The 54,875-nt window shown below is 70.7% G+C and carries 56 protein-coding genes and 1 pseudogene (1 of these 57 running past the window's edge); 25 read left to right on the plus strand and 32 right to left on the minus strand.

What is annotated here, in order from left to right:
• Positions 1-694: 694 nt before the first annotated feature.
• Positions 695-1,336 carry a DNA-3-methyladenine glycosylase gene (locus ACZ7M3_RS16235; RefSeq protein ID WP_095855432.1) on the minus strand — a complete coding sequence of 214 codons (642 nt, stop codon included), beginning with the start codon at positions 1,334-1,336 and terminating at the stop codon, positions 695-697.
• Between the two features lie 237 nt (positions 1,337-1,573).
• On the opposite strand from ACZ7M3_RS16235, the gene ACZ7M3_RS16240 reads away from it, so the two are divergent.
• The 3 genes from ACZ7M3_RS16240 to ACZ7M3_RS16250 all read left to right on the plus strand — a co-directional run bounded on the left by ACZ7M3_RS16240 (position 1,574) and on the right by ACZ7M3_RS16250 (position 3,597).
• Positions 1,574-2,359, plus strand: a complete 786-nt coding sequence (locus ACZ7M3_RS16240; protein WP_472063911.1) for a sporulation protein — start codon at positions 1,574-1,576, stop codon at positions 2,357-2,359.
• Between the two features lie 39 nt (positions 2,360-2,398).
• Positions 2,399-2,932, plus strand: a complete 534-nt coding sequence (locus ACZ7M3_RS16245; protein WP_095855431.1) for a YbhB/YbcL family Raf kinase inhibitor-like protein — start codon at positions 2,399-2,401, stop codon at positions 2,930-2,932.
• Between the two features lie 158 nt (positions 2,933-3,090).
• Positions 3,091-3,597, plus strand: a complete 507-nt coding sequence (locus ACZ7M3_RS16250; RefSeq protein WP_067364630.1) for an HNH endonuclease — start codon at positions 3,091-3,093, stop codon at positions 3,595-3,597.
• 106 nt (positions 3,598-3,703) lie between these two features.
• Here ACZ7M3_RS16250 and ACZ7M3_RS16255 read toward each other — a convergent pair whose 3' ends face one another.
• The 3 genes from ACZ7M3_RS16255 to ACZ7M3_RS16265 form a co-directional block, all read right to left on the minus strand.
• Positions 3,704-4,639 carry an SPFH domain-containing protein gene (locus ACZ7M3_RS16255; protein ID WP_054230569.1) on the minus strand — a complete coding sequence of 312 codons (936 nt, stop codon included), beginning with the start codon at positions 4,637-4,639 and terminating at the stop codon, positions 3,704-3,706.
• A 131-nt stretch (positions 4,640-4,770) separates the two neighbouring features.
• Positions 4,771-5,205: an NfeD family protein gene (locus ACZ7M3_RS16260; protein ID WP_351316877.1), complete on the minus strand. Its 435-nt coding sequence runs from the start codon at positions 5,203-5,205 to the stop codon at positions 4,771-4,773.
• Positions 5,206-5,278: 73 nt separating this feature from the next.
• Entirely contained in the window at positions 5,279-6,070 is a 792-nt protein-coding gene (locus tag ACZ7M3_RS16265) for an ABC transporter ATP-binding protein (protein WP_054230572.1), read from the minus strand.
• Between the two features lie 121 nt (positions 6,071-6,191).
• Between ACZ7M3_RS16265 and ACZ7M3_RS16270 the strand changes: the two genes are divergently transcribed.
• A complete protein-coding gene (locus ACZ7M3_RS16270; protein WP_472063914.1) occupies positions 6,192-6,980 on the plus strand; it encodes a hypothetical protein in 789 nt (262 codons plus the stop codon).
• Between the two features lie 203 nt (positions 6,981-7,183).
• Here ACZ7M3_RS16270 and ACZ7M3_RS16275 read toward each other — a convergent pair whose 3' ends face one another.
• The 3 genes from ACZ7M3_RS16275 to ACZ7M3_RS16285 form a co-directional block, all read right to left on the minus strand.
• On the minus strand, positions 7,184-7,429 hold the full coding sequence (locus ACZ7M3_RS16275) for a chaplin (protein WP_054232214.1): 246 nt from the start codon (positions 7,427-7,429) through the stop codon (positions 7,184-7,186).
• Between the two features lie 159 nt (positions 7,430-7,588).
• Positions 7,589-8,230 (minus strand): response regulator, encoded by a 642-nt coding sequence (locus ACZ7M3_RS16280; RefSeq protein ID WP_054232215.1) that lies wholly within the window; start codon positions 8,228-8,230, stop codon positions 7,589-7,591.
• A complete protein-coding gene (locus tag ACZ7M3_RS16285) occupies positions 8,223-9,392 on the minus strand; it encodes a GAF domain-containing sensor histidine kinase (RefSeq protein ID WP_472063916.1) in 1,170 nt (389 codons plus the stop codon). Before ACZ7M3_RS16285 ends, ACZ7M3_RS16280 begins: the two co-directional genes overlap by 8 nt.
• Positions 9,393-9,580: 188 nt before the next feature.
• On the opposite strand from ACZ7M3_RS16285, the gene ACZ7M3_RS16290 reads away from it, so the two are divergent.
• The 3 genes and pseudogenes from ACZ7M3_RS16290 to ACZ7M3_RS16300 all read left to right on the plus strand — a co-directional run bounded on the left by ACZ7M3_RS16290 (position 9,581) and on the right by ACZ7M3_RS16300 (position 12,399).
• Entirely contained in the window at positions 9,581-10,276 is a 696-nt protein-coding gene (locus ACZ7M3_RS16290) for an SDR family NAD(P)-dependent oxidoreductase (protein WP_472063918.1), read from the plus strand.
• Positions 10,273-11,359 (plus strand): annotated as a pseudogene (locus ACZ7M3_RS16295) (S-adenosylmethionine:tRNA ribosyltransferase-isomerase). Before ACZ7M3_RS16290 ends, ACZ7M3_RS16295 begins: the two are co-directional and overlap by 4 nt.
• Positions 11,360-11,658: 299 nt before the next feature.
• Positions 11,659-12,399, plus strand: a complete 741-nt coding sequence (locus ACZ7M3_RS16300) for a transglycosylase SLT domain-containing protein (protein ID WP_472063920.1) — start codon at positions 11,659-11,661, stop codon at positions 12,397-12,399.
• 84 nt (positions 12,400-12,483) lie between these two features.
• On the opposite strand, the gene ACZ7M3_RS16305 is transcribed toward ACZ7M3_RS16300, so the two are convergent.
• Positions 12,484-14,988: an ABC transporter ATP-binding protein/permease gene (locus tag ACZ7M3_RS16305; protein ID WP_472063922.1), complete on the minus strand. Its 2,505-nt coding sequence runs from the start codon at positions 14,986-14,988 to the stop codon at positions 12,484-12,486.
• Between the two features lie 242 nt (positions 14,989-15,230).
• Between ACZ7M3_RS16305 and ACZ7M3_RS16310 the strand changes: the two genes are divergently transcribed.
• Both ACZ7M3_RS16310 and serB read left to right on the plus strand, forming a co-directional pair.
• Positions 15,231-16,991, plus strand: coding sequence for a streptophobe family protein (locus ACZ7M3_RS16310; protein ID WP_472063924.1), 1,761 nt, complete (start codon positions 15,231-15,233; stop codon positions 16,989-16,991).
• Between the two features lie 111 nt (positions 16,992-17,102).
• Positions 17,103-18,314: a phosphoserine phosphatase SerB gene (serB, locus tag ACZ7M3_RS16315; protein ID WP_067364591.1), complete on the plus strand. Its 1,212-nt coding sequence runs from the start codon at positions 17,103-17,105 to the stop codon at positions 18,312-18,314.
• A 173-nt stretch (positions 18,315-18,487) separates the two neighbouring features.
• Here the strand turns inward: serB and ACZ7M3_RS16320 are convergent, their stop codons facing one another.
• The 4 genes from ACZ7M3_RS16320 to ACZ7M3_RS16335 all read right to left on the minus strand — a co-directional run bounded on the left by ACZ7M3_RS16320 (position 18,488) and on the right by ACZ7M3_RS16335 (position 20,944).
• The gene (locus tag ACZ7M3_RS16320; RefSeq protein ID WP_472063926.1) at positions 18,488-19,006 is read right to left on the minus strand and encodes a SixA phosphatase family protein; all 519 of its coding nucleotides are present in this window, start codon (positions 19,004-19,006) and stop codon (positions 18,488-18,490) included.
• A gap of 65 nt (positions 19,007-19,071) precedes the next feature.
• Positions 19,072-19,287 carry a hypothetical protein gene (locus tag ACZ7M3_RS16325; protein WP_472063928.1) on the minus strand — a complete coding sequence of 72 codons (216 nt, stop codon included), beginning with the start codon at positions 19,285-19,287 and terminating at the stop codon, positions 19,072-19,074.
• A gap of 180 nt (positions 19,288-19,467) precedes the next feature.
• Positions 19,468-19,581: an SGM_5486 family transporter-associated protein gene (locus ACZ7M3_RS16330; protein ID WP_099923418.1), complete on the minus strand. Its 114-nt coding sequence runs from the start codon at positions 19,579-19,581 to the stop codon at positions 19,468-19,470.
• 46 nt (positions 19,582-19,627) lie between these two features.
• Entirely contained in the window at positions 19,628-20,944 is a 1,317-nt protein-coding gene (locus ACZ7M3_RS16335) for a CynX/NimT family MFS transporter (protein ID WP_472063930.1), read from the minus strand.
• Positions 20,945-21,043: 99 nt separating this feature from the next.
• Here ACZ7M3_RS16335 and ACZ7M3_RS16340 point away from each other — a divergent pair, with 99 nt between their 5' ends.
• On the plus strand, positions 21,044-21,739 hold the full coding sequence (locus ACZ7M3_RS16340) for a FadR/GntR family transcriptional regulator (RefSeq protein ID WP_472063932.1): 696 nt from the start codon (positions 21,044-21,046) through the stop codon (positions 21,737-21,739).
• Between the two features lie 9 nt (positions 21,740-21,748).
• On the opposite strand, the gene ACZ7M3_RS16345 is transcribed toward ACZ7M3_RS16340, so the two are convergent.
• The 3 genes from ACZ7M3_RS16345 to fabG all read right to left on the minus strand — a co-directional run bounded on the left by ACZ7M3_RS16345 (position 21,749) and on the right by fabG (position 23,737).
• Entirely contained in the window at positions 21,749-22,093 is a 345-nt protein-coding gene (locus tag ACZ7M3_RS16345; RefSeq protein ID WP_472063934.1) for a hypothetical protein, read from the minus strand.
• A gap of 151 nt (positions 22,094-22,244) precedes the next feature.
• The gene (gene fabI, locus ACZ7M3_RS16350) at positions 22,245-23,012 is read right to left on the minus strand and encodes an enoyl-ACP reductase FabI (RefSeq protein ID WP_095855415.1); all 768 of its coding nucleotides are present in this window, start codon (positions 23,010-23,012) and stop codon (positions 22,245-22,247) included.
• A 5-nt stretch (positions 23,013-23,017) separates the two neighbouring features.
• Positions 23,018-23,737 (minus strand): 3-oxoacyl-[acyl-carrier-protein] reductase, encoded by a 720-nt coding sequence (gene fabG / locus ACZ7M3_RS16355; RefSeq protein ID WP_067364579.1) that lies wholly within the window; start codon positions 23,735-23,737, stop codon positions 23,018-23,020.
• A gap of 228 nt (positions 23,738-23,965) precedes the next feature.
• Between fabG and ACZ7M3_RS16360 the strand changes: the two genes are divergently transcribed.
• Genes ACZ7M3_RS16360 through tyrS form a run of 3 tightly spaced genes read left to right on the plus strand, consistent with a single transcriptional unit; the run spans position 23,966 to position 28,211 of the window.
• On the plus strand, positions 23,966-25,489 hold the full coding sequence (locus tag ACZ7M3_RS16360) for a TldD/PmbA family protein (protein WP_355623545.1): 1,524 nt from the start codon (positions 23,966-23,968) through the stop codon (positions 25,487-25,489).
• Entirely contained in the window at positions 25,486-26,898 is a 1,413-nt protein-coding gene (locus ACZ7M3_RS16365) for a metallopeptidase TldD-related protein (RefSeq protein WP_472063936.1), read from the plus strand. Before ACZ7M3_RS16360 ends, ACZ7M3_RS16365 begins: the two co-directional genes overlap by 4 nt.
• 44 nt (positions 26,899-26,942) lie before the next feature.
• Positions 26,943-28,211 (plus strand): tyrosine--tRNA ligase, encoded by a 1,269-nt coding sequence (gene tyrS, locus ACZ7M3_RS16370; protein WP_472063937.1) that lies wholly within the window; start codon positions 26,943-26,945, stop codon positions 28,209-28,211.
• Positions 28,212-28,309: 98 nt separating this feature from the next.
• On the opposite strand, the gene ACZ7M3_RS16375 is transcribed toward tyrS, so the two are convergent.
• Positions 28,310-28,585: a GlsB/YeaQ/YmgE family stress response membrane protein gene (locus tag ACZ7M3_RS16375; protein ID WP_067364569.1), complete on the minus strand. Its 276-nt coding sequence runs from the start codon at positions 28,583-28,585 to the stop codon at positions 28,310-28,312.
• A 246-nt stretch (positions 28,586-28,831) separates the two neighbouring features.
• On the opposite strand from ACZ7M3_RS16375, the gene ACZ7M3_RS16380 reads away from it, so the two are divergent.
• Entirely contained in the window at positions 28,832-29,239 is a 408-nt protein-coding gene (locus ACZ7M3_RS16380) for a DUF3099 domain-containing protein (protein ID WP_382264542.1), read from the plus strand.
• 232 nt (positions 29,240-29,471) lie between these two features.
• Complete coding sequence (locus ACZ7M3_RS16385) at positions 29,472-29,693, plus strand: hypothetical protein (protein ID WP_351315161.1); 222 nt, start codon at positions 29,472-29,474, stop codon at positions 29,691-29,693.
• 122 nt (positions 29,694-29,815) lie between these two features.
• Here ACZ7M3_RS16385 and moaA read toward each other — a convergent pair whose 3' ends face one another.
• The 3 genes from moaA to ACZ7M3_RS16400 all read right to left on the minus strand — a co-directional run bounded on the left by moaA (position 29,816) and on the right by ACZ7M3_RS16400 (position 32,929).
• A complete protein-coding gene (moaA, locus tag ACZ7M3_RS16390; RefSeq protein ID WP_472063939.1) occupies positions 29,816-30,805 on the minus strand; it encodes a GTP 3',8-cyclase MoaA in 990 nt (329 codons plus the stop codon).
• Between the two features lie 145 nt (positions 30,806-30,950).
• Complete coding sequence (locus ACZ7M3_RS16395) at positions 30,951-32,576, minus strand: solute symporter family protein (RefSeq protein WP_351315088.1); 1,626 nt, start codon at positions 32,574-32,576, stop codon at positions 30,951-30,953.
• On the minus strand, positions 32,573-32,929 hold the full coding sequence (locus ACZ7M3_RS16400; RefSeq protein WP_067364553.1) for a DUF485 domain-containing protein: 357 nt from the start codon (positions 32,927-32,929) through the stop codon (positions 32,573-32,575). The genes ACZ7M3_RS16395 and ACZ7M3_RS16400 overlap by 4 nt, the downstream gene beginning before the upstream one ends.
• A gap of 416 nt (positions 32,930-33,345) precedes the next feature.
• Between ACZ7M3_RS16400 and ACZ7M3_RS16405 the strand changes: the two genes are divergently transcribed.
• From ACZ7M3_RS16405 to ACZ7M3_RS16420, 4 genes are all read left to right on the plus strand, one after another.
• Entirely contained in the window at positions 33,346-34,872 is a 1,527-nt protein-coding gene (locus tag ACZ7M3_RS16405; protein ID WP_472063941.1) for a S8 family serine peptidase, read from the plus strand.
• Positions 34,873-34,956: 84 nt separating this feature from the next.
• Positions 34,957-36,501 (plus strand): S8 family peptidase, encoded by a 1,545-nt coding sequence (locus ACZ7M3_RS16410; protein WP_388531946.1) that lies wholly within the window; start codon positions 34,957-34,959, stop codon positions 36,499-36,501.
• Between the two features lie 79 nt (positions 36,502-36,580).
• Complete coding sequence (locus tag ACZ7M3_RS16415) at positions 36,581-37,963, plus strand: CoA transferase (RefSeq protein ID WP_472063943.1); 1,383 nt, start codon at positions 36,581-36,583, stop codon at positions 37,961-37,963.
• Between the two features lie 100 nt (positions 37,964-38,063).
• Positions 38,064-39,092, plus strand: a complete 1,029-nt coding sequence (locus ACZ7M3_RS16420) for a CopD family protein (protein ID WP_472063945.1) — start codon at positions 38,064-38,066, stop codon at positions 39,090-39,092.
• Here the strand turns inward: ACZ7M3_RS16420 and ACZ7M3_RS16425 are convergent.
• From ACZ7M3_RS16425 to ACZ7M3_RS16460, 8 genes are all read right to left on the minus strand, one after another.
• Positions 39,087-40,136: a zinc-dependent alcohol dehydrogenase family protein gene (locus tag ACZ7M3_RS16425; RefSeq protein WP_472063947.1), complete on the minus strand. Its 1,050-nt coding sequence runs from the start codon at positions 40,134-40,136 to the stop codon at positions 39,087-39,089. The two genes, ACZ7M3_RS16420 and ACZ7M3_RS16425, sit on opposite strands and share 6 nt — an antisense overlap.
• A 41-nt stretch (positions 40,137-40,177) precedes the next feature.
• Complete coding sequence (locus tag ACZ7M3_RS16430) at positions 40,178-40,873, minus strand: lysoplasmalogenase (protein WP_351315107.1); 696 nt, start codon at positions 40,871-40,873, stop codon at positions 40,178-40,180.
• Entirely contained in the window at positions 40,870-41,742 is an 873-nt protein-coding gene (locus ACZ7M3_RS16435) for a sterol desaturase family protein (protein ID WP_472063949.1), read from the minus strand. Before ACZ7M3_RS16435 ends, ACZ7M3_RS16430 begins: the two co-directional genes overlap by 4 nt.
• 147 nt (positions 41,743-41,889) lie before the next feature.
• On the minus strand, positions 41,890-42,600 hold the full coding sequence (locus ACZ7M3_RS16440; protein WP_452967801.1) for a VIT1/CCC1 transporter family protein: 711 nt from the start codon (positions 42,598-42,600) through the stop codon (positions 41,890-41,892).
• 24 nt (positions 42,601-42,624) lie between these two features.
• The gene (locus tag ACZ7M3_RS16445) at positions 42,625-43,884 is read right to left on the minus strand and encodes an amidohydrolase family protein (RefSeq protein WP_472063951.1); all 1,260 of its coding nucleotides are present in this window, start codon (positions 43,882-43,884) and stop codon (positions 42,625-42,627) included.
• Entirely contained in the window at positions 43,881-45,164 is a 1,284-nt protein-coding gene (locus ACZ7M3_RS16450; protein ID WP_472063953.1) for an amidohydrolase family protein, read from the minus strand. The genes ACZ7M3_RS16445 and ACZ7M3_RS16450 overlap by 4 nt, the downstream gene beginning before the upstream one ends.
• An 11-nt stretch (positions 45,165-45,175) precedes the next feature.
• On the minus strand, positions 45,176-46,060 hold the full coding sequence (locus ACZ7M3_RS16455) for an SDR family NAD(P)-dependent oxidoreductase (protein WP_472063955.1): 885 nt from the start codon (positions 46,058-46,060) through the stop codon (positions 45,176-45,178).
• The gene (locus tag ACZ7M3_RS16460; protein WP_472063957.1) at positions 46,060-46,857 is read right to left on the minus strand and encodes an acetoacetate decarboxylase family protein; all 798 of its coding nucleotides are present in this window, start codon (positions 46,855-46,857) and stop codon (positions 46,060-46,062) included. The genes ACZ7M3_RS16455 and ACZ7M3_RS16460 overlap by 1 nt, the downstream gene beginning before the upstream one ends.
• 251 nt (positions 46,858-47,108) lie before the next feature.
• On the opposite strand from ACZ7M3_RS16460, the gene ACZ7M3_RS16465 reads away from it, so the two are divergent.
• The 5 genes from ACZ7M3_RS16465 (at position 47,109) to ACZ7M3_RS16485 (ending at position 52,037) form a co-directional block, all read left to right on the plus strand.
• Positions 47,109-48,128 (plus strand): DEDDh family exonuclease, encoded by a 1,020-nt coding sequence (locus tag ACZ7M3_RS16465; protein WP_472063959.1) that lies wholly within the window; start codon positions 47,109-47,111, stop codon positions 48,126-48,128.
• 112 nt (positions 48,129-48,240) lie between these two features.
• Complete coding sequence (locus tag ACZ7M3_RS16470; RefSeq protein ID WP_054232337.1) at positions 48,241-48,474, plus strand: hypothetical protein; 234 nt, start codon at positions 48,241-48,243, stop codon at positions 48,472-48,474.
• 93 nt (positions 48,475-48,567) lie between these two features.
• Positions 48,568-49,359: an SURF1 family cytochrome oxidase biogenesis protein gene (locus ACZ7M3_RS16475; protein ID WP_388531928.1), complete on the plus strand. Its 792-nt coding sequence runs from the start codon at positions 48,568-48,570 to the stop codon at positions 49,357-49,359.
• 101 nt (positions 49,360-49,460) lie between these two features.
• Complete coding sequence (locus ACZ7M3_RS16480; RefSeq protein WP_472063961.1) at positions 49,461-51,266, plus strand: glycoside hydrolase family 15 protein; 1,806 nt, start codon at positions 49,461-49,463, stop codon at positions 51,264-51,266.
• Between the two features lie 15 nt (positions 51,267-51,281).
• Positions 51,282-52,037 (plus strand): SDR family oxidoreductase, encoded by a 756-nt coding sequence (locus ACZ7M3_RS16485; RefSeq protein WP_472063963.1) that lies wholly within the window; start codon positions 51,282-51,284, stop codon positions 52,035-52,037.
• Positions 52,038-52,062: 25 nt separating this feature from the next.
• On the opposite strand, the gene amaP is transcribed toward ACZ7M3_RS16485, so the two are convergent.
• Genes amaP through ACZ7M3_RS16510 form a run of 5 tightly spaced genes read right to left on the minus strand, consistent with a single transcriptional unit; the run spans position 52,063 to position 54,450 of the window.
• The gene (gene amaP, locus ACZ7M3_RS16490; protein ID WP_472063965.1) at positions 52,063-52,650 is read right to left on the minus strand and encodes an alkaline shock response membrane anchor protein AmaP; all 588 of its coding nucleotides are present in this window, start codon (positions 52,648-52,650) and stop codon (positions 52,063-52,065) included.
• Positions 52,647-53,339 (minus strand): DUF6286 domain-containing protein, encoded by a 693-nt coding sequence (locus ACZ7M3_RS16495; protein ID WP_472063967.1) that lies wholly within the window; start codon positions 53,337-53,339, stop codon positions 52,647-52,649. Before ACZ7M3_RS16495 ends, amaP begins: the two co-directional genes overlap by 4 nt.
• Positions 53,336-53,710, minus strand: a complete 375-nt coding sequence (locus tag ACZ7M3_RS16500; RefSeq protein WP_472063968.1) for an Asp23/Gls24 family envelope stress response protein — start codon at positions 53,708-53,710, stop codon at positions 53,336-53,338. The genes ACZ7M3_RS16495 and ACZ7M3_RS16500 overlap by 4 nt, the downstream gene beginning before the upstream one ends.
• A 5-nt stretch (positions 53,711-53,715) precedes the next feature.
• A complete protein-coding gene (locus ACZ7M3_RS16505) occupies positions 53,716-53,901 on the minus strand; it encodes a hypothetical protein (protein WP_054232254.1) in 186 nt (61 codons plus the stop codon).
• A 60-nt stretch (positions 53,902-53,961) separates the two neighbouring features.
• Entirely contained in the window at positions 53,962-54,450 is a 489-nt protein-coding gene (locus tag ACZ7M3_RS16510; RefSeq protein ID WP_452967822.1) for an Asp23/Gls24 family envelope stress response protein, read from the minus strand.
• 86 nt (positions 54,451-54,536) lie between these two features.
• Between ACZ7M3_RS16510 and ACZ7M3_RS16515 the strand changes: the two genes are divergently transcribed.
• Positions 54,537-54,875: the beginning of a nucleopolyhedrovirus P10 family protein gene (locus ACZ7M3_RS16515; protein ID WP_472063970.1), read on the plus strand. Its footprint extends 390 nt past the window's final position; 339 of the gene's 729 nt are visible here — the first part of the coding sequence; it begins with the start codon at positions 54,537-54,539; its stop codon lies beyond the right edge, outside the window.

Raw genomic sequence — 54,875 nt, forward strand, 5'->3', positions numbered from 1 at the left:
CGTTCGTCCTGAGCCAGGATCAAACTCTCCGTGAATGTTTTCCCGTAATCGGGACGACACCACGAGAGCGGAACCAAGGAGAGGAATAATCCCCTCGGTTCACAGCGTCCTCGCTGTGCGCCTACCAGGCAGTGCCCGGCAGGACTTTTTCAAAGGAACCTCGCCCCAGCCGATCGGCCGGAGACGGGGTATCAACATATCTGGCGTTGATTTTTGGCACGCTGTTGAGTTCTCAAGGAACGGACGCTTCCTTTGTACTCACCCTCTCGGGCTTTCCTCCGGGCGCTTCCCTTCGGTCTTGCTGTCTTGCTTTGTTCTTGCGTTTCCGACTCTACCAGACCGTTTCCCGATCCGATTTCCTCGGTGCTTTCCAGGTTTCCGCTTTCGCGTTTCCCTTTCCGGCGGTTCCGACTCTATCAGACTCTTTCGTGTCCGATTCCCTGTCGGAGAGGGATTCTGTCTCCCGGCTTTGAATGCTTTCGCTTCGCGGCCTTTCGACATTCACTACGCTAGCCGATTCCCTCGGCAACTCATAATCGAGTTCCGCGGGCCGGAATTCAGGCATGCAGGCACGCCGAATTCTCCCCCGCTGAGGGGAAGTCGTAGGTAGTGGGTTGGCCACTTCCGGCTGCTGGCTGAACGCCGTACCCGGTTCAAGCGGCTCGGGCTACATTACGGAAGCGCCAGGGACGAGTCAAGTTGAGCGACGGCGTGGCGTATGGGCCCGATAAGGGCTCACGGTGGGGTCGTTGGCGACCCAGAAGCGCCAGGGGTGGACGCCTCCGTCGCCGGCCACTCCGGTACGCGGACCGTTGCGTACCTGGTCGGAGTGGACGGGGGTGCCCGTCAGGAGGGTCAGCGGGGAGCCCTCGGGGCCGCAGGCGTCGGCGCCGTCGAGGGCCCTGTCCACGCCGAGGGCCGTGGCCAGGCGTGCGGGCCCTTTGGCCAGTTCCTTGTCATTTCGGGCCGAGAGCCGACGTTTGCGAGCGAGTTCGGCGCCCTCGATGATCTCCCCGGCACGGAGGAGGACCCCGCTCGGGTTGCCCTCGGGACCACACACCAGGTTCATGCAGAACCACATGCCGTAGGTGAAGTAGACGTATACGTGCCCGGGCGGACCGAACATCACGTCGTTGCGGGCCGTGCGGCCGCGATAGGCGTGGGAGCCGGGGTCGTTCGGGCCGTCGTACGCCTCCACCTCCGTGAGACGGAGCTCGATCGGACCGTCCGGTGTCGTGCGCACGAGGATGCGCCCCAGCAGGTCGGGGGCGACCTCCAGCACGGGGCGGTCGAAGAAGTCCCGGGTGATGGGCGTACGGTCAGGGGCCGCGATCATGGCGTACGAGCGTAGTCCAGTGGCTCGGACGGATGCGGCCGGGTGAGGGACTGTGCCGTACGGGGCCCGCACGCGTGCGTGTCCGTACGGGCTCGTACGTGTCTACGGGTGGTCAGGGAGCGTCCTCCTTGTAAGGGTGAGGGCGTGGAACCGGCCGCGGTCGGATCGCGTTTGTAGGGATCAAGGATCCAGACGGATGTACGACGGAACACAGGCGCTGCCTGGGGAGGAAGAAACATGGGGTTCAAGCGGCTGCTTGCGAGCCTGGGAGCCGGTGGGGCTTCGGTCGAGACGGTGCTGACCGAGGTCAACGTCGTTCCGGGTGGTGTCGTGCAGGGTGAGGTGCGGATCCAGGGCGGGTCCGTGAACCAGGCCATCGAGGGGCTGTCGGTCGGGCTCCAGGCCAAGGTCGAGGTCGAGGGGCACGACGACCAGGAGTACAAGCAGGACATCGAGTTCACCAAGCTGCGGCTCGGTGGGGCCTTCGAGCTGCAGGCCGGTGCCGTGCACGCCGTTCCCTTCGGGCTCGAGATCCCGTGGGAGACGCCGATCACCACGATCGACGGGCAGGCGCTGCGGGGCATGCACATCGGTGTGACCACCGAGCTGGAGATCGCGCGTGCCGTGGACTCCGGTGACCTGGACCCGATCAACGTGCACCCGCTGCCGGCGCAGCAGGCGCTCCTGAACGCCTTCATCCAGCTGGGCTTCCGCTTCAAGAACGCGGACATGGAGCGCGGTCACATCCGGGGCACCCGGCAGAAGCTGCCGTTCTACCAGGAGATCGAGTTCTTCCCGCCGTCGCAGTACCGCGGGCTGAACCAGGTCGAGCTGAGCTTCGTCGCGGACGACCACGAGATGGACGTCATCCTGGAGATGGACAAGAAGCCGGGCCTCTTCAGTGAGGGCAGCGACTCGTACCGCTCCTTCCGGGTGGGGCTGCACGACTACCAGGGCACGGACTGGGCCGCGTACCTGAACCAGTGGCTGTCCGAGGTCGGCAGCAAGCGCAGCTGGTTCTAGGCTCGGGTCGAGAGATTCCACCGTTCAGGAGGTTCTGACGTGACCGAGCTCAAGAGGCCGCCGCTTCCCCATGACTTCCATCCGCCCGTTCCGGCCTTCACGGTCACCAGTGAGGACGTCGAGTCGGGCGGGGTACTGAAGGACGCTCAGGTCTACGCGGCCGGGAACACCTCGCCGCAGCTGAGCTGGGAGGGCTTCCCGCCGGAGACCAAGAGCTTCGCCGTGACCTGCTTCGATCCCGACGCCCCTACGGGGAGCGGGTTCTGGCACTGGGTGGTGTTCGACATTCCGGCTTCGGTGACGGAACTGCCGACGGGTGCGGGCAGCGGCAAGTTCGAGGGACTGCCGGAGGGTGCCGTTCAGGTGCGCAACGACTACGGGTCCAAGGACTTCGGTGGCGCCGCGCCGCCGGCCGGGGATCCTGCGCACCGGTATGTGTTCACCGTGTACGCCGTGGATCAGGAGAAGCTCGGTCCCGACGCGGAGGTGTCGCCGGCCGTCGTGGGATTCAATCTGCGGTTCCACACGCTGGCGCGCGCCCAGCTGATGGGAGAGTACGCGTCGCCCGCGTAAAGCGGTGAAGACTCACGTTCACTGAACGTTTGCCCGCCTCTGGTCTTGGAAGTGATCAGGGGCGGGCATTTTTATTGCGTTGTCCATCTCGGCGTGCCCGGCCAGAGTTGATCCAAGCCCGCCAGGGGGTGGGCCGGTGCGCACGGGAGGTGGGCTGGATGCGGGACACGCTGGTTCTGAACGCGAGCTTTGAGCCGCTGTCGACGGTGACGTTGAACCGAGCCGTCGTTCTGGTGCTGCAGGACAAGGCTGTCGTCGAGCAGGCCCACCCCGAACTCCGTATGCGCGGCGCCGCGCTGGACATACCCGTGCCCCGAGTCATAAGGCTCTGCAGGTATGTAAGGGTGCCTTTCCGAAGACAAGCGCCGTGGTCGAGGCGCGGTGTGCTGGTGCGCGACCGGCACAGGTGCGCGTACTGCGGGAGGCGGGCGACGACGGTCGACCACGTGGTGCCGCGTGCGCAGGGCGGTCAGGACTCCTGGCTGAACACGGTGGCGTCCTGCGCGGAGGACAATCACCGCAAGGCGGCGCGGACTCCGGAGCAGGCGGGTATGCCGCTGCTGCGGCAGCCGTTCGAGCCGACGCCGGCGGACGCGATGCTGCTGGCGCTGGGCCGTGACGACCTCGACGCCCTCCCGGAGTGGCTGGCCCAACCCGCGGCGTAGGCGCTCCGCTGGGAGAACCCGGAAACCCGCCGGTCGTTCGGCCGCGGGTCGTCCGTGGCCGGTCGCGCAGTTCCCCGCGCCCCTGACGGGGCGCGGGACAACAGCGTCAGTCGGTGACGGACGGCTTCTCGCGGCGCTCGGTGCCCGCGTTGCCCGAACCGCCGCCCATGGGGCCGAAGTTGCCCATGGCGCCGCTCAGGCCCTTGAGGGCGTCGCCGATCTCGCTGGGCACGATCCAGAGCTTGTTGGCGTCGCCCTCGGCGATCTTGGGGAGCATCTGGAGGTACTGGTAGGCAAGGAGCTTCTGGTCGGCGTCGCCGGCGTGGATGGACTCGAAGACCGTACGGATGGCCTGGGCCTCGCCCTCGGCGCGCAGGGCGGCGGCCTTGGCCTCACCTTCGGCGCGCAGGATCGCGGACTGCTTCTCACCTTCGGCGGTGAGGATCTGCGACTGACGGATGCCTTCGGCGGTGAGGATCGCGGCGCGCTTGTCACGGTCGGCACGCATCTGCTTCTCCATCGAGTCCTGGATGGAGGTGGGCGGTTCGATCGCCTTGAGCTCGACGCGGTTGACGCGGATGCCCCACTTGCCGGTGGCCTCGTCGAGGACGCCGCGCAGAGCCGCGTTGATCTCCTCGCGGGAGGTGAGGGTCCGCTCCAGGTCCATGCCACCGATGATGTTGCGCAGGGTGGTGACGGTCAGCTGCTCGATCGCCTGGATGTAGCTGGCGACTTCATAGGTGGCGGCGCGTGCGTCGGTGACCTGGTAGTAGATGACCGTGTCGATGTTGACCACCAGGTTGTCCTGGGTGATCACCGGCTGCGGCGGGAACGGCACGACCTGTTCACGCAGGTCGATGCGGTTGCGGATCGAGTCGATGAACGGGACCACGATGTTCAGGCCCGCGTTGAGGGTCCGTGTGTAGCGGCCGAAGCGCTCCACGATGGCCGCGCTGGCCTGTGGGATGACCTGGATGGTCTTGATCAGGGCGATGAATACCAACACCACCAGAATGATCAGGACGATGATGATTGGTGCCATCGATGCTCCCCGTACCCTTCTCCGCCTCGGTATGTCCGAAAGATCTTATGGTTGTTGAAGATCTTGCTCGACGAGTCTGACAGACCGTCGTCTGCCACGTGGGGCGTTCGGTTCACTTGCGTCGCACGAGGTCACATCACAATCGCCGTGGCTCCTTCGATGTCCACGACGTCCACCTCCTGGCCTACTTCGTAGGCCTGTCCGGCGTCGAGGGCGCGCGCCGACCAGATCTCTCCGCCGAGTTTGATCCGGCCGTCGCCCGAACCGTCCACCCGTTCCAGGACGATGGCCTGTTTCCCCTTCAACGCCTCGACGCCGGTGGCGAGTTGGGGCCGCTGGGTGCGGTGCCGGGCCGCGACGGGCCGTACGACGGCGATGAGGGCGAACGAGACGACGGCGAAGACGACTACCTGAAGGACGACATCGCCGCCGAGGCCCGCTGTCGCCGCCGCTGCGGCGGCGCCGAGGGCGAGCATGCCGAACTCCGGCATCGCGGTCACCACGAGCGGGATGCCCAGCGCGGCCGCGCCGACGAGCCACCACACCCATGCGTTGATGTCGTTCACATGGTCATGGTAGGTCCGCGGGCCTGGCGCGGACAGGGCGCAGATCGGTGGAGAAGGGGCTCGTACAGGGAGTTCAGGACATCGGCAGGCCCTGCGCGGTCCAACGCTCGCCGTTCTGCTCGACGATGAGCGGGAGTCCGAAGCAGAGGGAGAGGTTGCGCGAGGTGAGTTCGAGTTCGAGCGGGCCCGCGGCGAGCACCTTGCCCTGACGGATCATCAGGACGTGGGTGAAGCCGGGAGCGATCTCCTCGACGTGGTGCGTGACCATGATCATGGAGGGGGCGATCGGGTCGCGGGCGAGGCGGCCGAGGCGGCGGACGAGGTCCTCGCGGCCGCCGAGGTCGAGGCCCGCGGCGGGCTCGTCGAGCAGGAGCAGTTCGGGGTCGGTCATCAGGGCGCGGGCGATCAAGGTGCGCTTGCGCTCGCCCTCGGAGAGCGTGCCGAACCGGCGGTCCAGGTAGTCGCTCATGCCGAGGCGGTCGAGGAAGGCGCGGGCGCGCTGCTCGTCGATGTCCTCGTAGTCCTCGTGCCAGCCCGCGGTCATGCCGTACGCGGCCGTCAGCACGGTCTGCAGGACGGTCTGGCGCTTGGGGAGCTTCTCGGCCATGGCGATACCGGCCACGCCGATGCGCGGGCGCAGCTCGAATACGTCGACCTTGCCGAGGGTCTCGCCGAGGATGGTGGCGGTGCCCTGGCTGGGGAAGAGATAGCTGGAGGCGAGATTCAGGAGGGTCGTTTTTCCGGCGCCGTTCGGGCCGAGGATGACCCAGCGCTCCCCCTCCTTGACCGACCAGGAGACCTGGTCCACCAGAGCCCGGCCCTCTCGGACCACGGACACGTCCTCCAGCTCCAGTACATCGCTCATGAGCGCGTTGTCTCCCATTGCAGTCTCGGCCGTCGCTTACGTCTGTGGACGCAGCCCCCAGGGAAAACCTACGCCACCGGTCGGTCGCTCCCATCCATCGGTCGGTCCTTAGGGTGGAGGCATGCTCTCGGAACCACGCTCAGGACGCCTGGCCGCATGGGGAAATGCCCTTTTGGCCGGACTTGTTTCGCCGGATGACGCGGTGCTCGCCATCGTCGGTGAGGACGCGGTGCACCGGGTCGAGGGGCTGCCGGGTGAGTCCGGGCCCGTCGGGCTCACGCTCGCCCTCGGCCGGCTTCGCGCGCTCGGGGTGAAAGGACTGCGGGTCGCGCTGCCCGCGCCGGGGCACCCGCTCGGGCTGAGCGGGCCGCCGGACTTCAATGCGCGCGCCCTCGACGCGGAGGAGGCGGTGGTCTGCCACGGGGTGGCGCTCGGGCTCGTTCCCGAGGTGTACGAGGCCGGGCCCGAGGGTGATGTCCATGTCGAGGTGGTGTGGCACTGCCTCGCCGTGCGGGAGGCGCCGCCCGCGGATGTGCCCTCGCTCGGTGAGGCCGAGCGGGAGCTCGCGGAGGCGCTGCGTGAGGCGACGGAGGTGTTGTCGCGGCTCGATGTGGCGGGGTCGGGGCCGGTCGCCGAGGCGGCGGTCGACGCGTACCGGGCGCGGGCCGAGCGGGGGCGGGAGGTGTTGGCGCCCGGGTATCCGCCGCGTGCGGTGCGGGTGCTGGAGCTGGCCCAGCGGGTGGGGTTGCTGATCGCCGTCGCGTACGAGAACGGGCATGGCGGGGCGGTGAGTGCGTCGGAGATTTCGGCGCGGGCGGTGGCGTTGCGGCCGGTTGAGCGGACGGCTCGGCGGGCGCAGGTGGCGGCGTACAACGCGTTCGTGGAGGAGCGGGAGCGAGGGGTTCGCTGAGGTCTGTTTGCGCCCCCGCCGCCCCTACCCGTCCCATCCCCACCTGGGGGCTCCGCCCCCAGACCCCCCCGGTGGGTTCTTTGGGTGCGGGTGAGTGGGGGCTTGGCGCGCAGTTCCCCGCGCCCCTGCCCCCCGGAGGGGCACGGCAGTCGGCCTCCCAGGAGGTTCTGGGAGGCCGGTGGGGGGTGGTGGGGGCGTGGGTCTCAGTGGTTGAGGCCCAGGTTGCCGAAGGCCGGGTTCAGGACGCCGATGACGTTCACGCTGTTGCCGACCGCGTTCACGGGGATGTGGATCGGGGCCTGGATGACGTTGCCCGAGACGACGCCCGGGGAGCCCGCGGCGTTGCCGCCCGCCCACGAGCCGTCCGTCGCGGACGCCATACCGGCACCGGCGGCGACCAGCCCGCCGGCCACCATCGCGACAGCCGTGGCCTTCTTCAGGTTCTTCACTTCTGAGCCCTCCCTAGCGATCACCGCGGCAGTCGCCGCGGCACGCACTGGAGAACGGCCGAGATCCCCGGAGGATGCGCCATCCGGGTGACATACACACGACGGTATGAATCTCAGCCCGGAGCGGAACCCTCCGAGTTGTCGCCGTCGCGCGGGCGATCAGCCCGCGGCCCCATGGCGTACGGCCCAGAGCGCGGCCTGTGTGCGGTCGGCCAGGTCGAGCTTCATCAGGATGTTCGAGACATGCGTCTTGACGGTCTTCTCGGAGAGGACGAGCGCGCGTGCGATTTCCCGGTTGGAGCGGCCGTCCGCGATCAGGCCGAGCACTTCGCGCTCCCGTTCGGTGAGCGAGCCGCCTCTCCCCTGGCCCGAGTTGGCCTCCTCCTGGGACAGCAGGACGCCCGCCACCTCGGGCTGGAGCAGGATGTGCCCGGCGTGGACGGAGCGGATGGCTCCGGCGAGGGCGTCGGGGTCCACGTCCTTGTAGACATAACCGGCGGCGCCCGCGCGCAGGGCCGGGACGACCGTGCGCTGTTCGGTGAAGCTGGTGACGATCAGCACGCGCGCGGGGTTGGCGAGTTCACGGAGCTTGCGCAGCGCGTCGATGCCGTCCATGCCCGGCATCTTGACGTCCATGAGGACGACGTCGGGCTTCAGCTCCTCGGCGCGGGCGACCCCTTCGGCGCCGTCGGACGCCTCGCCCACGACCTCGATGTCGTCCTGCACTTCGAGAAAGGTGCGCAGGCCCCGGCGGACCACTTGGTGGTCGTCGACGAGCAGCACCTTGATTGCGTCAGCCACCAGGGACCTCCATCTCGATCGTGGTGCCCTTTCCGGGCGCCGATTCCACGCTGAGGGTGCCGCCGACCCCGCTCGACCGGTCGCGCATGGAGACCAGGCCCAGGTGGCGTCCCGCGGCGCGGATCGCCGTGGGCTCGAAGCCGCTGCCGTCGTCACTGACGCGCAGGACGGTGCCGGTGTCGCGCTTCTCCAGGGTGACATCGACACGGCCGGCTCCAGAATGCCGCAGCGCGTTGTGCAGGGCCTCCTGGGCGACGCGCAGCACGGCCTCCTCCTGGGCGGCGGGCAACGCCCGCACCCCATGGCCGTCGAAGGTCACGCGCGCGGAGTGGGCGCGGTCGAGGACCTGTATCTGGGTGCGCAGGGTGGCGACCAGGCCGTCCTCGTCGAGGGCGGCGGGGCGCAGCTCGATGACGGCGGCGCGCAGCTCTTCGGTGGCCTCCGCGGCGAGCATGGCCACCTGGTGCAGTTCGCCCTTGGCGCGTGCGGGGTCGCGGTCCACGAGGGCGGCGGCGGCCTGTGCGGTCAGGCGCAGGGAGAAGAGTTTCTGGCTGACGGCGTCGTGGAGCTCGTGGGCGAGCCGGGAGCGCTCCTCGGCGATGGTGAGCTCGCGGCTGCGCTCGTAGAGGCGGGCGTTGGTCAGGGCGATCGCCGCGTGCTGGGCGAGGATCGTGAGGAGTTCCTGGTCGTCCTCGGTGAAGCCGCAGCCGCCGTCCGGCGCGGAGCAGTCCTCCTGGTTCTCCTTCGTCCTGTTCTTGTTCGCCAGGAACAGGGCGCCGATGACCTCGTCGCCGTCGCGGATCGGCAGGCCCAGGAAGTCGGACATGTCGGGATGGGCGGCGGGCCAGCCCTCGAAGCGGGGGTCCTTGCGTACGTCGGCGAGGCGCTCGGGGCGGGCCTCGTGCAGCATCGCGGCGAGGATGCCGTGCTGGCGCGGAAGCGGGCCGATGGCCTTCCACTGGGCGTCGCTGACGCCGTCGACCACGAACTGGGCGAAGCCTCCGTGGTCGTCGGGCACACCGAGCGCCGCGTACCGCGCGTCGAGCAGCTCGCGGGCCGAGGCGACGATCGTCTTGAGGACGTCGCGCACCTCGAGGTGCCTGCTCATGGCCAGCAGCGCGGAGCTCACCGCGTACAGACCGGACCGGGGGCCTTGGCTCATGTCCCCAACGTACCGGCGGGGTGTGACAGTGCGTATCCGACCTGTGGTGGCGGCTGTCTAGGCCGGTGGGCCTAGGGCGAAGGGCCCCAGGTCATTGGGGCCCGCGCACGAGGCGGCGGGGGTGGCCCGGTTCCTACGTTGAAGGCACCCGCCCGGAGCGGCGGTGCTGGGACGAGGGGACGGACGTCATGCCGGTAGCGATCATCACGGGTGCTTCGAAGGGGCTGGGTCGGGCGCTGGCCGCCGCTCTGGCGGCGCGCGGCTGGGATCTGGTGCTCGACGCCAGGACCGCGGGAGTGCTGAAGGAGACGGCGGAGGCGCTGTCCGCGTACGGGACCCGGGTGGAGGCGCTGCCCGGGGATGTCGGGGACGCCGGGCACCGCGCCGGGCTGGTGGCGGCGGCCCGTCGGCTCGGCGGCGTGGACCTGCTGGTGAGCAACGCGAGCGCGCTGGGCGCCGAGCCGCTGGTGCGTCTGGAGGTTCTGGCCCTGGACGGGCTGCGCCACGCCCTGGAGGTCAACGTGGTCGCGACGCTGGGCCTGGTCCAGGAGGCGCTGCCACTGCTGCGGGCCGCACAGGCCGGGGCGGTCGTCGCCGTCAGCTCGGACGCGGCCGCGGAGGCGTACGAGACGTGGGGCGGGTACGGGGCCTCCAAGGCCGCCCTGGACCATCTGGCGGCCGTGCTCGGTGTGGAGGAGCCCGGGCTGCGGGTGTGGGCCGTGGACCCGGGGGACATGGGCACGGACCTGTACGCGGCGGCCGTACCGGACGACGACGACGCGCGGCCGACGCCGGACAGCGTGGTTCCGGCCTTTCTGCGGCTGCTGGACGAACGCCCCGCCAGTGGCCGCTACGGCGCTCCGGCGCTGCTGGAGGTGCGATGACGACGACCGTGCGGGTTCCGGAGGAGCGATCGGCGCGGGTGCCGGCCGAGCAGCGCGGGCCCGGGCGGGACCGGGACTCCGTGCGGCTGCTGGTGTCGTGCGGTACGGAGGTGTCGCATCACGCGTTCGTGGAGCTGCCGCGGCGGCTGCGGGCGGGGGATCTGCTGATCGTCAACACCTCCGCCACGCTGGCGGCCGCCGTGGACGGGCGGATCGGGCACGCGCGCGTGGTGGTGCATTTCTCCACGCGGGGCGATGACGGACGGTGGGCCGTCGAGCTGCGGGATCCCGACGGAAGGGGCACCACACGTGCGCGCGCGGGCGGACCCGCGGGTACGGAGGTACGCCTTGCCGGGGACGTGCGCCTCGTACTGGAGGAGCCGCTGACGTCGTACGGCTCACGGTTGTGGTGGGGGCGGGTGTCGGAGCCGGACGTGCTCGGGCTGCTGCGGCGCCACGGGCGCCCCATTCGCTACTCCTATACACAGAGGGACCAGCCGCTGTCCGCCTACCAGACGGTGTTCGCGCTGCCGTCGGCCGACGGCGGCGGCAGCGCGGAGATGCCGAGCGCCGCGCGGCCGTTCACCGCGCGCCTGGTGGCGGAGCTGGTGAGCCGGGGCGTGCAGTTCGCGCCGATCACGCTGCACACCGGTGTCGCGTCGGCGGAGGCCCATGAGCCGCCGTATCCGGAGCGGTACGAGGTGCCGGAGGCGTCGGCCCGGCTGATCAACGCCGCGAGAGCGGGAGAGGGGCGGATCCTCGCGGTCGGTACGACGGCCGTACGCGCCGTGGAGTCGGCCGTCGACGCCGGCGGGGTGGTCCGGGCCCGGAACGGCTGGACGGACCTCGTGGTGACCCCGGAGCGGGGTGTGCGGGTGGTGGACGGGCTGCTGACCGGGCTGCACGAGCCGGAGGCCTCGCATCTGCTGATGCTGGAGGCGATCGCCGGACGGGCGGCGATCGAGCGCAGCTACGGCGAGGCGTTGAGCGGGCTCTACCTCTGGCACGAGTTCGGGGACGTGCACCTCATCCTGCCGGAGGAAGGGCCCTCACACTGAGCGTTGCTCCAGCAACTACCTGTGAGAATTCCATGGGGCCAATGTGAGCCCGCACATAGGGCGCACATCACGTACGAAGGTGCATAGGAGATAAAGGCGGGCATAGTGAGCGGGGCAGACGTGACAGTCTGCCCCGATTTGCCCTTACTGGCCCTACTACCTTCCGTCGTACGTCACACCTTTGCCACGGTATTTTGCGGCCGCTAAGAATGGCACCCGTCGCTCAGCACCGAGGGATTCACCCCACGGCGCCAGATCCGGAAACACTCTGTCCCCCACCGGACCGGGAGCGACCTCCGCGCTATTCGAAGAGGTCCATCAGCCATGACCAAGAACACCCGCACTCCTGGCCATAGTCCGAAGCTGACGAAGCTCCACAAGCTCTCGGTCGCCGGTGTCGCCACCCTCGGTGCCGCGACCCTCGCGTTCTCGCTGGCGCCGAACCACACGCAGACCACCACGAGCGACGCCGCCGTCGCCGCGGCCCCGGTCGCCTTCAGCCAGCAGCCGATCAAGAACGTGCAGGCCCGCCTCACCGACCAGCAGGCCGGTGCGAGCCTGAAGACCCAGGCCATCGAGGCGAAGAAGAAGACGGCCGACGACGCCGCCAAGAAGGCCGCCGAGAACGTCCGCACGGTGCAGGCCGCGAGCCGCTCCGTGCAGCGCCCCGCGATCGAGACGGTCGCCATGAAGACGTACGCCACGAAGACGTACACCACGAAGACGGCGGCCACGAAGAAGTACGCCAACAACCTCGACGGCTGGATCCGCCAGTCGCTCGACATCATGAAGCGCAGGGGCATCCCGGGTTCGTACAACGGGCTGCACCGCAACATCATGCGTGAGTCCTCGGGCAACCCGATGGCCATCAACGGCTGGGACATCAACGCCATCAACGGGATCCCGTCGAAGGGCCTGCTGCAGGTCATCCCGCCGACGTTCAAGGCGTACCACGTGCCCGGCACCTCGTGGAACATCTACGACCCGGTCGCCAACATCACGGCCGCCGCCAACTACGCGGCCGACAAGTACGGCTCGATGGACAACGTCAACAGCGCTTACTGAGGCCTGCGCGGACCTCTGACGCGTACGCCGAAGGGCGGCACCCCGGTGTTGGGGTGCCGCCCTTCGGCGTACGTGCGCGCGGGACTACTTGCGCATGACCTCGGGCTCGTGGCGGCGCAGGAAGCGGGCCACGAAGAAGCCGCAGACGGCGGCTAGGACGAGCAGCGCGACGATGTCCATGCCGTAGGCGGACGCCGTGTGGTTCCACAGCGGGTCCGTGCTGGACGGGTCGTCCGTGTTCGGACTGATGTTGTTGAAGTCCAGCGTGGCGCCGGCGGCGGCGACCGCCCAGCGCGAGGGCATCAGGTACGAGAACTCGTTGACGCCGATCTTGCCGTTCAGGATGAACAGGCAGCCGGTGAACACGACCTGGATGATCGCGAACATGACCAGCAGCGGCATGGTCTTCTCGGCCGTCTTCACCAGCGAGGAGATGACCAGGCCGAACATCATCGAGGCGAAGCCCAGCGCCATGATCGGGATGGAGAGTTCCAGCAGCACCGAATGGCCGAAGACCACGCCCTCGGTGGGCTTGGTGCGGCTGGTGAAACCGATCGCGCCGACCATGGCGCCCTGCAGCACGGTGATCACGCCGAGCACGACCACCTTGGACATCAGGTACGCCGAGCGGGACAGGCCGGTGGCGCGCTCCCGCTCGTAGATCACCCGTTCCTTGATCAGCTCACGGACGGAGTTCGCCGCGCCCGCGAAACAGGCGCCGACCGCGAGGATCAGCAGCACCGTGGTGGCCGTGCCGTTCGGCACGTGCGCGCCCGTCTTCGGGTTCACCTGCGGGTTCACCAGCAGGGTCTTGTTCGGGTCGATGAGCAGGCTCACCGCGCCGAGCACGGCCGGCAGGATCACCGTCAGCGCCAGGAAGCCCTTGTCGGACACGATCACCGACACATAACGCCGTACCAGCGTGCTGAGCTGGGAGAACCAGCCCTGCGGCTTCGGCGGCTTCATCGCCTGCGGCGGCGTCACGTTGGCCGACTGCGGAGCGACGGCGTCGATGTCCGCGGCATACATCTGGTAGTGCTGCGACCCCTTCCAGCGGCCCGCCCAGTCGTAGTCGCGGTAGTTCTCGAAGGCGGAGAAGACGTCGGCCCAGGTCTCGTACCCGAAGAAGTTGAGGGCCTCCTCCGGCGGACCGAAGTACGCGACCGAACCGCCCGGTGCCATCACCAGCAGCTTGTCGCAGATCGCCAGCTCGGCCACGGAGTGCGTGACGACCAGGACCGTACGGCCGTCGTCGGCGAGGCCGCGCAGCAGCTGCATGACATCGCGGTCCATGCCCGGGTCGAGACCGGAGGTCGGCTCGTCCAGGAAGATCAGCGACGGCTTGGTCAGCAGCTCCAGGGCCACCGAGACGCGCTTGCGCTGGCCGCCGGAGAGGGAGGTGACCTTCTTCTCCTTGTGGATGTCCAGCTTCAGCTCGCGCAGCACCTCGTCTATGCGGGCCTCACGCTCGGCCGTCGTGGTGTCGGCGGGGAAGCGCAGCTTGGCCGCGTACTTGAGGGCCTTCTTGACGGTGAGTTCCTTGTGCAGGATGTCGTCCTGCGGGACCAGACCGATGCGCTGGCGCAGCTCGGCGAACTGCTTGTACAGGTTCCGGTTGTCGTAGAGGACGTCACCCTGGTTGGCGGGGCGGTAGCCCGTGAGCGCCTTCAGGAGCGTCGACTTGCCGGAGCCCGAGGGGCCGATGACCGCGATGAGCGACTTCTCGGGTACGCCGAAGGAGACGTCCTTGAGGATCTGCTTGCCGCCGTCGACGGTCACCGTCAGATGGCGGGCCGAGAAGGAGACCTCACCGGTGTCGACGAACTCCTCGAGCCGGTCGCCGACCAGGCGGAACGTCGAGTGGCCGACGCCGACGATGTCGTTCGGGCCGAGCAGCGCCGAGCCGCCCTTGGCGATCGGCTGACCGTTGACGTAGGTGCCGTTGTGCGAGCCGAGGTCGCTGATCTCGAAGCGTCCGCCGGGCGTCGCGTGGAACTCGGCGTGGTGGCGCGAGACCTGGAGGTCGGAGACGACCAGCTCGTTCTCCAGCGCACGACCGATGCGCATCACCCGGCCGAGGTCGAGCTGGTGGAAGGTGGTCGGGCTGCGGTCGCCGTAGACCGGCGGCGCCCCCGCGCCACCACCGGGTCCCTGCTGCTGCGGCACTCGCGCTGCGGGCTGCTGCGGCTGCTGGTGACTCTGCTCCGGCGTCTGCTGCGGCGGTGCCTGCTGGGCCCAGCCGGGGCTCGCGCCCTGCGCGGCGTAGGGCTGCTGCTGAGGCTGCGCGACGGCGGCAGCGGCGCCGGAGAGGTTCAGACGCGGGCCGTCGGTCGCGTTGCCGAGGTGCACGGCCGAACCGGGGCCGATCTCCATCCGATGGATCCGCTGCCCCTGCACAAAGGTGCCGTTGGTGCTGCCGTGGTCCTCGATGACCCAACTCCGGCCGTCCCAGCTCATCGTGGCGTGACGCCAGGAGACCCTGGCGTCGTCGAGCACGACGTCCCCCTGCGGATCACGTCCGAGGGTGTATGGCCTGGACGCATCGAGCGTCCAGGTCCGTCCATTCAATTCCAGTACGAGTTCCGGCACTCCATGCCCCACTGAGTTGTCCCCCGAAGTTCCCCCATCACAGGGAGTCTAGGGATGTCGAACATCGGGGGGAACTATTTCAGGAGCAGCCCCCTGACCGAAAGTCGGGCCATGTGAAGAGCGCGCACGGGCGGGTTGCCCGTTTCCGTTGACGGGGTTGAAACCGGCCCGGAGAGTGGTAATCCCACGCGAGGGGGACATCCGCGGTGATGACACCGCGGCGCGGATCGGGGGGTCTGACGATGAGCATCGACACCGCGGGACACGGCAGGCGACTGCCTTGGGGGGATGTGCTGTTGTCCGCGATCGCCTCGGTGAGCTGGGCGTTGATCGCGATGGCGGGAACGGCCGCGCTCGGTCTGCATCTCGTCGGCGCGGACGCGGCGGGCTCGCTCGGGCCGATGACCGCGGCGGTGGTGGCTCTCGGGGCCAATGGTGCGGTCAAACCGTCCGGCGATGTGTCGGCCTTCGGTCTGAAGGGGGCGGAGGCGCACACGGCCATACAGATCACGCCACTGGGTGTGGGACTCGTGGGCGCGCTCCTGCTCTCCTTCTTCTTCCTGCGCTCCCTGCGCGGGGCGGGAGTTGTGATCGCGCCGTCCGAACTCCTCGCGCGTGCGGGCTCGGTGGTCGTGCTGTTCGTGGCGATGCTGGGCGGGCTCGCCTGGGCCGGGCACGACATCATCACGATCGACGGGAGCAAGCTCGGCCTCGACCGGGTGACGGGCGGCGGCGGCCTCGGGAACATCACCGACAAGCTCCCCGGCGGTCTCGGGGACCTCGGCGGACTGCTGCCCGGCAAGATCGGCGACCTGGTGCAGGCGCAGGCGGCCGTGGGCTTCACCGTCGACACGGTGCCCACGCTGCTCGGCGGCGCGGCCTGGGCGGCCGGAATCCTGGTGATCGCCCTGCTCGCCTCCCGGCGCACCCCGCTGCCGCGCGGCTGGGAGGGCGTGCACCGGATGGTGCGCCCGGCCGCGTCCGCGCTGGTCACGGTGGTCCTGGTGGCGGTCCTCGCGGGTCTCGCGGCGGCGGCGTACGCGGCGATCGACGATCCCCATCCCAAGCTGATCGCGGGCGCCGCGCTGCTGGGCGCGCCCAACGGGGTGTGGCTGGGCATCCCGATCGGCCTCTTCGTGCCCTGGGACGGCAAGGCCACCGGCGAACTCGCCAAGCTGCTCCCCCACCCGCTGGACCGGTTGCTGAGCGTCGACTCCGATCAGCCCGTCACCCTGGGCCGACTCGCCGAACTCGACGGACGGGTGTGGCTGTTGGGGGTCGCGACCGCGGTGATGATGCTGTTCGCGGGCGTTCTCGCCGCCTCGCGTACGCCGTTTGTACGAGGCAAGGGTGCGGCTTCGGTGGGAACACCGGCTGCTCCCGTTGTACGAGAAGGGGGTGCCCTCGGTTTCGCCGGGCGCTGCGCTCTTCGGCTCGGCCTCGTGACGGCGCTGGCGCTGCCGCTGCTGGTGTGGCTGACGGACGTGTCCGTGGACGCCTCGCTGTCGGTGTTCGGCATCGACGCGTTCGGTGCCGGAATCCGGTTGCACGGGCATCTGGGCATGGCGCTGCTGCTCGGCGCCGTCTGGGGTGCGGGCGCGGGGGCGGCGGGGGCGCTGCTGGCGTACGCGAGCGGGGCCGCGGGACGGCGGGCGGCGCCGCTGGCACTGGGTGACGCGGGTCCCCCGGCGCCCGCGCCCGCCCCTGACCTCCCCCGGGAGCCCGGACCGTACGCCCCGGGCGCCCCGTACCGACCGGCGAACCCCGACACCAATCCCTATCTGCGGCTGCCCGACGAGCTGCGGGAACCCGCCGACGGTCGGCCGCCCGAGCGGCCGCGCTCGCCCGACGACGTGTACGGCGCGCCGACGGTCGTCCGGCCGATGGCGCCGCCACCTGGGCCGCAGAACCGGCGGCCACGGGGGCGCGATGTGCCGCCTCCGCCGCAGCCGCCGCCCGGCCAGGGACCTTCCGCGCCCCCGGGGCCTGGGCGGCAGAACTGATCGTCGTTGCCGGGCAACGCGCTCGACACCGCTCCGACACCCAGTGTTCCCCGTCCGCTGGACGGACCTCGGGGGCGGGAGGCACGGGGTGCCGGATACGGTGGAGTCACCATGAGCGCTTCGCAGACCCCCGAGGTCCCCACTCTCCTCGTCAAGATCTTCGGCAAGGACCGGCCGGGTATCACGGCCGGACTCTTCGACACCCTCGCCGCCTTCTCCGTCGAGGTGGTCGACATCGAGCAGGTCGTCACCCGCGGCCGGATCGTGCTCTGCGCGCTCGTGACCGAGCCGCCGGCCGGCCTGGAGGGCGATCTGCGGGCCACCGTCCACAGCTGGGCGGAGTCGATGAAGATGCAGGCGGAGATCATCTCCGGCCTCGGCGACAACCGGCCTCGCGGCCTCGGGCGGTCCCTCGTCACCGTGCTCGGGCATCCGCTCACGGCGGAGTCGACGGCCGCGATCGCCGCCCGGATCACCAAGACCGGCGGCAACATCGACCGTATCTTCCGGCTCGCCAAGTACCCGGTGACGGCGGTCGAGTTCGCCGTGTCCGGTACGGGAACCGAGGCGCTGCGCACCGCGCTGGTGACCGAGGCCGCGGCGCTCGGCGTGGACATCGCGGTGGTGGCGGCGGGGCTGCACCGCAGGGCGCAGCGCCTGGTCGTCATGGATGTGGACTCGACGCTGATCCAGGACGAGGTGATCGAGCTCTTCGCCGCGCATGCCGGGTGCGAGGAGCAGGTCGCCGAGGTGACGGCGGCCGCGATGCGCGGGGAGCTGGACTTCGAGCAGTCGCTGCACGCGCGTGTGGCGCTGCTCAAGGGGCTGGACGCCTCGGTGGTGACCAAGGTGCGCGAGGAGGTGCGGCTGACGCCGGGCGCGCGCACGCTGATCCGTACGCTGAAGCGGCTCGGTTTCCAAGTCGGTGTCGTCTCGGGCGGATTCACGCAGGTCACGGACGATCTGAAGGAGCGGCTCGGGCTGGACTTCGCGCAGGCCAACACGCTGGAGATCGTCGACGGGAAGCTGACGGGCAGGGTCACCGGGGAGATCGTGGACCGCGCGGGCAAGGCACGGCTGCTGCGCCGGTTCGCCGCCGAGGCGGGGGTGCCGCTCGCCCAGACCGTGGCGATCGGCGACGGGGCCAATGACCTCGACATGCTCAACGCGGCCGGTCTCGGCGTCGCCTTCAACGCCAAGCCCGTCGTCCGCCAGGCCGCGCACACCGCGGTGAACTTCCCCTTCCTGGACACCGTGCTGTATCTGCTGGGTGTCACCCGCGAAGAGGTCGAGGCGGCGGACATGCACCTCGGCGACCACTAGGTCCTGTCCGGCGGATCAGGTCGCAGGAAATGGGCGGTGCCTCATCGACGCCGGTGGGCGTGCCGAGCGCCGCGTCTGCGGCATGATCCGCCGGACAGGCCCTGAGGCCCGGACATACGTCGACGGGGGCCCGGCACCGTACTGGTGCCGGGCCCCCGTCCCTGTCGGGTGGGTTATTCGGTCGGCGCCCAGTAGTCGGTCAGCGTGCACACTCCGGGTTCCAGGGATTTCCAGGAGCCCTCGACGGAGAGCACGGCGAAGGCGCCCGTGTGGAAGCCGTGGGCGGCCATCCGGTCGCGGGTGTCGCCCTCGGCCTGTCCGGCCAGCACCTCGGTGAGTCCCTGGATGCCGGGGTTGTGGCCGATCAGGACCACGTTGTGCGCGTCGTCCGGGGTCTCGTTGAGTACGGCGATCAGCTCGCCGGGCGAGGCCTCGTAGAGCCGCTCCTCATAGACGGTTTTCGGCCGGTGCGGGAGCTCGTGGACGGCGAGCTTCCAGGTCTCCCGGGTGCGGGTCGCCGTGGAGCAGAGGGCCATATCGAAAGGGATCCCGGTGTCGGCCAGCTTGCGTCCGGCGACGGCGGCGTCCTGACGGCCCCGGTCAGCGAGCGGCCGCTCGTGGTCGGACACCTGTGGCCAGTCGGCTTTCGCATGCCGGAAGAGGACAATCCTGCGGGGTTCTGCGACGCTCATGAGTCCCAGCTTCGCATGAAACACGCCATGCGGCGCTGAGAGTTGACCTGCTCTCCCGGGCGTGCTCAGGGGGCCTGGTGCAGCACCGTCTGCTGGACGCGCTCGAAGAGGTGGGTGATCGCGGGGTCTCCGCCCGCGGCGTGCGCGTCCGCCGGGTTCAGTATCAGCAGGAGCAGGGCGATGAAGGCGAGGGCGGGCAGAGCGAGGGCCCACCAGGGCAGCCGGATGTCCACGCCGCCCGGGGTCGCCGGGTGGGGCCGGGTGTGCGTACGGGCCGACATGCCGCCTCCGTGGGGCCTCGAGTGCTCCGTGGTCCGCGTCCTCACGGCCACAACTCGAAGTTACGGATTCCTGGGCCGTCAACCCATCCGGTGATCCACCCACTTGACCCTGACACTCACCCCCTAGGGGACAGGGGGGCTAGCCCCACCATCGGTGTCCCCGGGGGCGGGCGGTGGTGGTCAGGGTGAGGCGATCGACGCGATGATGGCGATGATCACGGTGATGGCCAGCATCGCGCCGAGCACGAGCAGCAGCTTCTTCTGGCCGTTCTGGGGGTTCGGGTCGAGCGCCATACGGCCAGTCTCGCACCCTTCGTCCCTACCTTCGCCGTCGGGGGGCTCAGGGGCGGGGGCCGCGCGCGGCCTCCTCCTCCACCGTACGGTCACGGCCGGCCAGGACGCCCACCGCGATCTGCGGGATCATCAGGGCGGCCATGAGCGCTATCGGCAGCCCCCAGCCGCCGCTGTGCTGGTAGAGCACGCCTACGAGGAGAGGTCCCGGGATCGAGATCAGATACCCGGTGCTCTGCGCGAACGCCGACAGCTGGGCGACGCCCGCGCCGGTCCTGGCCCGCATGCCGACCATGGTGAGGGCCAGCGGGAAGGCGCAGTTGGAGACGCCGAGCAGGAGGGCCCAGACCCAGGCTCCGCCCGCCGGGGCGAGGTAGAGGCCCGCGTATCCCGCGAGGCCGCAGACACCGAGCGCGACCACGATCGGCCCCTGGTGGGGCATGCGGGTGGCGAGGCGCGGGATGACGAAGGCCAGGGGCACGCCCATCACCATCGTGACGGCGAGGAGCAGGCCCGCGGTGCCCGCGGAGACGCCCGCGTCGCGGAAGATCTGCGCCATCCAGCCCATCGTGATGTACGCGGCGGTGGCCTGGAGTCCGAAGAAGACGGCGAGCGCCCAGGCGGTCCGGCTGCGGGTGATGCGCAGTCCGCCGGTCTCCCGCGGGGCGGGGTGTGCCGCCCGTGTCCGCTCGGCGTCGCGGGGATCGGCGCCCCGTGCGCGTACCAGCCCGATCCACGGCAGTACGGCGGCCGCCGCCAGGCCCGCCCACACCGCGAGGCCCGACTGCCACCCGCCGCCCAGGGCGTCGGTCACGGGCACGGTCACGGCCGCCGCGGCCGAGGTGCCCAGGGCGAGCGCCATCGAGTAGAGGCCGGTCATGGAGCCGACCCGGTCCGGGAACCAGCGTTTGACGATCACCGGCATCAGGACGTTGCTGACGGCGATGCCCATCAGTGCCAGGGCGCTGGCGGCCAGGAAGCCGACCGCGCTGCCGGTGTAGGGCCGGATCGCGAGCCCCGCCGTGATGGCGACCATGCCGGCGCAGACGACCGCGCCGGGTCCGAAGCGGCGGGCGAGGCGCGGCGCCATGACGCCGAAGACGGCGAAGCAGAGCGGGGGTACGGAGGTGAGCAGTCCGGCGACGCTGCCGCTCATGCCGAGCCCGTCGCGCACGTCCTCCAGGAGCGCTCCGAAGCTGGTGATGGCGGGGCGCAGGTTGAGGGCCGTGAGGACGATGCCGACCGTCACGAGCCGCGTCGCCCACGCGCGCGTGGGGTGCGGTCGGGGCTCCGTGCTCTCGGCGGAACTGCGTATGGGTGTGGACGTCGTCGTCCCGGTCTCCTCGCTCACCATGAGGTCCATCATAGAATCATGGGATGATTGGCTGTCCAATCCCCTTGCGTTAATCTCCGGATTCTCCGGCCCCGCGCGAACGATCACACCGGGCCCGTACGAAGGACCGTCATGCCGCTGAGCCACCCCCGCCGTTCGGCGCTGTCCGAGCAGGTCATCGCCGAGCTGCGGAACCAGATCACTTCGGGCGAATGGCCGGTCGGCTCCCGCATCCCCACCGAGCCGGAGCTCGTCGACCAGCTGGGCGTCGCCCGCAACACCGTCCGCGAGGCCGTCCGCGCGCTGGCCCACAACGGTCTGCTCGACATCCGCCAGGGCTCGGGCACCTATGTCGTGGCGACCAGCGAGCTCGCGGGCGTGATGCACCGGCGCTTCGCCGACGCCGATCCGCGGCACATCGCCGAACTGCGCGCCACGCTGGAGTCGAGCGCGGCGAAGCTGGCCGCCGAGCGGCGCACCGAGCGCGATCTGAAGCAGCTCGACGCCCTGCTCGTACGGCGCGAGGAGGCCTGGGAGTCGGGCGACGCGGAAGCCTTCGTGGCCGCCGACGCGACCTTCCACCTGGCGGTGGTGGCCGCGTCCCACAACGACGTCATGACGGCGATGTACGCGGACCTGGGCGAGGTGCTGCGCGACTGGCTGCGCGAGGACGTCGGCGGGAAGCTGACGCCCGAGACGTACATGGACCACGCGCGGCTCGTCGACGCGATCCGCGCGCAGGACGCGGAGGCTGCGGGCTCGGAAGCCGGGGGCTATCCGTTCCAGTGCCGTCCGGGACGGCTCAAGCCCCTGGCCTCCGACAGCTGACGAACACGGTCACCTCTGGTGACTGACCCATGCCGACCGGACCTCCTCCCAGCACCGGCCGGCCAGCCGGACCGTCATCGCGGGGCCCGCGTCGACCACGTCGGTGTCGGTGTCGATGTCCCACCAGCGGTCGCACTCGACGTGCAGGGCGACCCGGTCGGTCTCCGGGTAGGGGTTGTGGCAGTACGCGGTCACGTGCGAACCCTGGACCGTGGTGCGACACTCAGCGCCGAAAGGCTGGGGGACGGGGAGTTTTCCGTGCACTGCGCGCGTGTGGGGCACGGCGTCGTACGGAAGAACCATCATGAAGGCGACAGCGGCGAACACCGGGGCAAAACGGCGGGACAGGCGCACAACGGGGACCTCCTCGGCCGTACGGCTGCGGGGCGGTGCGTAGTCCCAGCGTGCGCGGTGCGATGCCCCTGACGCCCGGCCGACTAGGCCGAACGGGCGACGCCCCGCTCCCCGCACTGCGGGAAACGGGGCGTCGGCCACATGGGGGAAATCAGGCGCCGATGGCGTGCAGTCCGCCGTCCACGTGGATGATCTCGCCGGTGGTCTTCGGGAACCAGTCGCTCAGCAGGGCGACGACACCGCGGCCGGCCGGCTCCGGGTCCTTGAGGTCCCACTCGAGGGGCGCCCGGGTGTCCCAGACGGAGGCGAGCTCGCCGAAGCCCGGGATGGACTTGGCGGCCATGGAGCCGATCGGGCCCGCCGAGATCAGGTTGGAGCGCACGTTCTGCTTGCCCAGGTCGCGGGCGAGGTAGCGGTTGACGGACTCCAGGGCGGCCTTGGCCGGGCCCATCCAGTCGTACTGCGGCCACGCGTACTGCGCGTCGAAGGTGAGGCCGACGACCGAGCCGCCGTTCTGCATCAGCGGCAGGCAGGCCATGGTCAGCGACTTCAGGGAGAACGCCGAGACGTGCATGGCCGTGGCGACCGACTCGAAGGGGGTGTTGAGGAAGTTGCCGCCGAGGGCGTCCTGCGGCGCGAAACCGATGGAGTGCACGACGCCGTCGAGGCCGCCGAGCTCCTCACCGACGACGTCGGCGAGACGCGCCAGGTGCTCGTCGTTGGTCACGTCGAGCTCAATGACCTTGGTGGGCTTGGGGAGCTTCTTGGCGATGCGCTCGGTCAGCGTGGGCCGCGGGAACGCGGTCAGGATGATCTCCGCGCCCTGCTCCTGGGCCAGCTTGGCGGTGTGGAAGGCGATGGAGGACTCCATCAGCACACCGGTGATCAGGACGCGCTTGCCCTCGAGGATTCCGCTCATGGTGATCAGTGACCCATTCCCAGTCCGCCGTCAACCGGAATGACGGCTCCAGTGATGTACGAGGCGTCGTCCGAGGCGAGGAACCGCACCGTCGCGGCGATCTCCTCGGGCTGCGCGTACCGGCCGAGCGGCACCTGGGCGACGATGCCCGCACGCTGCTCGTCGGTGAGCGCCTTGGTCATGTCGGTGTCGACGAAACCGGGCGCGACGACGTTGAAGGTGATGTTGCGCGAGCCGAGTTCGCGGGCGAGCGAACGCGCGAAGCCGACCAGGGCGGCCTTGGAGGCGGCGTAGTTCGACTGCCCCGCGGAGCCGAGCAGCCCCACGACCGACGAAACGAGGACGACCCGCCCCTTCTTGGCACGGAGCATGCCGCGGTTGGCACGCTTGACGACCCGGAAGGCGCCGGTGAGGTTGGTGTCGACGACGGAGGTGAAGTCCTCCTCGGACATCCGCATCAGCAGCTGGTCCTTGGTGACGCCCGCGTTGGCGACCAGGATCTCGACGGGACCGTGCTCGGCCTCGATCTCCTTGTAGGCCTGCTCCACCTGCTCGGTGTCGGTGATGTCGCACTTGACGGCGAGGCAGCCCAATGCGGTGAGGGCGGCCGGCGGCTCACCCGAGCGGTATGTGATCGCGACCTTGTCGCCGGCATCGGCGAACGCGCGGGCGATGGCGAGGCCGATGCCCCGGTTGCCTCCGGTGACGAGAACCGAGCGGCTCAACGGTTCACCCTTTCGATAGCTGTCTGAAACCCCTGCAAGACAGGCGCCTTCCTTGGAAACCTATCGGTCCCCCACGCCTCCCGGAGAATCGGGCACCGACAGTGGCGCGGGGGACTCACTGTCGGATCCCTACAGAAAGCCTCGATGCGCGGAGGGAAAAATGTGGCCCCCGGACCCGCCCGCGCGACATGATCGGACCCGACAGGCCACGACAGCAGGGAGACCTCCGTGCCTCATTCCATCGACGAAGCCTTCACGGCACTGCCGCTGCGGGCCCTGGCCGACGCCGCGCTCGCGCGGGCGCGGGCGCTGGGGGCCGAGCACGCGGACTTCCGGTTCGAGCGGGTGCGCAGCGCGTCCTGGCGGCTGCGGGACGCCAAGCCCGCCGGATCGTCGGACACCACGGACCTGGGGTACGCGGTGCGGGTGGTGCACGGCGGGACCTGGGGGTTCGCGTCGGGTGTGGATCTGACGATGGACGCGGCCGCGAAGGTCGCGTCGCAGGCCGTGGCGATGGCGAAGCTCTCGGCCCAGGTGATCAAGGCGGCGGGTTCCGACGAGCGTGTGGAGCTGGCGGACGAGCCGGTGCACGCCGAGAAGACGTGGATCTCGTCGTACGACATCGACCCCTTCTCCGTGCCGGACGAGGAGAAGGCCGGGCTGCTCGCGGACTGGAGCGCGCGGCTGCTCGCGGCCGACGGCGTCAACCACGTCGACGCCTCGTTGCTGACCGTCCACGAGAACAAGTTCTACGCCGACACCGCCGGGACCGTGACCACCCAGCAGCGGGTGCGGCTGCACCCGCAGCTCACCGCCGTCGCCGTCGACGAGTCCAGCGGCGAGTTCGACTCCATGCGCACCATCGCGCCGCCGGTCGGACGTGGCTGGGAGTACCTGATGGGCACCGGCTGGGACTGGGAGTCCGAGCTCGCGCGGATCCCGGAGCTGCTCGCCGAGAAGATGCGGGCGCCGAGCGTCGAGGCGGGGCTGTACGACCTCGTCGTCGACCCCTCCAACCTGTGGCTGACGATCCACGAGTCCATCGGCCACGCCACCGAGCTGGACCGCGCGCTGGGCTACGAGGCGGCGTACGCCGGCACCTCCTTCGCCACCTTCGACCAGCTCGGCAAGCTGAGGTACGGCTCCGAGCGGATGAACGTCACCGGTGACCGCACCGCCGAGCACGGCCTCGCGACCATCGGGTACGACGACGAGGGCGTCGAGGGGCAGTCCTGGGACCTCGTGAAGGACGGCACCCTCGTGGGCTACCAGCTCGACCGGCGGATCGCGAAGCTGACCGGCTTCGACCGGTCCAACGGATGTGCCTACGCCGACTCCCCCGGGCACGTGCCCGTACAGCGCATGGCCAACGTCTCGCTCCAGCCGGACCCCGCGGGGCTCTCGACCGAGGACCTGATCGGGGGCGTGGACCGCGGCATCTACGTCGTCGGTGACCGGTCCTGGTCCATCGACATGCAGAGGTACAACTTCCAGTTCACCGGTCAGCGGTTCTTCAAGATCGAGAACGGTCGGATCACCGGACAGCTGCGGGATGTCGCCTACCAGGCCACGACGACCGACTTCTGGGGTTCGATGGCCGCGGTGGGTGGTCCGGGGACGTACGTCCTGGGCGGCGCCTTCAACTGCGGCAAGGCCCAGCCGGGTCAGGTCGCGGCAGTCTCGCACGGCTGCCCGTCGGCTCTCTTCCAGGGAGTCAACATCCTCAACACGACGCAGGAGGCCGGTCGATGAGCGCTCGCTCCAGCCAGCAGAACAAGCCGCACGAGGTCGTCGAGCGCGCCCTCGAACTCTCCCGCGCCGACGGCTGCGTCGTGATCGCCGACGAGCACTCGACCGCCAACCTGCGCTGGGCCGGCAACGCGCTGACCACGAACGGGGTCACGCGCGGGCGCACCCTGACCGTCATCGCGACCGTCGACGGCCGTGAGGGCACGGCCTCCGGGGTCGTCTCGCGCGCGGCCGTGACCGCGGACGAGCTGGAGCCCCTGGTACGGGCAGCGGAGGCGGCGGCACGCGGCGCGGGGCCCGCCGAGGACGCCCAGCCGCTGGTCACCGGCGTGCCGGAGTCCCCCGACTTCACCGACGCGCCCGCCGAGACCTCCTCCGCCGTCTTCGCCGACTTCGCCCCGGCGCTCGGCGAGTCCTTCGCCCGCGCGCGTGCGGGCGGGCGCGAGCTGTACGGCTTCGCCAACCACGAGCTCGTCTCCAGCTATCTCGGTACGTCGACGGGGCTGCGCCTGCGCCACGACCAGCCGAACGGGACGCTGGAACTCAACGCCAAGTCGCCCGACCGGACGCGCTCGGCGTGGGCGGGGCGGTCCACGCGGGACTTCAAGGACGTCGACCCGGCCTCCCTCGACGCCGAGCTCGCGACCCGGCTCGGTTGGGCCGAGCGGCGCGTCGACCTGCCCGCCGGCCGCTACGAGACGCTGCTGCCGCCGACCGCCGTCGCGGACCTGCTGATCTACCAGATGTGGTCGGCGGCGGCCCGGGACGCGGCCGAGGGCCGAACCGTCTTCAGCAAGCCCGGCGGCGGCACCCGCGTCGGCGAGAAGCTCACCGAGCTGCCGCTGACCCTGCGCAGCGACCCGAACGAGCCGGGGCTCGAGTCCGCGCCCTTCGTGCTCACGCACTCCTCGGGCGACGACGCCTCCGTGTTCGACAACGGGCTGCCGCTGTCGGCGACGGACTGGGTGCGCGAGGGCACGCTGACCCGTCTGTCCACCACCCGGCACAGCGCGGGCCTCACCGGGCTGCCCGTCTCCCCGATCATCGGCAACCTGATCCTGGACGGCGGCGAGGACCGCTCCCTGGAGGAGATGGTCGCCGCCACGGACCATCGTGGGCCCTGTCTGCTGCTGACCTGCCTCTGGTACATCCGCGAGGTCGACCCGGCGACGCTGCTGCTCACGGGACTGACCCGGGACGGCGTCTACCTCGTAGAGAACGGCCAGGTCGTCGGCGAGGTGAACAACTTCCGGTTCAACGAGTCGCCGGTGGACCTGCTGTCGCGGGCCACGGAGGCGGGGCGCACGGAAAAGACGCTGCCCCGTGAGTGGAGCGACTGGTTCACTAGGGCTGCGATGCCCGCGCTGAGGGTGCCCGACTTCAATATGAGCTCTGTCAGCCAGGGCGTATAACCTCGTACCTGATTCACGAGACCACCCAAGGAGATACGAGAACCGTGACGGACATCGTCGACGAGCTGAAGTGGCGGGGGCTGTTCGCCCTGTCCACCGACGAAGATGCTTTGCGCAAGGCGCTCGCGGACGGTCCCGTCACGTTCTATTGCGGCTTCGACCCGACCGCGGCCAGCCTGCATGTGGGGCATCTGGTGCAGGTCCTCACCATGCGTCGTCTCCAGCAGGCGGGCCTGCGCCCGCTGGCCCTGGTCGGCGGCGCGACGGGCCAGATCGGCGACCCGCGCCCGACCGCCGAGCGCACGCTGAACGACCCGGAGACGGTCGCGACCTGGGTGACGCGCCTGCGCTCGCAGATCGAGCCGTTCCTGTCCTTCGAGGGCGAGAACGCCGCGGTCATGGTGAACAACCTGGACTGGACGGCCGGCCTGTCGGCCATCGAGTTCCTGCGGGACATCGGCAAGCACTTCCGCGTCAACAAGATGCTGACGAAGGACTCCGTGGCCCGGCGCCTGGAGTCCGAGGAAGGCATCAGCTACACGGAGTTCAGCTACCAGCTGTTGCAGGGCATGGACTTCCTGGAGCTGTACCGACGCCACGGCTGTACGTTGCAGCAGGGCGGCAGCGACCAGTGGGGCAACCTCACCGCGGGCCTGGACCTGATCCACCGCCTGGAGCCGCACGCAGGCGTGCACGCGCTGGCGACACCGCTGATGACCAAGGCGGACGGCACCAAGTTCGGCAAGACCGAGGGCGGCGCCATCTGGCTCGACCCCGAGATGACGACGCCGTACGCGTTCTACCAGTTCTGGCTGAACGTGGACGACCGGGACGTCTCGACGTACCTGCGCATCCTGTCCTTCAAATCCCGCGAGGAACTGGAAGAGCTGGAGCAGCAGACCGAGGAGCGCCCCCAGGCCCGCGCCGCCCAGCGCGCGCTGGCCGAGGAGCTGACGACGCTGGTGCACGGCGCCGACCAGACGGCCGCGGTGATCGCCGCGTCCAAGGCTCTCTTCGGCCAGGGCGAGCTGACCGGGCTCGACGGGCGGACGCTAGCCGCGGCGCTCTCCGAGGTGCCGCACATCCAGGTCGCCGAGCTCGGCCCGGTGGTGGACCTCTTCGCTGAGGTCGGCCTGGTGGCCAGCAAGTCGGCCGCGCGCCGCACGGTCAAGGAGGGCGGTGCCTACGTGAACAACGTCAAGGTCACCGCCGAGGACGCGGTCCCCGCCAAGGAGGACCTGCTGCACGGGCGCTGGCTGGTGCTGCGCCGGGGCAAGAAGAACCTGGCGGCGGTGGAGGTCACAGAGGCCTAGGCACGAGTCGCTGAGGGCTGGACACGCCGAGGGGGCGGTTTCCCGTGCGGGAGACCGCCCCCTCGGCGTACCTGATCAACGGGCTTCGCGCCGGCTCGTCAGGCTCGTTGCTTGTTGCCCCGCAGTGCCATGTACGCCATGTCGCCGAGGAAGACGATGATGATCGCGGCCACGAGCTGGAAGGCGTGGCGGCTCCAGTCGATGCCTCGGGTCTCGGCGACACCGACCGCCCGGGCGATCGCGTTGCCGACGATGGCTCCGAGGATGCCGAAGATGGTGGTCAGCCAGAGTGGGCTGTGCTGCTTGCCCGGCAGGATCGCCTTGGCCAGCAGGCCCAGCACGAAGCCCACGATGATCGCCCACAACCAGCCCATGTCTGCCTCCTAGTACGGCTCTACGTGAGCATTACGCCCAGTCTCGGCGTGTGCGCCATACGGCGCATGTCGGGCGCGGCCGTACGCGGTACGGCGCATCATGTCCACCCGGGCCGGGCCCGCCCCGGTCTCGAAGGCGACGGAGCCGCGGCGTAACGTGGGACGTGTTCGGGCCTGCTTCCAGACCGGGGTTCGGGCCGGGTACGGGCCGGGGAGAGTCCGACACAGAGCAGGTGGTGGAACGTGATGCGGAAGCAGAGCAAAAGCGAGGTCTTCCGGATCACCGGGGCCAGGCAGGGGCTCGACGAGGACGTCCGCGGCAGGCAGCGCCGCTATGTCATCTCGATGTCCGTCCGCACGGTCTCCGTGATCCTCGCCGCGACCCTCTGGAACGTGGAGCGGCACGTCGCAATCGTCGCACTGGTACTCGGCATACTCCTCCCCTACATCTCCGTGGTGATCGCCAACGCCGGACGGGAGAACGCGCCGTCGCTGCCGTCGACGTTCGTCAACGTGCCCGGCCCTGCGATGATCGCGCCGCCGCGCCCGGACGCCTCCGCGGAATCCGTCCCGGAGGACGTCGTGACCGACCCCGGGGTGCGTCCGGGAGGCGGCCCGCACGAGCGGGCCGAGCCCGACTCGACCCTCACCTGACCACGGGGGATCCGCCGAAAACGGAATCCGATCGCGCACCAAGCTCAAGAAAAGCTCAGATCAATCATGTTGTTCCGGTGCCGGGCAGCGGGCTAGCCGTGACATACTTCGTACGCGCTCCGCATCCCCCGTCGGAGCGACAGACCGACGCCGGGCAGCTCCCCCCGTGGCTGCTCGGCGTCGCCTTTTCGGGGCCGTTTAGGGTTGAGGCGTGACTTTCCCGCTCCCCGACATGTCCCCGGCCCCCAGCACTCCGCAGTGCTCCGCCAAGGGCTGCCGCACCGATGCCGTGTGGGTGCTCGCCTGGAACAACCCGAAGCTGCACACGCCCGAGCGGCGCAAGACGTGGCTCGCCTGCGAGGAGCATCGCGAGCACCTGTCCACGTTCCTCGGCGTGCGGGGCTTCTTGAAGGACGTGGTGCGGCTGGAGGACTGGGCGGAGCCAGGGGTCTGAGCTCGGCTCGTACCAGGGGTCTGAGCTCACCTCGTAACGGCAGTTCGCCGACCGCGGACCGGTGGTGGCCGGCCGCGCAGTTCCCCGCGCCCCCTGAAGGGGCGCCTGCCTCGACGGGGTTACTAGCCGCCGATCGCGGACATCGGTCTGGCCGGCTGGAGGAAGGACGGGTCGTCCAGGCCCGAGCCCGCTTTCTTGCCCCACATCGCGAGGCGCCAGATGCGGGCGATCTCCTCGTCGGGGGCGTCCGAGCGGAGAGCGGTGCGCAGGTCGGTCTCCTCGGTGGCGAACAGACAGTTGCGTATCTGGCCGTCGGCCGTCAGGCGCGTACGGTCGCAGGCCGCGCAGAACGGGCGGGTGACCGAGGCGATCACGCCGACGCGGTGCGGGCCGCCGTCCACGAGCCAGCGCTCGGCCGGGGCGGAACCCCGCTCGTCGGCGCCCGCCTCGGTGAGCGCGAAGCGCGTCCGCAGCGAGGCGAGGATGTCGCCCGCGGTGACCATGCCCTCGCGCTTCCAGCCGTGCTGGGCGTCCAGGGGCATCTGCTCGATGAAGCGCAGCTCGTAGTCGTGCTCCACCGCCCAGGCCAGGAGGTCGGGGGCCTCGTCGTCATTGAGGCCCGGCATCAGCACGCAGTTGACCTTGACGGGGGTCAGGCCGGCGTCGCGAGCGGCTTCGAGGCCCGCGATGACGTCCTGGTGGCGGTCACGGCGGGTGAGGGTCTTGAAGACATCGGGGCGCAGGGTGTCCAACGAGACGTTCACCCGGTCCAGGCCCGCGGCCTTCAGGGCGGCGGCGGTGCGCTTGAGGCCGATGCCGTTGGTCGTCAGGGACATCTGGGGCCGGGGTTCGAGCGCGGCGACCCGCTCCACGATGCCCACGATGCCGGGGCGCAGCAGGGGTTCGCCGCCGGTGAAGCGGACCTCGGTGATGCCGAGGCGGGTGACCGCTGTCCCGATGAGACGGACGATCTCGTCGTCCGTGAGCAGGTCGGGCTTGGCCAGCCACTGCAGGCCCTCTTCGGGCATGCAGTACGTGCAGCGGAGATTGCACCTGTCCGTCAGTGAGACGCGCAGGTCGGTGGCCACTCGGCCATAGGTGTCGATGAGCACGTGGGCCCCCTCCCTCGTTGCGGAACACTTCTACTCGACACGATCGAGCCTACGTGACGCGACTGACATCAACCCCGGCCGGATCCCACGAGACGCGGCGCGGCCGCGTCGTAGAGATCTACGACGCGGCCGTCGGCGAGGGGGATCAGTGTGCTCCGGTGCCCGTCAGCGACCGCACCTCCAGCTCGGCGTACTTGCCGGCGTCCGGCTCCTCCTTGGACAGGAGCGTGCCGAGCCAGCCCAGCAGGAAGCCGACCGGGATCGAGATGAGGCCCGGGTTCTCCAGCGGGAACCAGTGGAAGTCGACGTCGGGGAACATCGAGGTGGGCTTGCCCGAGACCACCGGCGAGAACAGCACCAGTCCGACCGCCGTGACCAGACCGCCGTAGATCGACCACAGCGCGCCCTGGGTGGTGAACCGCTTCCAGAAGAGGCTGTAGAGGATCGTCGGCAGGTTGGCGGAGGCGGCGACCGCGAAGGCGAGCGCGACCAGACCGGCGACGTTCAGGTCGCGGGCGAGGGCGCCCAGCAGGATGGACACGGCGCCGATGCCCACCGTCGCGTAGCGGGCGGCGCTCATCTCCTGTTTCTCCGTGGCCTGCCCCCTCTTGATGACGTTCGCGTAGATGTCGTGCGCGAACGAGGAGGACGAGGCCAGGGTCAGGCCGGCGACGACGGCGAGGATCGTGGCGAAGGCGACGGCGGAGATGGAGGCGAGCAGGATGGCGCCCCAGTTGGAGTCGACGCCTCCCAGGTGCAGTGCCAGGAGGGGCGCGGCGGTGTTGCCCGCCTTGTTGGAGGCGATGATCTCGTCGGGTTTGATCAGCGCGGCGGCGCCGAAGCCGAGGGCGAGGGTCATCAGGTAGAAGGCGCCGATGAGTCCGATCGCCCAGTTCACCGACTTCCGCGCGGTCTTCGCCGTGGGCACGGTGTAGAAGCGGATGAGGATGTGCGGCAGGCCCGCGGTGCCCAGGACCAGCGCCATGCCCAGGGAGATGAAGTCCAGCTTGGTGGTGGACGTGGCGCCGTACTTGAGGCCGGGCTCCAGGAAGGGCGCGCCCTTGCCGCTGTTGTCGGCGGCCTTGCCGAGCAGGTCGGAGATGTTGAAGTTGAACTTCAGCAGCACCAGGAAGGTGAGCAGCAGGGCGCCGATGATCAGCAGGACGGCCTTGACCATCTGGACCCAGGTGGTGCCCTTCATGCCGCCGATGGTGACGTACACGATCATCAGGACGCCGACGAGGGCGACGATGCCGATCTTGCCGCCGTCGCTGGTGATGCCGAGGAGCAGCGAGACCAGGACGCCCGCGCCGGCCATCTGGGCCAGCAGGTAGAAGATCGACACGACGATGGTGGAGGTGCCCGCGGCCGTACGGACCGGGCGCTGGCGCATCCGGTACGCCAGTACGTCGCCCATGGTGTAGCGGCCGGAGTTGCGCAGCGGCTCGGCGACGAGGAGGAGGGCCACCAGCCAGGCGACCAGGAAGCCGATGGAGTAGAGGAAACCGTCGTAGCCGAAGAGGGCGATCGCGCCGGCGATGCCGAGGAACGAGGCCGCGGACATGTAGTCGCCGGAGACGGCCAGGCCGTTCTGGAAGGCGGTGAACTGTCGTCCGCCCGCGTAGAAGTCGGCGGCGTCCTTGGTCTGGCGGCCCGCCCAGACGGTGATGACGAGGGTCGCGGCGACGAACACCGCGAAGAGGGTGATGATCAGCGGCCGGTGCTCGCTGGCCTCACCGGCGGCGAGCACGGTCGTCTGTACGGGGCTCATGCGTCGCCCTCCAGCCGGGACTTGATCGCTTCGCCCTTGGGGTCGAGCTTCGCGGCGGCGTACCGCGAGTACCACCAGGCGATGAGGAACGTGGTGAGGAACTGGGCGAGCCCGAGGACCAGGGCGACGTTGATGTTGCCGACCACCTGAGTGCCCATGAAGTCGCCCGCGTAGTTCGAGAGCAGGACGTACAGCAGGTACCAGGCGATGAAGGCGACGGTCAGCGGGAAGGCGAAAGAGCGGTGCGCGCGGCGCAGTTCGGCGAATTCGGCGCTCTCCTGCACCTCGACGAACTGCTCGGTCGAGGGCAGCCGGGGATCGGCCTTCGAAGGGGGCGGTGCGTCGGTGGCCACGAAGTCTCCTCGCGTTGCGGGTGCGGTTACGACGGCGGACGGGGGCGAGTCTGGGCTCGCGGACGGGGACGGCTGGGGTGCGGACATACGGTTGCGACCTCACAGTGACCTGGATCACGTGACCGGGAGCGACGGGTCTGCTCCCGTGCGTGATCCAACAGGGGGCTCGATCGTCCTCGGGCTCCCTGCTCAAGGTCACGGCGCCACGCGTGGACCGGTTCAACTCCCCCGACTTCTTTCGGAAGTCATCTCCGGAAGTCATTGCTGGCCAGCTGGGACGGGAGATAGCTTCGGCCTGCAGTACTCGGCATGCACCTGCCGAAGCGCCACCCGCACCAGCCTCAGCACCATCACGCACCTGCCCGAGCACCACCTGTGTTCGGGCGGCTTTCGTTTCCGGATGATGTGGAGATCCCATGGCTCATCTGCGTTCCAGACGTCGCCTCGCCCTCGCGGTGCCGGTCGTCCTGTCCCTGACCGCCTCGCTCGGATTCCTGCCGGGCGCCGCGTCGGCGGCCCCGCTGACCGCGTCCGCCACGACGAGCGCGGACGGCCCCAACCTCGCGTACGTGGTCAACACCAGGACGGACCACCGCACCATCGAGTCGGTGGAGAAGGCGATCTCCGCGGCGGGCGGCACCGTCGTCATCGCCTACGAGAAGATCGGCGTGATCGTCGTCCATTCCGCCAACCCGGACTTCGGCAAGCGGATCCGCGCCGTGCGCGGGGTGCAGTCGGCGGGCGCGACCCGGACCGCGCCGCTGACGGCCGCGGGGACGACGGACGAGGGCGCGGCGCAGATGCTGTCCGCCGCCGAGGCTTCCAAGGTCTCCAGGGCCGCCGCCGCGGGCGAGGAGCCCCTGGAAGCCGACCAGTGGGACCTGCGCGCGATCGGCGCCGACAAGGCCGCGAAGACCAACCCGGGCAGCAAGAGCGTGACGGTCGCCGTGATCGACGTCGGCGTCGACGACACCCACCCGGACATCGCCCCGAACTTCTCCCCCTCGCAGTCCGCGAACTGTGTGGGCGGCAAGCCGGACACCACGTACGGCGCGTGGCGCCCCGTGGACGCCGACCACTACCACGGCACCCATGTCGCCGGGGAGATAGCCGCTGCCCGCAACGGCGTCGGTGTCGCGGGTGTGGCGCCCGGTGTGAAGGTCTCGGGCATCACCGTGGCCGAGCCGGACGCGGGCCAGCTCTTCTATCCGGAGAGCGTCGTCTGCGCCTTCGTCTTCGCCGCCGACCACGGCGTGGAGATCACCAACAACAGCTACTACGTGGACCCGTGGCTCTACAACTGCCTCGACGACCCTGACCAGAGGGCCATCGTCGACGCCGTCAACCGGGCCCAGCTGTACGCCCAGAAGAAGGGCACCCTCAACGTCGCCGCGGCGGGCAACTCCAACGACGACCTCGACTCGAACGCCCTCGTCGACGCCTCCAGCCCCGACGACTCGACCGCCGTGACCCGCACGGTCGACCCGCACAAGTGCTTCGACGTACCGACCCAGCTGCCGGGTGTCGTCACAGTCGCCTCGACCGGCGTCACCGGTGCCAAGTCGTACTTCTCCAGTTACGGCAAGGGCGTCATCGATGTCGCCGCGCCGGGCGGCGACAAGTACCAGATCCCGGACACGCCGTCGAAGAACGGCCGCATCCTGTCGACGATGCCGAACAACCAGTACGGCTTCCTGCAGGGCACGTCGATGGCGACGCCGCATGTCGCGGGTGTGGCCGCACTGCTGAAGTCCAAATACTCCTGGGCCTCGCCGGCCCAGCTCCAGGCGCTCCTCAAGGCCGAGGCGGACAACCCCGGTTGCCCGACCGCCCCGTACGACGGGGACGGCGACGGCGTCGTGGACGCCACCTGCGTGGGCGGCAAGCACGTGAACGGCTTCTACGGAGCCGGGATCGTCAACGCGCTGCGCGCGGTCAAGTAGGTCCGGTCAAGCAAGTCCGACCGGACGTCACATGAGCTTCCGCACGGCTCGTACCGCTCGTACCGCGAATGAACTGGAGACTCCATGACCGCGCCTCGCAAGCGCTCCCGTCGCGCCATAGCCCTCCCGCTCGGGATGGCCACGGCGACGGCCCTCGCCTTCCTGCCGAACGTGAGCGCCTCGGCGGCCGACACCGACAGCTCCGCCGCGCAGACCGCCACGGCGACGACGGCGGACGCGACCGCCCTCAGCTATGTCGTCAACGTCCGCCCCGGGCACGGGACTTCCTCCTCCGTGAAGAAGGCCATCGCCAAGGCGGGCGGCACGATAGTGACGTCGTACGACCGGATCGGCGTGATCGTCGTGCACTCCTCGAACGCCGACTTCGCCAAGACGATCCGCGGCGTACGCGGCGTGCAGTCGGCCGGCAACACGCGCAACGCGCCGCTGCCCGCGCAGTCGACCACCGATATGGGCGCGCCCCAGGTGCTCACCGCGGCGCAGGAGAAGGCCGCGAGCGCCGAGGCCGCCGCCGGGCAGGACCCACTCGAGTCTCTCCAGTGGGACCTGCCCGCCATCAAGGCGGACAAGGCGCACGAGAAGACCCTCGGCAGCAGCAAGGTGACGGTCGCCGTGATCGACACCGGTGTCGACGACACGCACCCCGACATCGCGCCGAACTTCGACCGCGACGCCTCGGTCAACTGTGTGACGGGCAAGCCGGACACCACCGACGGGGCCTGGCGGCCGACCGCCGCGGAGAGCCCGCACGGCACGCATGTCGCGGGCGAGATCGCGGGCGCCAAGAACGGCGTCGGCATCACCGGAGTCGCGCCCGGCGTGAAGGTCGCCGGTATCAAGGTGGCCACGACGGCCGGTTACTTCTACACCGAGGCCGTCGTCTGCGGTTTCGTGTGGGCCGCCGAGCACCACGTCGACGTGACCAACAACAGCTATTACACCGACCCCTGGTACTTCAACTGCAAGGACGACCCGGACCAGAAGGCCCTGGTCGACGCGATCACCCGCGCCTCGCAGTACGCCGAGCACAAGGGCACGGTCAACGTCGCGGCGGCGGGCAACGAGAACTACGACCTGGCCGCCGACTCGATCACCGACCCGGTCTCCCCGAACGACGGCACGCCCTCGGACCGGGTGATCGACCCCTCCAAGTGCTACGACATCCCCACCCAGTTGCCGGGTGTGGTCACCGTGGCCGCGACGGGCGCCAAGGGCATCAAGTCGTCCTTCTCCAACCACGGCCTGGGCGTCATCGACGTCGCCGCGCCCGGCGGCGACTCGACGCGCTACCAGACCCCGGCACCCCCCGCCACCAGCGGCCTGATCCTCGGCCCGCTGCCCGGCGGCACCTGGGGCTACATGGCCGGCACATCGATGGCGTCCCCGCACGTCGCCGGTGTCGCCGCCCTCATCAAGTCGACCCACCCGCACGCCTCCGCCGCCCTGGTGAAGGCTCTGCTGTACGCGGAGGCCGACGCCACGCCGTGCACCGACCCCTACGACATCGACGGCGACGGCAAGGTCGACGCGGTGTGCGAGGGCACGAAGAACCACAACGGTTTCTACGGCTGGGGCACCGTCAACGCGTTGAAGGCGGTCACGAAGTGACCGCGTGAGCGAAGGGGGCCGGGCGGTTGCCCCGGCCCCCTTTCCCCTGTTGATCCAGTACACCCTGCATAGTGCCGTCATGACTCGTACGGACTTCGCGTGGGCCGCTCTGGGCGGCGACCCCGCACTCGTCTCACACATCTCGGCCGTCGCACGGGAGGGAGTGCTGCCCGCACGGCTGCCGGTGCGCGGGACGGCCCGGGCGTGTGTCGCTGCCTGCGCCCTCGCCGGGGCCGAGCTGACCGCGGGCCGCACCGGAGGGAAGGTGCCCGAGGTACGCGTCGACGACGGGGCTGTCGCCACCGCCTTCCACAGTGAACGGCACCTGCGCGTCGACGGTCGTGAGCCGGTCAACTTCGCCCCGCTGTCCCGGTTCTGGCGGACGGCGGACGGCTGGGTCCGCACCCACGCGAACTATCCGCACCATCAAAAGCGGCTGCTGGGCGCGCTGGGTGTGCCGGAGGGCCGGGGCTCCCTCACCGAAGTGGTCGCCGAGGTGCTCGCCGAGCGGTCGGCCATCGAGGTGGAGGAGACGGTGTACGCGGCCGGCGGGCTCGCGATCGCCCTGCGCACGCCCGGCGGGTGGGCGGCGCACCCACAGGGGCGGGCGGTCGCCGCACACCCGCTGGTGGCCCGCGAGCGGCTGGACACGGCACCCGTACGACGGCTCGCCCCGCTCGCCGGGGATCCGCTGCTGCCCGCCGCGGGCGTCCGCGTGCTGGACCTCACCCGGGTCATCGCGGGCCCGGTGGCCACCCGCACGCTCGCCCTCCTCGGCGCGGACGTCCTGCGGATCGACAGCCCGCGCCTGCCCGAAATCGACGACCAGCACGCCGACCTGGACTTCGGGAAGCGGTCCGCCACGCTCGACCTGGCGACGCGCGGGGATCGCTCGGCCTTCGAGGAGTTGCTCGCCGAGGCCGATGTCGTCGTCACCGGGTACCGGCCCGGCGCACTGGACCGGTTCGGGCTCTCCCCGGGGGCGCTGGCCGAGCGGCGGCCCGGTCTGGTGGTGGCGCAGTTGTCGGCGTGGGGCGACTACGGGCCGTGGTCCGGGCGGCGGGGCTTCGACAGTCTGGTGCAGGTCGCCACCGGGATCGCGCAGATCGAGCGGTCCGCGGAGCGGCCGGGTGCGCTGCCCGCGCAGGCCCTCGACCACGGCACGGGGTACCTGCTGGCCGCCGCGGTGCTCCGGTCGCTCACCGAGCAGACTCGGGAGGGCGGGACGCGGCTCGTCCGGCTGGCGCTCGCGCGGACGGCCGCGTGGCTGATGGAGGGGCCGCCGCACCTGGAGAGGGAGCCCGCCGACGCCTCGTACGAACCGGGCCCCTGGCTCGCCGAGACCGACAGCGACCTGGGCTGGCTCAGGTACGCGCGGTCGCCCGTCTCCTTCGCCGGCGGGCCCGCCGACTGGGCCCGCCCGCCCGGGCGTTGGGGGGCGGACCCGGCCCGGTGGGCGTGAGCGAGGCGTCGGCCGGAAACGTACCTATGGGCGGAATGCCGAACCACCGCTTGTTTCCCTGTACTTGCCCGGTTCTGTGCCGACTGGTGAAGATCTTGGGGTGACCTTGATACGACCGACAGCCGAGGCAGCGGGCGCGAGTGGTCCGGCGCGGCGCCCCGCCGCCGGACGCGCCGTCGCCCTGCTCGTCCTGGTGGCCGTGGCCGCCCTGATCCCGCTGCTCGGTCCGCGCTCCGCGCTGGACGGCACCGGCGAGGCGGCCGCCCCCGGCGTCGGCGGCATCGCCCTGCTGCGCGCGGCCCTGTTCGCGGCGCTGTGCGTCCCCGTGGGTGAACTGTTCGCGGCCCGGCTGGCCCGCCGGGTGCCGGGCGCGCCGCTGGAGCAAGCGCCCCGCAGCTGGGCGCCCTACGCCGCGGCGGTCGGGTTCGTCGCCGCGCTGGGGCTCGCCTCGGTGGTGGCCACCGGCAATCTGCTGCCGCACCACCTCTCCGACATGGACGTCGGCGGGCTCTACCAGAGTCGGGACGGCAAGCTCGCGCTCCTGGAGGTCAACGCGTTCCTGGCCGCCGGACTCTGTGCGCTCTCACGAAGACCGGCCGCCCAGGTGTGGCCGCTGGCCGCGCTGGCCCTCGCGGAGGCGCTGCGCGCCCACCCGGCGCCGGAGCACGGCCCGCTCGTCGGCTCCGGTCTGACGCTCGTTCACGTGACCTGCGCGGCCCTGTGGACGGGCGGCCTGCTGCACGTGCTGCGGATGCTGCGCGCCTGGCGTGCCTCTTCGGAGGCGGCGGATGCGGCCGGAGCGGCCCTCCTGGGCCTCTACGCGCGCGTGGCCGCCGTCCTGTTCGCGGCGCTCACCGCGACGGGCGTGTGGAGCGCACTGCGCCGCATGCCGCCCGGCACCGTCCTGGACCAGCTGACGGCGACGTCGTACGGGCGCACCCTGCTCGCCAAGCTGGTCCTGGTGACCGCCGTCGCCGTGCTGGCGCTGCTCGCGCGGCTGCGGCTGCGCCGGGCCGCCGACCGGCTCGGCGCCTGTGTGCCCGCGCGCGCGGAGGTGGTGGCACTGGGCCTGGTCGTGGCGGTGTCGGGGCTGCTGACGGCGCTGCCGCTGCCGATCAGATGGTCATGAGCCGTTGGTGACGAGCACCTTGAGGGCGGTGCGCTCGTCCATCGCCTTGTAGCCCTCGGGCACGCCTTCCAGACCGACGGTCATGTCGAAGACGGGCGACGGGTCGATGGTGCCGTTCAGGATGTCGGGCAGCAGCTCCGGGATGTACGCCCGCACCGGCGCCACACCGCCGCGCAGCGCGACGTTCCGGTCGAACATCACGCTCAGGTCGAGGCCCGTGCCGCTGCCGTGCGGCACGCCGACGAAGCCGATGGCGCCGCCGTCGCGGGTGATGTTCACGGCCGTCCGCATGGACTGCTCGGTGCCGACCGCCTCCACGACGGCGTGCGCGCCCTGGCCGCGGGTCAGCTCGCGGACGGCCTCGACGGCCTCCTCGCCGCGTGCGGCGACGACGTCCGTGGCACCGAAGTCGAGCGCGATGTCCGTACGTGCCCGGTGGCGTCCGAGCGCGATGATCCGCTCGGCGCCGAGCCGCTTGGCGGCCAGCACGGCGCACAGCCCGACGGCGCCGTCCCCGACGACCGCGACGGTGGCGCCCTTGCGGGCTCCCGCGCCGAGGGCCGCGTGGTGACCGGTGCCCATGACGTCGGAGAGCGTCAGCAGGGCCGACAGCAGGTGGTCGTCGGAGGCCGCCTCCTTGGGCAGCTGTACGAGGGTGCCGTCGGCGAAGGGGACACGCACGGCCTCGCCCTGACCGCCGTCGTAGCCGACCGCGCCCCAGAAGCCGCCGTGCTCGCAGGAGGTGGTGAGGCCCTCGCGGCAGTAGTCGCAGACGCCGTCCGACCACATGAAGGGCGCGACGACCAGGTCGCCGCGGCGGACGCCGGTCACCTCGGAGCCGGTCTCCTCGACGATGCCGAGGAACTCGTGCCCGATCCGCTGCCCCGCCTGCCGTGCCGCCTCGCCCCGGTAGGCCCACAGGTCGCTGCCGCAGATGCAGGACCGCAGCACCCGCACGACCGCGTCGGTGGGCAGTTGCACCAGGGGCTCGGGGACGTCCTCCACGCGCATGTCGTACGGGGCGTGGATGGTGGTGGCGCGCATGACGAGGATCCTTCTCGGCCGATCGGCTGGGTGAGATGCGCTCAGGGGGTGGTTGAGCGCATCTCACCGTACGCCGCCCTGGCCGCGCCGTGCGCGCCGAGGGTGCCCTGCGCTCCGCTCACCAGCAGGAACTGGGCGGCGGCATAGGTCAGCATGATCCAGAAGTCCGGCCTCGGGAGCTGCGGCCAGTCGGCGACGCCGGTGGCGATGAGGGTGTCGGACAGCAGGAAGAGCGCCCCGCCCGCGCCCGCGACGGGCCCGAGCCGGGTGCTCGCGGCCGCCATCGCGGTCAGCAGCAGGCTGTAGCCCGCGACGGGGATACGGAGGCCCGCGGGCAGATCGGGCCACAGGAGGGTGACGGTGACGACGAGGGCGAGGACGTACGCGCCGCCGATCCAGGCCGAGGGCCCACGCACATGTGCAGGGCGATGCGGCGCATCCGGCCTTCTGAAGAGCAGGAGATAGCAGACGTGACCGGCCGCGAAGGAGGCCATTCCCACGAGGAAGGCCGGGTCGGCGTCGGACAGCAGCAGTACGTCGCCGCCCCAGCCGCAGAGCAGGGCGGCCACCAGGAGCCGCGGTCCGCCGCGTACGACCGCGTGGGCGGCGAGCAGGGGCATCAGAAGCGGCTTGGCGACCAGGTGCCCGGGGGTGAACCCGACGGCCAGGGAAACGAGGTCCACGGCAGCGGCCACGCCGAAGGAGACGAGCAGCACGCGCGCGTGCCGTGGGCTCACGCGACGGGCTCCGTGACCGGCTTGTGCCCCGCGGACTTCGGCGCCGGCTGCCAGCCGGGCCCGCCGAAGACCCGCCCCGCCCGTTCGCGCCAGCCGGTCGCCGCCTTCAGGTCCCTGGCGATGGCGGCGTACTCGTGGGTGGCGACGCGCAGGGGGTTGTACGTGGCGATGTTCTTGGTGAGCCCGTAGACGGGCCGCTCGGTCTCCGCGACGAAGGACCCGAAGAGCCGGTCCCAGACGATGAGGATCCCGCCGAAGTTGCGGTCCAGATAACCGCCCTGGGAGGCATGGTGGACCCGGTGGTGGGAGGGCGTGTTGAGCACGAACTCGAACCAACGGGGCATCTTGTCTATCCGCTCCGTGTGGATCCAGAACTGGTAGACGAGGTTCGCCGACGAGCAGAACGCCAGCGCGGCGGGGTGCACGCCGAGGGCGATCAGCGGCACGTAGAAGGGCCAGACCGTCCAGGTCGTCCAGGGCTGGCGCAGCGCGGTGGTGAGGTTGAACCTCCGGCTGGAGTGGTGGACCACGTGGCAGGCCCACAGGACGCGGATGACGTGGTGCCCTCGGTGCGACCAGTAGTAGAAGAAGTCCTGCCCCAGCAGCATCAGCGGAACGGTCCACCACAGGACGGGCACGCGCAGCGGCGTCAGTTCGTAGATCGCCGTGTAGATCGCGACGATCGGGATCTTCCACAGGAAGTCGAAGACGAGGCTCCCGAGCCCCATGCCGACGCTCGTCGCGGCGTCCTTCGCCTCGTACCCCGCGGCATCGTCGTCCGGATGAATCCTGACACTCACCACCTCGATCACGGTGAGCAGCACAAAGGCGGGTATCGACCACAGCACGACATCGGGCAGGTTCGGCATGGATGCACCGTAGAACCGCAGCTCGGCCGCGGCTAGACGTTGTTACCCACAAGTATTACCGAGGGTACGCGCTTGCTTATTGGTGATCTCCGCCAAGAACGCCGACAGGTCCGGACCGATGCTCGTCAGATGTTCGCCCGGCGCTCGTCACACCCCGGCCGCCCCCAACAGCACCCCCGCCGCATAGGTGACCCCCATCGCCAGCGCGCCCCCGCCCACGTTCCGCAGTACCGCGCGGCCCGGGTTCGCCGAGCCCAGGCGGGCGCTCAGCCAGCCGGTGAGGACCAGGGCGGCCAGTACCGAGAGCACGGTGACGCCCAGGCGCCAGGCCGCCGGTGGCAGGACGATGGCGAGGAGGGGGAGGAGAGCGCCCACGGTGAAGGAGAGGAAGCTCGCCCAGGCCGCGTGCCAGGGGTTGGTGAGGTCGTCGGGGTCGATGCCGAGTTCCACGCGTGCGTGGGCCTTCAGGGCGTCGCGTTCCGTGAGCTGCTCGGCCGCCTCGCGGGCCACCTCGCGGGTCAGGCCGCGCTGCTCCAGGAGTTCGGTCAGCTCCTCGAGTTCGGCATCCGGCTGTTCGCGCAGTTCGCGTCGCTCCAGCGCCAGGGCGGCCTTCTCGGAGTCCAGTTGGGTGGAGACCGAGACGTACTCGCCCGCCGCCATCGACATGGAGCCGGCCAGCAGCCCCGCGAGGCCCGCCGTGAGCAGCGCGGAGCGGTCGTCCGTGGCGCCGGCCACGCCGACGACGAGGCCGGCGGTGGAGACGATGCCGTCGTTGGCGCCCAGCACCGCGGCCCGCAGCCAGTTCAGGCGGGAGCCGAGGGTGCCTGCGTGGGCCTCGTCGTGCGTGGGTACCGTCACACGGGGAGGATGCCACCTGGCGCGTCACCAGACCCGTACTGACGCTCCCCGCGCGAACACCGGACTCGTCGCGTCCGCCGGGGGCCGCGTGAGTGGTACGGCCAGTTCCGCCACGGTCGGTCCCACCTTCGCCGCGTGGGCATCCAGGGCGTCGAGGTCGAAGCCGTACACCCGGGCGGCGTTCCCGCCGACCATCGCGGCGACCTCCTCGCGCGGCACGCCCGCGTACGCGCAGCGCAGGCCCTCCCGGGAGTAGGGGTAGGTGCCCTCGTCGTGCGGGTAGTCGCTGCCCCACATGATCTTGTCGACGCCGATCCGCGCCCGCAGCGGCACCTCGTGCGGGCGCATGAAGCTCGCGCCGACGAAGCAGTTGTCCCGCCAGACGTCCGAGGGGCCCTTGCCCATCGCCTCGGCGAGTCCCGCGCCGAACTTCGACTCCGCCGTCGACCTCTTCGCCCTCTTCGTCGCCGCCGCCGACAGCCTCCCGTGGTAGTAGTCCAGCATGTCGAGCACCCCGGGGATCCAGCCCGAGCCCTGCTCGGTCAGCACCAGTCTCAGGCCGGGGTGGCGGCGGAAGGCGCCGCCGAAGATGAGGTGCCAGAGCGCGCGGTGGGAGAACCAGGTCGTCTCGACCATGAAGACCGCGCGGGCCGCCGGTTCCTCGCCCAGTGGCGGCGACGCCGAGCCCGCGTGGTGGTTCACGGGGACGCCCAGCTCCTCGCAGACCGCCCAGATCGGGTCGTACGTCGACGAGTACAGCTCGGGCAGTCCCGAGCCCGGTGGGGTGCCGGGGAGCAGCAGACCGCCCCTGAGGCCCGCCCGGGAGGCCCACCTGATCTCCTTCACCGCCTCCTCCACGTCGTTCAGCAGGATCTGGAAGACACCCGCGCGGCGGCCCGGCGCGGCCGCGCAGAAGTCCGCGAGCCAGCGGTTGTGGGCGCGCAGGCCCGCCCAGCGTCGTTCGAACTCCTCGGCGGTGGGGGCCGGCGCCATCAGGGCGGCCGACGGGAAGAAGGGCGGGATGGTGTTGGGGAACACCACCTCCGCGACGATGCCGTCCTCCTCCAGCTCCGCCAGGCGCCGTGCGGAGTTCCAGTTCTTGTCGGCGGTGTCGGCGAGCAGGTCCTCGTACGGATTGACGTACGTGGCCGCCCACGCGTCGAACGCCTCGTGGTGTTCCTTCGCCAGGTAGGGCCGGTAGTCCAGGAGGTCCGCTCCGGCGTGGCAGTCCGCCGAGATCACGGTGTAGCGGTCGCTCACGGGGTCGTTCGTGGGGGCGCTCACGGCGTCGCCCCCAGGACCGGGAAGTCGTGGTCGGTCAGCCAGTGGCGGCCCACCTCGCGCGAGCGTGCCCAGGACGCCGCCACGGCCGCCTGGTCGTCGCTCTGACCGAGGTCGGCCGGGGTCGGGCCGATGCGCCGGGCGAGCGGGGTGAGCCGCTCGACGTCGAAGCCGAAGACCTCGGCGGCCGCGAGGCCGAGCATGCGGCGGGTCTCCGCGACCGGGATGTCGTGGAAGGTGCGTCGCAGCCACGCGCGGGTGTCGGGCCAGGTTCCCTCGGGGTGCGGGAAGTCGCTGCCCCAGAGGATGTTGTCGACGCCGATCTCGTAGCGCTGCGCGAGTTCGCGGCGCTTGGTGTTCGTCGCGCAGATGAAGAGCTGTCGGTCGAGGTACTCGTGCGGGGGCCGCTTCAGCTCGGCGAAGGGCGACAGTTTCTTGCCGCCGTGCGCGCCCAGGTAGAGGCGGTCCATGAACCAGAGGAGGTTCGGCAGCCACCAGCAGCCCGACTCGGCCACCCCGAACCTCAGCCCCGGGTGTCGTTCGAAGACGCCCGACCAGAGCAGGAACCACAGGGGGCGCGCGGGCCACCAGGTGACTTCGGAGACGTAGATCCCCAGGTGGTCGCCGTACTCGTGGCGCGGCGCCGCGCCGGAATGCGTGACCACCGGCATCCCGCACTCGGCTGCGGCCGCCCACACGGGGTCGTAACGGCGGTCGTGGTAGGGCTCCTTGTCGACCCACATGGCGGGGATCATCAGGGCGCCGAGTCCCGACTCCTTGGCGCGGTACACCTCGGCGACGACCGCGTCGGGGGCCGCCGTGATCGGCAACAGGGCGACCCCGCAGTGCCGTTCGGGGTTCTGCCCGACGAACTCCGCCAGCCAGCGGTTGTGGGCCTGCGCGCCCGCCATGCCGAGCTGCGGGTCGTGGTCGCCGGAGAGGCCGAGGCCCACGCCGAAAGGAGCCGCCGTGCGGCTGTCCACGGCGTCGGCGTCCGGGAAGACCACCTCCCCCGCCACACCGTCGCCGTCCAGCTCCTTGAGGCGCTGCGCGGTGTCCCAACCGCCGCGCAGGCCCTCCTCGTTGTCCTGGAACCAGCGGTCCGCGAACGCCTCGTTGCGGATGCCGAGCCGGTTCATCTCCTCGCGGCGCCGGCCCTGGCCCGCGAGGAACTCGTCGAAATCCCGGTGGAACCGGGAGTCCAGGTAGGGCCGGTACTCCTCGGTGGGGAGCCCGGCGTGGCAGTCGGAGGAGATGATCAGATAGGGGTCCGGGTCGGTCATCGCCCGCCTCCTCAGTCCAGGATGAAGTGCTCTAGGTACGACGGGTCGGCCCGGTCGAGCATCGACTGCGACCTCGCCCGGATCTGCCGGTCGCTGTGCTCGCTCGCGGGCAGCAGCCAGAACCGGCCCTCCCGGATGCCGTCCGCCACCAGGTCGGCGACCTCCTCCACCGGCGTGAACCGCACCGCCTGCCCCGCCTCCTTCATCGCGGCCTCCCACTGGTCGAGGCTGCGGTACGGGGTCTTCCTGGGGCGCTGTTTCGCGTAGCGCTCGGGTCGGTTGCGGTGCGACTCCCACAGGCCGGTACGGAGCATGTGGGGCCCGGGGAAGAGCACGGACGCCCCCACGCGCGCGTGCTCCGCTTTCAAATGCGCGTACAGGGACTCGGTCATCGTCACGACAGCCGCCTTGGTGACGGCGTACACGGAAGCGGTCGGCAGCGGGGCGATCCCGCCGTCGCCGGACGAGGTGTTGACGACGTGGCCCGGCTCTCCCCCGGCGATCATCCGCGGCACGAAGGCCTGGACGCCGTGGAAGACGCCCCAGACGTTGACGGCGAAGGCCCACTGCCAGTCGTTCGGATCGTGCTCCCACATGCGGCCCTCGGCGCCGGAGCCGACCCCCGCGTTGTTGCACAGGACATGCACGGCGCCGTACTTCTCGTACGTCTCGGCGGCGAGCGCGTCGAGCTGTTCGCGCTCCGAGACGTCCACCACGCGCGCGTGCGCCTCCGCCCCGTCCTCCCGCAGCGTGGCGGCGGCCTTCTCCAGGGCGCCCTCCTCGACGTCCGCGAGGACCACCTTCAGACCGTCCGCCGCGAACCGGCGCGCCATCGCGAGCCCGATACCGCTCGCCGCGCCGGTGACGACGGCGACCTGCCCCGCCCGGAGATCCATCAGGCGCTCCCTTCCGGCGGCCCGTCGAGGATCTGCCGCGGATCGTCGTAGCGCTGGTGGATGTACGGCAACAGGGCCTGGGCGCTGACGCGTTCGACCACCCGGCCCGTCTGGTCGGTGGTCTTCTCGCCGAGGGTGATCTCGACCAGTTCGCGTACGGGGAGGTCGGCGACCGGGTCGTACATCGACTCGCGCAGCACGACGTCCCCGGTGACGCGCTCCAGCCTGCGCACCTTCTCGTTGCGTACGCAGTGCACGAGCACGGGGTCGGCGTCGAAGCCCGAACCGTCCACCGCGGGAAGGAACTTGAAGTAGAAGTCGGTCTTCCGGGCGGGTTCGGGCAGCGGCAGGTCACCGCTCACCGCGCCGCGCACCTCGACGAACGCGATGCCGTGCCGGGCGAGTGCGGCCCGTACGACGAGGCCGTCGCGTTCCACGGTGACCTCGCCGAGCTTCTTGGGCTCCCCGAAGACCTCGCGGCCGCCGATGAGCGCCCGCTCGTGGGTCATCGGCATGACCAGCGGGTACCAGCCCTCGACGCCGTCGTGCGTCGCGGCGACGGCGAACGAGCCCGCGCCGAGCGGATATCCCGGCAGGTCCACCTTGCTGATGTTCACCCGGACCAGGGGGCGCCCGGTGGGTTTGAGCGGGGGTGGCAGGACCGCCGCGACCGCGTCCGGATCACTCTCCCAGACGGCCACCACACCGGTGGACCAGATGTCGGGGAGCTTGGCGCTCGCGGTGCGCGCGGCGGCGATCTCCGCCTCGGTCCGTGCGCCGTACCTCACTCGTGCCATGTCCGTACCGCCCTTCGTAGGCGCTACCTGCTGGGGCGCGGAGCACGCTTGCAGGACACCGTCGAAAGGTCCATAGCCATGCGTCAGCCAGGCGCCCGGGGGCGCCCGCCGGGCCGGACCAACCGGTGACCCGCGCCACAGAAGGCACCCCTGTCCCCAGCTGACCGCGTCAACTCCGGGGGCCGGACCGTCCGTCGGTTCCTGGAAGGTGGGGGCCGGACTGTCAGTCAGGGCCCGTATCCTCAGTGACCATGCTCGAAGACCTGACGACCGCAGCGTCACCAGCCCCCTGGCCGGCCGCGTATCCGCAGGGGTACGCGGTCGTCGACGTGGAGACCACCGGCCTGGCCCGCGACGACCGGATAATCTCGGCCGCCGTCTACCGGCTGGACGCGCGCGGCGAGGTCGAGGACCACTGGTACACGATGGTCAACCCGGAGCGGGACCCGGGCCCGGTCTGGATCCACGGTCTGACGACCGAGGTGCTCGAAGGTGCCCCGCTCTTCCAGGACATCGCCGAGGAGTTCTCCGACCGGCTCGCCGACCGGGTGCTCGTGGCGCACAACGCGGTCTTCGACTGGTCGATGATCGCGCGGGAGTACGCGCGCGCGGAGCGTGAGGCGCCGGTGCGTCAGCGGCTGTGCACCATCGCGCTGTCCAAGGAACTGGGCCTGCCGTTGCCCAACCACAAGCTGGAGTCGCTGGCCGCGCACTTCGGTGTCGTACAGCAGCGGGCGCACCACGCGCTGGACGACGCGCGCGTGCTGGCCGAGGCGTTCCGGCCGAGCCTGCGGGCCGCCGCGCGGGACGGCATCCGGCTGCCGCTCCTGGAGTGCCGGCCGCTCAAGGAGTGGTCCGAGAGCCCCGCGGCACCGCGGATCGGACGGCAGTCCGGTTCCGGTGGTCCGTCGTCCGGAGGCTACTCGTCCGGTGGCTACCCGTCCGGGAGTTGGCGTCCCTCACGCAAACGCCCCGCATGCCCCTATCCCAACCCGGGTCGCTACGAAGCGGACAAACCACTCAAGCAGGGTATGCGGGTCGCTTTCTCCGGGGACACGTCCGTCGACCGCGAGCTGCTGGAGGACCGTGCCGTCGAGGCCGGCCTGCATGTCGCGACGAGTCTGTCCCGGCTGACCAGCCTGCTCGTCACCAACGATCCGGACTCCAGTACGTCCAAGGTGGTCAAGGCCAAACAGTTCGGGACACCGGTGATCGACGAGGCGGCGTTCGGCCAGCTGCTGCGGGACGTGGCACCGGCCTCGGAGAAGTGAACCCGAGGGGCTGAAGAGGGGCCGGGGTCGCTGACGGACGTACGGGTGATTGCCGGGCGACTCGCCCGGCGCCCGCTCGCCCGCGCCGCGTCGGCACCTCACCCTGTGGCGCATGGCGAGATGCGAAGTGTGCGGCAACGACTACGGCATGACCTTCGAGGTGCACGCGCAGGGCGCGGTGCACGTCTTCGACTGTTTCTCCTGCGCGATCCACCGGATGGCCCCCATCTGCGAGCACTGTCGCGTGCAGATCATCGGCCAGGGCGTCGAGGTCGAGGGTCACTGGTTCTGCGGCGCGCACTGCGCCCGCGCGGAGGGCAAGGTGGGCATCATCGACAAGGTCTGAGAGCCGAGCGGAACGGTCCGAGAGCACACGTTCCCCTCGTGGCGACGCACACCCCCCTGAATACGCCCCACGACCGAGTTGTACGGTCGTGGGGTGTACCGCTTCCTGTTGTCCCGGCAGTGGGTGATTCTCACCCTCGTGGCCCTCCTGCTCATCCCCACGATGATCAAGCTGGGCTTCTGGCAGCTGCACCGCCATGAGCACAAGGTCGCGCTCAACAAGGTGATCTCGCAGTCGCTGACGGCCACGCCGGTGCCCGCCGAGTCGGTCACCGCGCCGGGGCAGCACGTCAAGCACGCGGACCTGTACCGTCGGGTGACCGCGAAGGGCACCTTCGACACCGCGCACGAGGTCGTCGTGCGGCGCCGCACCAACGCCGACGGCGAGGTCGGCTACCACGTCCTGACCCCCTTCGACCTGGACGACGGCCGGGTGCTCATCGTCAACCGGGGCTGGATCGACTCGGACGGCTCGCAGACCGCGTTCCCGAAGATCCCGGCGCCCGCGAAGGGCGAGATCACCGTCACCGGGCGGCTGATGCCCGACGAGACGACCGGCGACAGCGGCATCAAGAACATCCAGGGCCTGCCCGACCGCCAGGTCATGCTGATCAACAGCGAGCAGCAGGCCAAGAGCCTCGGCAAGCAGGTCCTCGGCGGGTACATCGAGCAGACGGCGCCCGCGCCCAAGGGCGACTCCCCTGAACTGATCCCCGATCCCGAGCACAACGACATCGGTCCGCACATGGCGTACGCGATCCAGTGGTGGCTCTTCTCCGCGGGCGTGCCCGTGGGCTGGCTGATCCTGGTCCGCCGGGAGCGCCGCGACCGGGCCGAGGCCGCCGCCTCCGCGTCCGCGCCGGAAGCGGCCACGGTGGCCGCCTGACCCCTGGCCCGCCGCGCCGCGCGCCCGCACTTCCTCGGCCGGTGTCACCCGGTCGGCCCCCGACCCGATTGGCCCCGGCCTTCGCCGGGAACTCGCCCCACGTGCACCCACGTATCGAGGACTACGCGCTCATCGGGGACGAACAGACCGCCGCGCTCGTGAGCCGGGACGGGTCCGTCGACTGGCTCTGTCTGCCACGGTTCGACTCGGCCGCCTGCTTCGCCGCGATTCTCGGCGACGAGAACCACGGCCGCTGGCGGATCTCACCCACGGGGGCGGGCCCCTGCACCCGGCGGGCGTACCGGCAGGACACGCTGGTCCTCGACTCCGAATGGGAGACCGACGAGGGCGCGGTCCGCGTGACCGACTTCATGCCGCAGCGCGAGCACGCCCCCGATCTGATCCGCGTCGTCGAAGGGCTCAGCGGCCGGGTGACGGTACACAGCACCCTGCAACTGCGCTTCGACTACGGCTCCGTCGTGCCGTGGGTGCGCAGGGCGGACGGCCAGCGGGTGGCGGTCGCGGGGCCGGACTCGGTGTGGCTGCGCAGCGAACCCGCGGTACGCACCTGGGGCAAGGACTTCCGTACCCACTCGGAGTTCACCGTGGAGGCGGGCGAGAAGGTCGCCTTCGTCCTGACCTGGCATCCCTCGCACCAGTCGCGCCCGCCGCTCGTCGACCCGTACGAGGCACTGCGCTCCAGCGTCGAGGACTGGCAGGCGTGGGCGGCGCGCTGCCGTTACGACGGTCCGCACCGCGACGCCGTCGTGCGCTCCCTGATCACCCTGAAGGCCCTCACCTTCGCCCCGACCGGCGGCATCGTCGCCGCCCCCACCACCTCGCTCCCGGAGGAACTCGGCGGCGTCCGCAACTGGGACTACCGCTACTGCTGGCTGCGCGACTCGACCCTCACCCTGGGCGCGCTCCTGTCGGCCGGGTACCACGAGGAGGCCGAGGCCTGGCGCGACTGGCTGCTGCGCGCGGTCGCGGGCGACCCCGCGGACCTGCAGATCATGTACGGCCTCTCCGGTGAGCGACGGCTGCCCGAGTTCGAGCTGTCGTGGCTGCCCGGCTTCGGGGGCTCGTACCCGGTCCGGATCGGCAACGAGGCCGTGAAACAGCTCCAACTGGACGTGTACGGCGAGGTCATCGACTCGCTCTCGCTGGCCCGGCGCTCGGGCCTGCCGTCCAAGCCGCACATGTGGCGCCTGCAGTGCGCCCTGATGGAGTTCCTGCGGACCGCCTGGCGCCAGCCGGACGAGGGAATCTGGGAGGTGCGCGGCCCACGCCGGCACTTCGTGTACTCGAAGGTGATGGCGTGGGTGGCGGCCGACCGCGCCGTCCGGGCGCTGGAGAGCGAACCGGAGCTCGTCGGCGACCTGGAGGGCTGGCGCGCGATGCGCGACGAGGTGCACAAGGAGGTGTGCCAGTACGGCTTCGACAGCGATCGCAACACCTTCACGCAGTCCTACGGGTCACGCGAACTGGACGCGTCACTGCTGCTCATCCCCCGGGTCGGTTTCCTGCCGCCCGACGATCCCAGGGTCGTCGGCACCATCGACGCGGTGCGCGCCGAGCTCGAACGCGACGGCTTCCTGCTGCGCCGCTACAGCGACGAGGGCGTCGACGTCGACGGGCTGCCGGGCGGCGAGGGCACCTTCCTCGTCTGCTCGTTCTGGCTCGCGGACGCGCTGCACATGACGGGCCGTACGAAGGAGGCCCGCGAGCTGTTCGAACGGCTGATCGGCCTGGCCAACGATGTGGGGTTGCTGTCCGAGGAGTACGACCCGGTCGCGCGCCGCCAGCTCGGCAACTTCCCCCAGGCGTTCAGCCACCTCGGTCTGGTGGGGACCGCCTTCAACCTGTTCGGTGAAGCGCATCCGGGAGGAGCCGAGCAGACCGGATAGGGGAGGATGGGGGCCATGGATCTTGGACTGAAGGACCGTGTGTACGTCGTCACGGGAGCCACTCGTGGCCTGGGCAACGCCACCGCGCGCGAGCTCACCGCCGACGGCGCGAAGGTGATCGTCACGGGCCGCGGCGAGCAGGCCGCCGCCGACGCGGCGTCCGCGCTCGGCCCGAACGCGGTCGGGGTGGCCGCCGACAACGCCGACCCGGGGACCCCGGACCGGCTGATCGCGGCGGCCCACGAGCACTTCGGCGGCTTCGACGGCATCCTGATCAGCGTCGGCGGCCCGCCGCCCGGGTTCGTCGCGGACAACACGGACGAGCAGTGGACGGCCGCCTTCGAGTCCGTCTTCCTGGGCGCGGTCCGGCTGGCCCGCGCGGCCGCCGCGGAGCTCGGCGAGGGCGGCGTCATCGGCTTCGTGCTCTCCGGCTCGGTGTACGAGCCGATCCCGGGCCTGACCATCTCCAACGGTCTGCGCCCCGGTCTCGCGGGCTTCGCCAAGTCCCTCGCCGACGAACTGGGCCCGCGCGGCATCCGTGTCGTGGGGCTGCTCCCGGCCCGCATCGACACGGACCGCCTGCGCGAGCTCGACGGTCTCTCCGCCGACCCGGAGGCCACGCGCGCGGCCAACGAGGCGCGGATTCCGCTGCGCCGCTACGGCGCCCCGGAGGAGTTCGGCCGCACGGCGGCGTTCCTGCTCTCGCCCGCCGCGTCGTATCTGACGGGCATCATGGTGCCGGTGGACGGCGGCATGCGGAGCGGGTTCTGAGTCCGCTCCGGCGCCGCCTGGGGAACTAACTCACTCTCTCGGCCCGGTGCTTGACCCCGCGGAGGCGTACCTCCGCGGGGAGCGCGGCGAGGCCCGCGGAGTCCCGGGCGTGCGCCAGGGCCTCCGTCGTCAGCAGGTGCAGCGCCTGCCCGGGGTCGACATGCGGTACCAGCAGGAGCTGGACCCGGGTCCCGGGAGCGGCGCGCCGCCCGGTCAGCTGGACCTCGGCCCGTTCGACGCCGTCCAACCGTCCCGCCTCGGCGGCCAGTACGCCTTCCAGGGCCCGCCCGCGCAGCAGCGCCCCTTCGCCGTCGCCGGTGTCGACGAGCACCTCCGCGAGCCGACGCCGCCGCAGTACGGCCGACAGCCACCACAGGCTGAGCAGGACGACGACCGCGAGAACGGCGATGACGGTCGGCCACCACCAGCCCTGGTCCCGCCACCGGGTCCGTTCGGCGGCGCTCAGCAGCACGTCGCGGCGCCCGTCGTGGATCCACCAGGAGGGCGGCCGCACGCCCAGTCCGACGGCGAGCACGGAGCCGCCGAGGACCAGCAGCGCGAGCCCGACGATGCCCAGCAGGACACGGTTGACGATCCTGAGCACCGCCCTCACCCCTTCCGGCCCGGACGCGCGACATGCACCGACAGGGCGGGCGACCTGACGAGCCCGAGTCCTCGGATGCCGTCGGCGAGCGTGGCGTCCAGGTCGGCCCGTACGTCGTCGAGCGCGCGGAAGTGCGAGACCGCCCGTACGTCGACCTTCCTGCGCCTCATCCGTACCCGGACCGACCGCACCCCGGAGACCTCCATGGCCCGGTCGCGCAGCGCCGTCGCGGCGGCGCCCCGGTGCAGCCCGGCCCGTACGTCGCGATGGGTGCGCCGCATCGGCAGGAGGTCGCGCAGCCCCGGCGTCACCGCGAGGAGGATCAGCCAGAGTCCGAGGGCCGCGGCGAGGCCGGCGCCGACGAGCAACCAGGTGTCGTCGAGGGGCCGTTCGGCGAGCTGCCGGGCGAGGGACCTGCGCCAGTGCGAGGCGGGCCGGTGGGCACGTACGGCCGCGACGTCGTACAGCAGGGCGCCCGCACCCACGAGGACCAGCAGCGCGACGATCCCCGCGGGGACGCGGCGCGCCGACCAGAACCGACCCTGCCCCCCGTTCGCGTCGTCGACGGCGGGCGGCGGGTCGTAGTCGGCCGCGGAGGCGGACTGGTCGAGTTCGTCCTCGGCCGGTGTGCCCGCGTCCGACTTCTCCAGGACGGGCATGCGTCGGGTGGTGTTCTCGGAGCCCTGGGGCTCGCTCATCGCGTCCTCCCCTGTGCCGCGGCGGTCGCCGGAACCAGGTGCAGCCGCTCGACGTGGACCGTCACCTCCGGCACTTCCATCCCCGTCAACGCGTCTACCCGCTCGGCGACATGACGACGCACCGCGTTGCAGCGGGCGCCGATGTCGGAGGGGTACCCGAGTTCGAGGTGGACGCGGACGTGGGCGCTTTGGTGGTGGACGACGACCGTCGCGTGCGGGGGTACGGCGTCCGGGGGCAGCGGGTCCAGGGCCTCGAGGGCGGCCTGCGCGGCGATCTTCGCCACGACCCGGTCGGCGATCCGGGTCGCGCCGCGCTCGGCCGCCTCGACGGCCGTCGGGGGCCGTCGGATGTCGCCGAGCGGGCCGGTCACGGGCGTCACCGCCGCCGGTCGTCGCGGGGACGGAAGAAGTCACCGAGATCCAGGTCCCCTTCGAGGAACCGTCCGACGACGAACCCGACGGCACCCAGGGCGGCCACGAGCAGAAAGGCCCCGAAGCCCCCGAAGTACCCGGCGAAGCCCAGCGCCATTCCGGCGATCATGCCGATCACGGCCAAGCTCATGGTGCGCTCCTCAGCGGTTCGACGGCCGGGGTGTCGTGGGCCGTTGCGCGGCCGGCCCGGTCACTGGAGCCGCGCCTCCGGCTCCTCGTCTTCTTCCTCGGGAAGCTTCACATCACTCACCGCGATGTTGACCTCGACGACCTCGAGTCCCGTCATGCGCTCCACGGCCGCGATGACGTTCTCGCGCACGGCGCGGGCGACGTCCGCGATCGACACGCCGTACTCGACGACGATCTCCAGGTCGAGCGCGGTCTGGAGCTCCCCGACCTCGGCCTTGACGCCGCGCGAGACGGATTTCGACCCCCCTGGCACTCGGTCGCGCACGGCCCCGAAGGTCCGGCTCAGCCCACTGCCCATCGCATGGACACCGAGCACGTCCCGGGCGGCGAGCCCGGCGATCTTCTCCACCACACCGTCGGCGATCGTGGTCCGCCCCCGGGTCGCGGGATCACCGCCGCCGCGCTTGGTGACGCCGGGTTTGCGGCTCTGGGGGGCTTCCTTCTCGCTCCCGGGGCCGTCCGTCCGGTTCTGCTCCGTCATGTCGGTCATCGCCGTACGTCCCTTTCGGTCGTCCTCCTTGCCCACAGTAGGTGCGGTTGCGGGCTCGCGCGCCAGGGATGCGGCAGGCTGGGGCAATGACCGCGGACCGATGGACACAGGCAGTGCGGCGGCAGCTCGGGCTCGGGCGCCTGCTCCCGCTCGGGCATCCGCGCGACGGCGCCTGGATCGCCGAGGAGGCGGCCGACGCGTTCCTGCGGCGCGCTGCGGCCGACGTGCCCGCCGTCCGCCTCGGCACGCTCCGGATCACCCTCGCGGACCCGGACCTGGCCCACGAACCCGTCGTACCGCCGCCGCCCAGCGCGCTGCCGCCCGGCCCCCTGCGCATCGTCGCGGAGTTCACGGCCGGGGCGGATCCGACGGCCCCCGGCGTCGAGCCGCTTCCCACGACCGCGGCCCGCCTGCGCGTGGCCCTG

The organism is Streptomyces sp. NPDC111656, from assembly GCF_055656965.1.

Bases quoted from the DNA above. Each gene is read 5' to 3' on its own strand.
- ACZ7M3_RS16240 (WP_472063911.1), top strand. From the start codon at position 1,574: ATGGGGTTCAAGCGGCTGCTTGCGAGCCTGGGAGCCGGTGGGGCTTCG.
- ACZ7M3_RS16335 (WP_472063930.1), bottom strand. From the start codon at position 20,944: ATGATGGACCTCATGGTGAGCGAGGAGACCGGGACGACGACGTCCACA.
- ACZ7M3_RS16265 (WP_054230572.1), bottom strand. From the start codon at position 6,070: ATGAGCGATGTACTGGAGCTGGAGGACGTGTCCGTGGTCCGAGAGGGC.
- ACZ7M3_RS16505 (WP_054232254.1), bottom strand. From the start codon at position 53,901: ATGAGCTTGGCCGTGATCGGCATGATCGCCGGAATGGCGCTGGGCTTC.
- ACZ7M3_RS16460 (WP_472063957.1), bottom strand. From the start codon at position 46,857: ATGGCACGAGTGAGGTACGGCGCACGGACCGAGGCGGAGATCGCCGCC.
- ACZ7M3_RS16465 (WP_472063959.1), top strand. From the start codon at position 47,109: ATGCTCGAAGACCTGACGACCGCAGCGTCACCAGCCCCCTGGCCGGCC.
- ACZ7M3_RS16310 (WP_472063924.1), top strand. From the start codon at position 15,231: ATGAGCATCGACACCGCGGGACACGGCAGGCGACTGCCTTGGGGGGAT.
- ACZ7M3_RS16270 (WP_472063914.1), top strand. From the start codon at position 6,192: ATGCTCTCGGAACCACGCTCAGGACGCCTGGCCGCATGGGGAAATGCC.
- ACZ7M3_RS16385 (WP_351315161.1), top strand. From the start codon at position 29,472: ATGTCCCCGGCCCCCAGCACTCCGCAGTGCTCCGCCAAGGGCTGCCGC.
- ACZ7M3_RS16380 (WP_382264542.1), top strand. From the start codon at position 28,832: ATGCGGAAGCAGAGCAAAAGCGAGGTCTTCCGGATCACCGGGGCCAGG.
- ACZ7M3_RS16255 (WP_054230569.1), bottom strand. From the start codon at position 4,639: ATGGCACCAATCATCATCGTCCTGATCATTCTGGTGGTGTTGGTATTC.
- ACZ7M3_RS16455 (WP_472063955.1), bottom strand. From the start codon at position 46,060: ATGGATCTCCGGGCGGGGCAGGTCGCCGTCGTCACCGGCGCGGCGAGC.
- ACZ7M3_RS16495 (WP_472063967.1), bottom strand. From the start codon at position 53,339: ATGAGCGAGCCCCAGGGCTCCGAGAACACCACCCGACGCATGCCCGTC.
- ACZ7M3_RS16405 (WP_472063941.1), top strand. From the start codon at position 33,346: ATGGCTCATCTGCGTTCCAGACGTCGCCTCGCCCTCGCGGTGCCGGTC.
- ACZ7M3_RS16450 (WP_472063953.1), bottom strand. From the start codon at position 45,164: ATGACCGACCCGGACCCCTATCTGATCATCTCCTCCGACTGCCACGCC.
- serB (WP_067364591.1), top strand. From the start codon at position 17,103: ATGAGCGCTTCGCAGACCCCCGAGGTCCCCACTCTCCTCGTCAAGATC.
- ACZ7M3_RS16320 (WP_472063926.1), bottom strand. From the start codon at position 19,006: ATGAGCGTCGCAGAACCCCGCAGGATTGTCCTCTTCCGGCATGCGAAA.
- ACZ7M3_RS16510 (WP_452967822.1), bottom strand. From the start codon at position 54,450: ATGACCGACATGACGGAGCAGAACCGGACGGACGGCCCCGGGAGCGAG.
- ACZ7M3_RS16290 (WP_472063918.1), top strand. From the start codon at position 9,581: ATGCCGGTAGCGATCATCACGGGTGCTTCGAAGGGGCTGGGTCGGGCG.
- ACZ7M3_RS16375 (WP_067364569.1), bottom strand. From the start codon at position 28,585: ATGGGCTGGTTGTGGGCGATCATCGTGGGCTTCGTGCTGGGCCTGCTG.
- ACZ7M3_RS16415 (WP_472063943.1), top strand. From the start codon at position 36,581: ATGACTCGTACGGACTTCGCGTGGGCCGCTCTGGGCGGCGACCCCGCA.
- ACZ7M3_RS16365 (WP_472063936.1), top strand. From the start codon at position 25,486: ATGAGCGCTCGCTCCAGCCAGCAGAACAAGCCGCACGAGGTCGTCGAG.
- ACZ7M3_RS16285 (WP_472063916.1), bottom strand. From the start codon at position 9,392: ATGAGCCAAGGCCCCCGGTCCGGTCTGTACGCGGTGAGCTCCGCGCTG.
- ACZ7M3_RS16235 (WP_095855432.1), bottom strand. From the start codon at position 1,336: ATGATCGCGGCCCCTGACCGTACGCCCATCACCCGGGACTTCTTCGAC.
- ACZ7M3_RS16330 (WP_099923418.1), bottom strand. From the start codon at position 19,581: ATGGCGCTCGACCCGAACCCCCAGAACGGCCAGAAGAAGCTGCTGCTC.
- ACZ7M3_RS16395 (WP_351315088.1), bottom strand. From the start codon at position 32,576: ATGAGCCCCGTACAGACGACCGTGCTCGCCGCCGGTGAGGCCAGCGAG.
- ACZ7M3_RS16325 (WP_472063928.1), bottom strand. From the start codon at position 19,287: ATGTCGGCCCGTACGCACACCCGGCCCCACCCGGCGACCCCGGGCGGC.
- ACZ7M3_RS16485 (WP_472063963.1), top strand. From the start codon at position 51,282: ATGGATCTTGGACTGAAGGACCGTGTGTACGTCGTCACGGGAGCCACT.
- ACZ7M3_RS16470 (WP_054232337.1), top strand. From the start codon at position 48,241: ATGGCGAGATGCGAAGTGTGCGGCAACGACTACGGCATGACCTTCGAG.
- ACZ7M3_RS16340 (WP_472063932.1), top strand. From the start codon at position 21,044: ATGCCGCTGAGCCACCCCCGCCGTTCGGCGCTGTCCGAGCAGGTCATC.
- ACZ7M3_RS16250 (WP_067364630.1), top strand. From the start codon at position 3,091: ATGCGGGACACGCTGGTTCTGAACGCGAGCTTTGAGCCGCTGTCGACG.
- fabI (WP_095855415.1), bottom strand. From the start codon at position 23,012: ATGAGCGGAATCCTCGAGGGCAAGCGCGTCCTGATCACCGGTGTGCTG.
- ACZ7M3_RS16410 (WP_388531946.1), top strand. From the start codon at position 34,957: ATGACCGCGCCTCGCAAGCGCTCCCGTCGCGCCATAGCCCTCCCGCTC.
- ACZ7M3_RS16300 (WP_472063920.1), top strand. From the start codon at position 11,659: ATGACCAAGAACACCCGCACTCCTGGCCATAGTCCGAAGCTGACGAAG.
- ACZ7M3_RS16425 (WP_472063947.1), bottom strand. From the start codon at position 40,136: ATGCGCGCCACCACCATCCACGCCCCGTACGACATGCGCGTGGAGGAC.
- ACZ7M3_RS16435 (WP_472063949.1), bottom strand. From the start codon at position 41,742: ATGCCGAACCTGCCCGATGTCGTGCTGTGGTCGATACCCGCCTTTGTG.